Source organism: Lacticaseibacillus baoqingensis, from assembly GCF_003946165.1.
Lineage (GTDB): Bacteria > Bacillota > Bacilli > Lactobacillales > Lactobacillaceae > Lacticaseibacillus > Lacticaseibacillus baoqingensis.
In genome coordinates this window covers 1-57,671 of sequence record NZ_RHOI01000006.1, presented here as the reverse complement: position 1 = coordinate 57,671, position 57,671 = coordinate 1, and the positions used below count along the sequence as shown (strand labels likewise).

General features: G+C 52.3%; 51 protein-coding genes (1 of these 51 running past the window's edge). 16 read left to right on the top strand and 35 right to left on the bottom strand.

Annotated elements, in window-relative coordinates; translation table 11 throughout:
• The 4 genes from EKM91_RS03695 to EKM91_RS03680 all read right to left on the bottom strand — a co-directional run.
• Window positions 1–1,057 carry the 5' portion of a 6-phospho-alpha-glucosidase gene (locus EKM91_RS03695; protein WP_125749922.1) on the bottom strand. The gene continues 323 nt to the left of window position 1, outside the view, so 1,057 of the gene's 1,380 nt are visible here — the first part of the coding sequence; it begins with the start codon at window positions 1,055–1,057; its stop codon lies beyond the left edge, outside the window.
• Window positions 1,058–1,068: 11 nt separating this feature from the next.
• Window positions 1,069–2,673 (bottom strand): PTS transporter subunit EIIC, encoded by a 1,605-nt coding sequence (locus EKM91_RS03690; RefSeq protein ID WP_125749919.1) that lies wholly within the window; start codon window positions 2,671–2,673, stop codon window positions 1,069–1,071.
• 109 nt (window positions 2,674–2,782) lie between these two features.
• Window positions 2,783–3,529 (bottom strand): MurR/RpiR family transcriptional regulator, encoded by a 747-nt coding sequence (locus EKM91_RS03685; protein WP_125749916.1) that lies wholly within the window; start codon window positions 3,527–3,529, stop codon window positions 2,783–2,785.
• Window positions 3,530–3,539: 10 nt separating this feature from the next.
• Window positions 3,540–4,007 carry a hypothetical protein gene (locus EKM91_RS03680; RefSeq protein ID WP_125749912.1) on the bottom strand — a complete coding sequence of 156 codons (468 nt, stop codon included), beginning with the start codon at window positions 4,005–4,007 and terminating at the stop codon, window positions 3,540–3,542.
• Between the two features lie 177 nt (window positions 4,008–4,184).
• On the opposite strand from EKM91_RS03680, the gene EKM91_RS03675 reads away from it, so the two are divergent.
• Entirely contained in the window at window positions 4,185–4,670 is a 486-nt protein-coding gene (locus tag EKM91_RS03675) for a PTS sugar transporter subunit IIA (protein ID WP_125749909.1), read from the top strand.
• A gap of 53 nt (window positions 4,671–4,723) precedes the next feature.
• Here the strand turns inward: EKM91_RS03675 and EKM91_RS03670 are convergent, their stop codons facing one another.
• The 5 genes from EKM91_RS03670 to EKM91_RS03650 form a co-directional block, all read right to left on the bottom strand.
• Window positions 4,724–6,181: a glutamate synthase subunit beta gene (locus tag EKM91_RS03670; protein WP_125749906.1), complete on the bottom strand. Its 1,458-nt coding sequence runs from the start codon at window positions 6,179–6,181 to the stop codon at window positions 4,724–4,726.
• A gap of 25 nt (window positions 6,182–6,206) precedes the next feature.
• Window positions 6,207–10,670 carry a glutamate synthase large subunit gene (gene gltB / locus EKM91_RS03665; protein ID WP_125749903.1) on the bottom strand — a complete coding sequence of 1,488 codons (4,464 nt, stop codon included), beginning with the start codon at window positions 10,668–10,670 and terminating at the stop codon, window positions 6,207–6,209.
• A gap of 347 nt (window positions 10,671–11,017) precedes the next feature.
• On the bottom strand, window positions 11,018–12,994 hold the full coding sequence (gene metG, locus EKM91_RS03660; RefSeq protein WP_125749899.1) for a methionine--tRNA ligase: 1,977 nt from the start codon (window positions 12,992–12,994) through the stop codon (window positions 11,018–11,020).
• A gap of 94 nt (window positions 12,995–13,088) precedes the next feature.
• A complete protein-coding gene (locus EKM91_RS03655) occupies window positions 13,089–13,913 on the bottom strand; it encodes a DUF72 domain-containing protein (protein ID WP_125749896.1) in 825 nt (274 codons plus the stop codon).
• The gene (locus EKM91_RS03650) at window positions 13,906–14,373 is read right to left on the bottom strand and encodes an NUDIX domain-containing protein (RefSeq protein WP_125749892.1); all 468 of its coding nucleotides are present in this window, start codon (window positions 14,371–14,373) and stop codon (window positions 13,906–13,908) included. The genes EKM91_RS03655 and EKM91_RS03650 overlap by 8 nt, the downstream gene beginning before the upstream one ends.
• A 174-nt stretch (window positions 14,374–14,547) precedes the next feature.
• On the opposite strand from EKM91_RS03650, the gene EKM91_RS03645 reads away from it, so the two are divergent.
• Window positions 14,548–15,696, top strand: coding sequence for an ABC transporter ATP-binding protein (locus EKM91_RS03645; RefSeq protein ID WP_125749889.1), 1,149 nt, complete (start codon window positions 14,548–14,550; stop codon window positions 15,694–15,696).
• Window positions 15,697–16,299: 603 nt separating this feature from the next.
• On the opposite strand, the gene EKM91_RS03640 is transcribed toward EKM91_RS03645, so the two are convergent.
• The 8 genes from EKM91_RS03640 to EKM91_RS03605 form a co-directional block, all read right to left on the bottom strand.
• Entirely contained in the window at window positions 16,300–18,468 is a 2,169-nt protein-coding gene (locus EKM91_RS03640; protein WP_125749886.1) for a hypothetical protein, read from the bottom strand.
• A 43-nt stretch (window positions 18,469–18,511) separates the two neighbouring features.
• Window positions 18,512–19,522 (bottom strand): WxLIP family cell surface protein, encoded by a 1,011-nt coding sequence (locus EKM91_RS03635; RefSeq protein WP_125749883.1) that lies wholly within the window; start codon window positions 19,520–19,522, stop codon window positions 18,512–18,514.
• A gap of 74 nt (window positions 19,523–19,596) precedes the next feature.
• The gene (locus EKM91_RS03630; RefSeq protein WP_164508436.1) at window positions 19,597–20,247 is read right to left on the bottom strand and encodes a WxL domain-containing protein; all 651 of its coding nucleotides are present in this window, start codon (window positions 20,245–20,247) and stop codon (window positions 19,597–19,599) included.
• Between the two features lie 127 nt (window positions 20,248–20,374).
• A complete protein-coding gene (locus tag EKM91_RS03625) occupies window positions 20,375–21,292 on the bottom strand; it encodes a lactate/malate family dehydrogenase (RefSeq protein WP_125749878.1) in 918 nt (305 codons plus the stop codon).
• A 10-nt stretch (window positions 21,293–21,302) separates the two neighbouring features.
• Window positions 21,303–21,884 carry a TMEM175 family protein gene (locus tag EKM91_RS03620; protein WP_125749875.1) on the bottom strand — a complete coding sequence of 194 codons (582 nt, stop codon included), beginning with the start codon at window positions 21,882–21,884 and terminating at the stop codon, window positions 21,303–21,305.
• 39 nt (window positions 21,885–21,923) lie between these two features.
• Window positions 21,924–22,613, bottom strand: coding sequence for an NAD-dependent protein deacylase (locus EKM91_RS03615; RefSeq protein ID WP_125749872.1), 690 nt, complete (start codon window positions 22,611–22,613; stop codon window positions 21,924–21,926).
• 12 nt (window positions 22,614–22,625) lie between these two features.
• On the bottom strand, window positions 22,626–23,579 hold the full coding sequence (locus EKM91_RS03610; RefSeq protein ID WP_125749869.1) for a hypothetical protein: 954 nt from the start codon (window positions 23,577–23,579) through the stop codon (window positions 22,626–22,628).
• Between the two features lie 33 nt (window positions 23,580–23,612).
• Window positions 23,613–24,392, bottom strand: coding sequence for a PHP domain-containing protein (locus EKM91_RS03605; RefSeq protein ID WP_125750090.1), 780 nt, complete (start codon window positions 24,390–24,392; stop codon window positions 23,613–23,615).
• A 62-nt stretch (window positions 24,393–24,454) separates the two neighbouring features.
• Here EKM91_RS03605 and EKM91_RS03600 point away from each other — a divergent pair, with 62 nt between their 5' ends.
• Together EKM91_RS03600 and EKM91_RS03595 are read left to right on the top strand one after the other, a co-directional pair.
• Entirely contained in the window at window positions 24,455–24,964 is a 510-nt protein-coding gene (locus EKM91_RS03600; protein ID WP_125749866.1) for a YbhB/YbcL family Raf kinase inhibitor-like protein, read from the top strand.
• A gap of 53 nt (window positions 24,965–25,017) precedes the next feature.
• Window positions 25,018–25,551 (top strand): dihydrofolate reductase family protein, encoded by a 534-nt coding sequence (locus tag EKM91_RS03595; RefSeq protein WP_125749863.1) that lies wholly within the window; start codon window positions 25,018–25,020, stop codon window positions 25,549–25,551.
• Between the two features lie 111 nt (window positions 25,552–25,662).
• On the opposite strand, the gene EKM91_RS03590 is transcribed toward EKM91_RS03595, so the two are convergent.
• Entirely contained in the window at window positions 25,663–26,976 is a 1,314-nt protein-coding gene (locus EKM91_RS03590) for an NCS2 family permease (RefSeq protein ID WP_125749860.1), read from the bottom strand.
• A 528-nt stretch (window positions 26,977–27,504) separates the two neighbouring features.
• Between EKM91_RS03590 and EKM91_RS03585 the strand changes: the two genes are divergently transcribed.
• Window positions 27,505–30,276, top strand: coding sequence for a cation-translocating P-type ATPase (locus EKM91_RS03585; RefSeq protein ID WP_125749857.1), 2,772 nt, complete (start codon window positions 27,505–27,507; stop codon window positions 30,274–30,276).
• A gap of 47 nt (window positions 30,277–30,323) precedes the next feature.
• On the opposite strand, the gene EKM91_RS03580 is transcribed toward EKM91_RS03585, so the two are convergent.
• On the bottom strand, window positions 30,324–30,821 hold the full coding sequence (locus EKM91_RS03580; protein WP_125749854.1) for an NUDIX domain-containing protein: 498 nt from the start codon (window positions 30,819–30,821) through the stop codon (window positions 30,324–30,326).
• Between the two features lie 821 nt (window positions 30,822–31,642).
• On the opposite strand from EKM91_RS03580, the gene EKM91_RS03575 reads away from it, so the two are divergent.
• A complete protein-coding gene (locus EKM91_RS03575) occupies window positions 31,643–32,998 on the top strand; it encodes an MFS transporter (protein ID WP_274379972.1) in 1,356 nt (451 codons plus the stop codon).
• 50 nt (window positions 32,999–33,048) lie between these two features.
• Here the strand turns inward: EKM91_RS03575 and EKM91_RS03570 are convergent, their stop codons facing one another.
• Genes EKM91_RS03570 through EKM91_RS03545 form a run of 6 tightly spaced genes read right to left on the bottom strand, consistent with a single transcriptional unit; the run spans window position 33,049 to window position 38,437 of the window.
• Window positions 33,049–34,119 (bottom strand): iron-containing alcohol dehydrogenase family protein, encoded by a 1,071-nt coding sequence (locus tag EKM91_RS03570; protein ID WP_125749848.1) that lies wholly within the window; start codon window positions 34,117–34,119, stop codon window positions 33,049–33,051.
• A gap of 14 nt (window positions 34,120–34,133) precedes the next feature.
• Window positions 34,134–34,871 (bottom strand): amino acid ABC transporter ATP-binding protein, encoded by a 738-nt coding sequence (locus tag EKM91_RS03565; RefSeq protein WP_125749845.1) that lies wholly within the window; start codon window positions 34,869–34,871, stop codon window positions 34,134–34,136.
• Between the two features lie 11 nt (window positions 34,872–34,882).
• Entirely contained in the window at window positions 34,883–35,602 is a 720-nt protein-coding gene (locus EKM91_RS03560) for an amino acid ABC transporter permease (protein WP_125749843.1), read from the bottom strand.
• A gap of 9 nt (window positions 35,603–35,611) precedes the next feature.
• Window positions 35,612–36,706, bottom strand: a complete 1,095-nt coding sequence (locus EKM91_RS03555; RefSeq protein WP_125749840.1) for an Ldh family oxidoreductase — start codon at window positions 36,704–36,706, stop codon at window positions 35,612–35,614.
• A 2-nt stretch (window positions 36,707–36,708) separates the two neighbouring features.
• Window positions 36,709–37,536: a transporter substrate-binding domain-containing protein gene (locus tag EKM91_RS03550; RefSeq protein WP_125749838.1), complete on the bottom strand. Its 828-nt coding sequence runs from the start codon at window positions 37,534–37,536 to the stop codon at window positions 36,709–36,711.
• Between the two features lie 13 nt (window positions 37,537–37,549).
• Complete coding sequence (locus EKM91_RS03545) at window positions 37,550–38,437, bottom strand: fumarylacetoacetate hydrolase family protein (protein WP_125749835.1); 888 nt, start codon at window positions 38,435–38,437, stop codon at window positions 37,550–37,552.
• 697 nt (window positions 38,438–39,134) lie between these two features.
• On the opposite strand from EKM91_RS03545, the gene EKM91_RS03540 reads away from it, so the two are divergent.
• The 6 genes from EKM91_RS03540 (at window position 39,135) to EKM91_RS03520 (ending at window position 44,024) form a co-directional block, all read left to right on the top strand.
• A complete protein-coding gene (locus EKM91_RS03540) occupies window positions 39,135–39,458 on the top strand; it encodes a hypothetical protein (protein ID WP_125749830.1) in 324 nt (107 codons plus the stop codon).
• A 185-nt stretch (window positions 39,459–39,643) separates the two neighbouring features.
• Complete coding sequence (locus EKM91_RS03535) at window positions 39,644–40,108, top strand: PH domain-containing protein (RefSeq protein ID WP_125749827.1); 465 nt, start codon at window positions 39,644–39,646, stop codon at window positions 40,106–40,108.
• On the top strand, window positions 40,101–41,576 hold the full coding sequence (locus tag EKM91_RS03530) for a PH domain-containing protein (RefSeq protein ID WP_125749824.1): 1,476 nt from the start codon (window positions 40,101–40,103) through the stop codon (window positions 41,574–41,576). The genes EKM91_RS03535 and EKM91_RS03530 overlap by 8 nt, the downstream gene beginning before the upstream one ends.
• A 189-nt stretch (window positions 41,577–41,765) precedes the next feature.
• A complete protein-coding gene (locus EKM91_RS03525; protein ID WP_125749821.1) occupies window positions 41,766–42,254 on the top strand; it encodes a DUF2798 domain-containing protein in 489 nt (162 codons plus the stop codon).
• 9 nt (window positions 42,255–42,263) lie between these two features.
• Window positions 42,264–42,554 carry a hypothetical protein gene (locus tag EKM91_RS13790; RefSeq protein ID WP_164508435.1) on the top strand — a complete coding sequence of 97 codons (291 nt, stop codon included), beginning with the start codon at window positions 42,264–42,266 and terminating at the stop codon, window positions 42,552–42,554.
• Between the two features lie 57 nt (window positions 42,555–42,611).
• On the top strand, window positions 42,612–44,024 hold the full coding sequence (locus EKM91_RS03520) for a DHA2 family efflux MFS transporter permease subunit (RefSeq protein ID WP_125749818.1): 1,413 nt from the start codon (window positions 42,612–42,614) through the stop codon (window positions 44,022–44,024).
• Between the two features lie 28 nt (window positions 44,025–44,052).
• Here the strand turns inward: EKM91_RS03520 and EKM91_RS03515 are convergent, their stop codons facing one another.
• Complete coding sequence (locus EKM91_RS03515) at window positions 44,053–45,243, bottom strand: DUF998 domain-containing protein (RefSeq protein WP_125749815.1); 1,191 nt, start codon at window positions 45,241–45,243, stop codon at window positions 44,053–44,055.
• Between the two features lie 360 nt (window positions 45,244–45,603).
• Between EKM91_RS03515 and EKM91_RS03510 the strand changes: the two genes are divergently transcribed.
• From EKM91_RS03510 to EKM91_RS03500, 3 genes are read left to right on the top strand one after another with little or no spacing between them, the layout of a single operon-like run.
• On the top strand, window positions 45,604–46,515 hold the full coding sequence (locus EKM91_RS03510; RefSeq protein ID WP_125749812.1) for a PLP-dependent cysteine synthase family protein: 912 nt from the start codon (window positions 45,604–45,606) through the stop codon (window positions 46,513–46,515).
• 22 nt (window positions 46,516–46,537) lie between these two features.
• On the top strand, window positions 46,538–47,680 hold the full coding sequence (locus tag EKM91_RS03505; protein ID WP_125749809.1) for a trans-sulfuration enzyme family protein: 1,143 nt from the start codon (window positions 46,538–46,540) through the stop codon (window positions 47,678–47,680).
• On the top strand, window positions 47,677–48,408 hold the full coding sequence (locus tag EKM91_RS03500; RefSeq protein WP_125749806.1) for a homoserine O-acetyltransferase/O-succinyltransferase family protein: 732 nt from the start codon (window positions 47,677–47,679) through the stop codon (window positions 48,406–48,408). Before EKM91_RS03505 ends, EKM91_RS03500 begins: the two co-directional genes overlap by 4 nt.
• A gap of 52 nt (window positions 48,409–48,460) precedes the next feature.
• Here EKM91_RS03500 and EKM91_RS03495 read toward each other — a convergent pair whose 3' ends face one another.
• The 6 genes from EKM91_RS03495 to EKM91_RS03470 all read right to left on the bottom strand — a co-directional run bounded on the left by EKM91_RS03495 (window position 48,461) and on the right by EKM91_RS03470 (window position 54,468).
• Entirely contained in the window at window positions 48,461–49,162 is a 702-nt protein-coding gene (locus EKM91_RS03495) for an ABC transporter ATP-binding protein (RefSeq protein WP_125749803.1), read from the bottom strand.
• Window positions 49,155–49,928 (bottom strand): ABC transporter ATP-binding protein, encoded by a 774-nt coding sequence (locus EKM91_RS03490; RefSeq protein WP_125749800.1) that lies wholly within the window; start codon window positions 49,926–49,928, stop codon window positions 49,155–49,157. Before EKM91_RS03490 ends, EKM91_RS03495 begins: the two co-directional genes overlap by 8 nt.
• On the bottom strand, window positions 49,925–50,881 hold the full coding sequence (locus EKM91_RS03485) for a branched-chain amino acid ABC transporter permease (RefSeq protein ID WP_125749797.1): 957 nt from the start codon (window positions 50,879–50,881) through the stop codon (window positions 49,925–49,927). The genes EKM91_RS03490 and EKM91_RS03485 overlap by 4 nt, the downstream gene beginning before the upstream one ends.
• A 4-nt stretch (window positions 50,882–50,885) precedes the next feature.
• Window positions 50,886–51,764: a branched-chain amino acid ABC transporter permease gene (locus EKM91_RS03480; protein ID WP_125749794.1), complete on the bottom strand. Its 879-nt coding sequence runs from the start codon at window positions 51,762–51,764 to the stop codon at window positions 50,886–50,888.
• A 71-nt stretch (window positions 51,765–51,835) separates the two neighbouring features.
• Window positions 51,836–53,029, bottom strand: coding sequence for an ABC transporter substrate-binding protein (locus tag EKM91_RS03475; protein ID WP_125749791.1), 1,194 nt, complete (start codon window positions 53,027–53,029; stop codon window positions 51,836–51,838).
• A gap of 245 nt (window positions 53,030–53,274) precedes the next feature.
• Window positions 53,275–54,468 (bottom strand): ABC transporter substrate-binding protein, encoded by a 1,194-nt coding sequence (locus tag EKM91_RS03470; protein WP_125749787.1) that lies wholly within the window; start codon window positions 54,466–54,468, stop codon window positions 53,275–53,277.
• A 405-nt stretch (window positions 54,469–54,873) separates the two neighbouring features.
• Here EKM91_RS03470 and EKM91_RS03465 point away from each other — a divergent pair, with 405 nt between their 5' ends.
• Window positions 54,874–55,770 carry a DMT family transporter gene (locus EKM91_RS03465; RefSeq protein ID WP_164508434.1) on the top strand — a complete coding sequence of 299 codons (897 nt, stop codon included), beginning with the start codon at window positions 54,874–54,876 and terminating at the stop codon, window positions 55,768–55,770.
• 236 nt (window positions 55,771–56,006) lie between these two features.
• On the opposite strand, the gene EKM91_RS03460 is transcribed toward EKM91_RS03465, so the two are convergent.
• The 3 genes from EKM91_RS03460 to EKM91_RS03450 are packed head-to-tail and all read right to left on the bottom strand — an operon-like array spanning window position 56,007 to window position 57,513.
• Window positions 56,007–56,450, bottom strand: coding sequence for a threonine/serine exporter family protein (locus EKM91_RS03460; protein ID WP_125749781.1), 444 nt, complete (start codon window positions 56,448–56,450; stop codon window positions 56,007–56,009).
• A 9-nt stretch (window positions 56,451–56,459) separates the two neighbouring features.
• Entirely contained in the window at window positions 56,460–57,206 is a 747-nt protein-coding gene (locus EKM91_RS03455; RefSeq protein WP_125749778.1) for a threonine/serine exporter family protein, read from the bottom strand.
• Window positions 57,196–57,513, bottom strand: a complete 318-nt coding sequence (locus EKM91_RS03450) for a thioredoxin family protein (protein ID WP_164508433.1) — start codon at window positions 57,511–57,513, stop codon at window positions 57,196–57,198. Before EKM91_RS03450 ends, EKM91_RS03455 begins: the two co-directional genes overlap by 11 nt.
• Between the last annotated feature and the right edge of the window lie 158 nt (window positions 57,514–57,671).

Genomic DNA, 57,671 nt, shown 5'->3' with positions numbered 1-57,671 from the left:
TGTTGGCGATCGCACCATTATTTTCAACGATCATCAGCATCCGTTCATGGGTGTTATAAGCGATCGCACAGGCCAGATCAACAATGAAGCTGGCATGACTATCAATGGCAAATTCACCCACCTTGCTCGTCTTGGCATCGATGATCTTGCGTGCCGCAGAGAAGACCCGCTTTTCACGACCGTCTTCGACTTCGTTGGCGCGAGTGTAGTTGGGATCAGAGTGTTCAACAACGTAATCTGGATATAGGTAATACTTCAAATACGTGTTAGGCAGACGGTGCGGGTCGACTGCCAACAGATCCTGGGCTTTTTTGTGAGTCGCTTGCCAACTAGCATCCATGTGCTGAATATCGACTTCGATCTGTGTTAAATAGCCATGTTCAGCCACGTAATCGCGAATCTGCGGCAAGTATTCATGCCCCGCCTTATCTTTAACGCTCGTCCACCAGCCAAAGTGGTTCATCCCAAAATAACGGACTTCGAGATCTTTAGGACTTAACCCAATGATCTGTGACATTCGCCGCTGGGTCCCGACTGGCATATCACAAATATTTAAGATCTTGCTATCAGGCCGCAGTTGGCGGCATGCTTCCGCAACGATTGAAGCCGGGTTGGAGTAATTCAGCATCCAGCATTCTGGCGAATATTGTTCCATGTAATCGATCAACTCGATAATGTCACCAATACTCCGCATGCCATATGCGATCCCACCAGGGCCACAAGTCTCTTGGCCAACCACATGGTGTTTTAAGGGAATTTTTTCATCCAGCTCACGCATCTTGTAACCGCCAGAGCGAATGTGCGCAAAACAGAAATCAACATCGGTGAATGCCACCTGCGGATCGGTGGTGTACTCGAATTCCACTTCTGGCGCTTTTTCTTGCAACTCGATGGCGATCGCCTTGGCAATCACCTCTTGGCGAGCCGCATCATTGTCATACAGCTTCAGCTTGCGTAAAGGCAAACGATCACGATTTTCTAATAACATCATGACGATCCCTGCCGTATAAGTACTACCCCCGCCGGCAATTACGATAGCATGTTGTTTTTCATTCATAACAATCACTCCTATTCCAACTCTGCAGCACTAAGGCCCAGCTCTTCATCAACAGCATTACGCACAGCAGTGACCTTGAGACCATAGACCACATGCACGTTATTGCCCTTGATGATCACGGCATTGGCGCCAGTTTGTTCTTTTAAGGTGCCTTCATCGACTACGCTTGGGTCTTTTAAGACCGTCCGCAAACGGGTATAACAATTGGTCACACTTTGAATGTTTTCTGCCCCGCCTAATGCTTCGACGATCATTGCGGCTGGAATAGCACCATTACCAGCAGGCGCCGGGGCTGATTCCGTACCAGCTTTAGCTTGATAGTCTTTTTTGGAGTACAAGCGCGTCTCTTGATCGGCATCTTCTCGGCCAACCGTCTTCAAGTTGAAACGGGTGATCAAGAAGCGGAAAAGGCCGTAGTAGATGAAGAAAAAGGCGATCCCAACCAAGATATACATTGGCCAATGCGTCTTCGCAACGCCCAGCGGCACGTTGTATAACAAGAAGTCCAAGAAACCGTTGGGACCGATCGCCCGAACGTTCAAGATATTCAAAACGACCATGCTCAAGCCGCTTAAGGCAGCATGTAAAACAAACAAGATCGGTGCTAAAAACATGAAAGAAAATTCAATTGGTTCGGTGACCCCAGCAATGAACGATGTCACCGCCGCAGGGATCAAGATCGCTTTGACCTTTTGCTTATTTTCCGGTTTAGCCGTGTGATACATCGCTAAGCAGGCACCGATCAACCCGAACATCTTGGAGATCCCACGGGCATCCCAGATAACCGATCGCGATAACAGCTTGATGCTTGGGTCTGCCATTTCAGCGTAATAAATGTTGCGGGCCCCTTCATAAACATGCCCACCGATCGTTTCAACGCCACCCAATGACGTGTAAAGAAATGGCGTGTAAACCAAGTGATGCAACCCGGTTGGGATCAGCAAACGTTCCAGTGCCCCATACAAGAAGATCCCGAAGTTGCCACTGTGATTGATGAAGGTTCCCAAGCTAGAGATCCCAGCTTGGATAAACGGCCAGACATAAGTCAAGCCAATCGCCAACAGTACCGTGACAGGAATCATTACGATGAATACGAACCGGCTGCCGCCGTAGATCTGAAAGGCGCTCTTAAATTCAGTATCGATGAAGCGGTTGTGGACCAAACCAACCGTGATCCCTAAAATGATTCCTAAGAACACGCCCATATCCAGTATTTGAATCCCTAAGACACTGGCTTGACCAGTTCCGGAAAGATCCTTAGCAGTCGACAAGATCCCGCGCAGCGTCATGAACTTGTTCATCGCATTGATGAAGACTAAGAAGCTCAATAATGCGGTAAATCCGGCTTCAGCTTTCTTCTTGTCGGCAAGCCCAACTGCTAAGCCCACACAGAAAATCACCCCTAAGTTGGATAGGATTGCCACTAATGACCCGGAAAGAATCGCACCAAATCCGGTCGTGACCGGGTTATTCATGAATGGCGCCACTTCTAATAATTTCTGGTTGGTGAAGATATTCCCAACGGCGATCAAGATACCGGCGATTGGTAAGATCAAGACCGGGACGAACATCGCTTTAGAAAAGCGCTGCAGCGTATCCATCACTTTCTCTTTCATGTTTTCCACCTCTTTTATCTGAATGACCTAACCTTAACAAAGTAAAAGCGCCGTGTGAACGCTTCCAAACAGAAACGAAACACATGACGTCGAGTTGAAACAGGTATTCCTACCGGCCTTGCAAAACCTCATAACGCTGGATCAGATACTCAAATGCCGCTAAAGTCCCTGGAAAAAAGGCATTCGCGTGCTGATTATAGTCATCCAGTTTATTATGATCAACGATTTTTACCGGGTAGTCGACGATCGTACTCAGTCGATTCACGGATTCGTTGGTGAAACTCACCACAGTGATCGGTTGATCTTGGACCACCATGACCTTATCCAAAACACTGCGCGTTTCACCAGAGCGCGACACCGTCAGCATGATCCCGATATCCTCAAGATTATTATCCAAGATCCCCGCGGAATCACTTGGCGTCGCGAGCAAACAACGCTTTCCTAAGTTCAAAAGCTTCTTGTACATGTATTCTGCAATGATCCCGGAAAAACCAGCGGCATAAATGAACACAAATTTTTTTTGACAAGCCGTTAACGCTTGGGCAATGGCATCAAATATTTCCGGCTCATTGTACTGCATCACCATTGGCGTCATCCCCAAAGCCTCCCAATCCGTCGGGGCTTGGCTGGTATGGGCAGCCACTAGCGCAGATAATTTGAACTGCATTTCCACAAAGCCGCGAAAGCCTAACTTGTGCGCCAAACGCATCACCGTTGAAGTGGAGGTGAAATTTTCTTGCGCAACCCCGCGGACACCAACATCCAACACCGTATCGATATGCGCGACGATATACTGCAACACCCCGACTTCCGTTTCAGTTAGCCGTTTACCAGCAATCAATTTATCTAACTGCATAATGCCTCCACTACCATGTCATCAAGCGCACCAACCCGATCAACAGGTAACCACAAAACAAACTCGTGCTCATTGCCCAATACTGCCAACCCAACTTTTGCTTTGACTTAACCACAAGCGTTACGATCACACCTAAAGCACTAAGCATTAAAATTGGATTCAAGCATAAGCCTTGCTGGACGACTTGCATGATCAATACCGCCCGCAGCCGGTACGGTGCTGCAAGCAGCGCTTGCTGATAACGTAATAATACGAGCCCAAGTACCGCATTCAATAAGACCGTCACGACCATCGCCGCAGTCGGCAAACTGCGCGCTAACAAAGTCGCAACAGACATCCCGTTTTGCTGAGCCGTCATCAATGCAAACAGGCTGTAAACAATTGCTGATGCAAGCAATAATCCGGCGTTGAACCAGTATAATCGGCGAGTATCAAGATTTAGGCGTTGTAATAACGTCGTCGTTGCTTGTTTGATCATGGTTATCCCTCCTGTATTGATGACGCTTACACTAGTATAACAAGACTAGCGCCGCAAACAAGCGCCAGACAACTGGTGACTTAAAAACGACACCTGTAACTGGAACAGGTTCAGCGCTTGTTGCGGTCGGTCGGACATGATATGGTGAAAGCGCCATCAAAAACACGGAGGTGCGTTATGTTTAAATTATTTAATAAAGCCAAGACTGAAAACTTTGTTGCCCCGGCGACTGGCACCTTGGTCCCGATCACCGCGGTCGAAGATCCTGTTTTCTCAGAAAAAACCATGGGTGATGGCTATGCCGTCGAGCCTACCGATGACACGATCGTAGCGCCGGTAGCAGGCACCGTCCAAGCAATTTTCCCTACTAAACACGCACTGACGATCCTCACCGCTCAAGGCCTTGAGGTGATCTTGCACATTGGTTTGGATACTGTCGAGCTCGATGGTGCGCCATTCACGGTACAAGCTGTTGAAGGCCAATCAGTGACTGCTGGGACCCCACTGGTCACGATGAATCGTGCAGCCGTGATCGCCGGTGGCAAGCAAACGACCGTGGTCGTCGTGATCACGAATATGGAGAAACTCCAAGCTCTGCCGGCCATCAACGATCAAGCCATCACGGCTGGTGACGCGGTCGCCACTGTCGCCTTGCAAAAATAAGCCATGATCACGCTCCACATAAAAAGCCGTCTCATCGACGGCTTTTTATATGCTTAAGCATGTTTACTTGCGACTGGTGCCAGATCTGCGGCAGAAGCCAGCGATTGGTGGATCGCTTCGGCTGCCATGCGGCCTTCGCGAATCCCCCAGATCACGAGGCTCGGCCCGCGCTTGGCGTCACCGGCAACATAAACTTCCTCAGAATCAGTTTGATAATCATCATAGACCTTGTGGACCCCACAATCAGCGAAGACACTGCTGTCGGCACCGGTAAAGCCCATGGCCAACAAAACCAGATCGGCAGGTTCGTCAAATTCGGTTCCGGCAACCGGCTGGAAGTGATCCGCTTTGGCGATGGTGATCCCGTTAACGCGGCCGTTATCATCGCCATGGAATTCGGTGATGGTTTCGGCAAAATGCGTCAGCGGCTGATCAGACAGCGCGGCGTATTCGCTTTGTCCATAGCCGATTCGCTGTGTCCGCGGCCATTCTGGCCAAGGATTGTCGTCTGGGCGCTGACTTGGTGCCGCTGGGGCAATTTCCAGCTGCAAGATGTCGCGCGCGCCTAAGCGCAATGCTGTGGCGATACAGTCATTCCCCGTATCCCCGCCGCCAACGACGACCACCCGCTTGCCGGCGAGTTTTTGGTTCGCCGCTGGACCATCTGTAGCCACCGCTTTGGTCGCTGCAGTCAAGAAGTCCAGTGCTTGTTGGATCCCTTTGAGCTGCCGGCCTGGGGCATTGAGCTCCCGCGGCATGCGCGCACCGATCGTCAACAACACCCGTGCATATTGCTGCCGCAATTCAGCACCAGAAATATCAACGCCGACACGCGTATTGCAGATGAAGGTGATCCCGACTTTTTCCATGACGGCAACACGCCGCGCCACATCTTCTTTAGGCAATTTCATGTTGGGGATACCGTATTGTACCAAGCCGCCTGGTTTGTCATCGGCTTCGTAGACGGTGACAGAATAGCCGAGCTGGTTCAACCGCCAAGCGGCTGTCAGCCCTGCTGGACCTGAACCGACAATGGCGATCTTGATGCCGTTGCGATGCAGCGGCCGCCCAGATTCTTCGACCCAGCCATACTTGAAGGCTTGGTCGATGATGAAGCGTTCGTTATTGCGGATCGTAATGCCTTTGTTATTCAAAGCTTCGTTACAAGAAACCTCACACGGTGCTGGGCACACGTGCCCGGTAAAATCTGGTAACGGATTGGTCAGCGTCAACCGTTGAAAGGCGCGCTTATCTTCGTTGCGCCCAACAAAATCTTGCCATTCAGGGATCAAGTTGTCGTTGGGACACCCCGAAACCGCCTTGCCGCCAGCATACGCGAACCCCACATGACAATGCGGGACGCCACAATTCATACAGCGTAACGCTTGCTGGCGCCGCTGGGCATCAGTAAGCGGTAATTCCATTTCATTAAAGTCCGCAATGCGAGACTTTGGATCGCGCCAAGGATTGTCCTTGCGCGTATATTTCATGAATCCAAAAGGATCGGACATGGGTTTTCCTCCTTATGCGCATAGACTACTTGACGGTTGGCTGCGGGCCCATCACACTGTCAAACGCCGCTTGTTCCAGCTGCTCTTTGGCCACCCCTTTAGCCGCCAGTGCACTCATCAGATCATTCATCCGATGGAACTCTTTCGGGTAGACCTTGACGAAATCCTTTTGCGCGTCATCCCAGCTGGCCAGCAATTCGATGGCTTTAGCGGAGTTGGTATAGCGTGCATGCCGGACTAACATGTCATGCAACAGTTGATCGTCGCCGGTTTCGCCCAGCTTGAACAACTCGATCATGTCCATATTGCAATGCGCTTTTAATTGATGGTCAGGGTCATACACATATGCGACCCCGCCAGACATCCCGGCACCAAAGTTGCGCCCAGTTGGGCCTAAGATCGCCACGTGGCCGCCGGTCATATATTCACAACCGTGATCCCCAATGCCTTCAACGACGACGTCAGCACCGGAATTACGGACACAAAAGCGCTCACCGGCACGGCCGTTGAAGTAAGCTTCCCCGCTAGTCGCGCCAAAGCACGCCACATTACCGACGATCGGCGCATTACTGTACAGCGTGGCCGCTGTTGGCGGTGCTTGCACGATCAAGCGGCCGCCTGACAAGCCTTTGCCGACATAGTCATTGGCTTCACCAGTCAAACGCAAGGTCAAGCCTTTGGCGGCAAATGCCCCAAAGCTTTGGCCAGCGACACCGGTGTATTCGTAGGTCAAGCGATCATCTGGCAGATCAGCATCGGCAAAACGCTTTGCCAACCATCCGGAAATCCGGGTCCCAGCAGCACGATCGATGTTGTTGATCTGGCCTTTGATGACCGTTTTTTCATCGTTATTCACGGCACTAGCCGCAAATGCGTTCAAAGCAGGGATCTCATCATCTGGCTGGAACGGGTCTTTGATCTTGCGCTGAATGCCATAGGTATGCCCAAGCATCCGGGAAAAATCAAGCGTCTTGGCCTTGCCTTTGGCCGTGAAGCGCGGGACCAGATGTTCCACATGACCGACCATTTCATCCACGGTACGATAGCCCAAACGTGCCATTTCTTCACGCAAGTCTTCGGCAATAAACTGCATGCAGTTGATTACGTTTTCCGGCGTGCCGATGAAGAACTTCCGCAAAGCCGGATTTTGTGTGGCGATCCCAGTCGGGCAAGTGTTCAAGCTGCAGACCCGCATCATGATACACCCGACCGAAACCAACACCAAAGACGCAAAGGAAAACTCTTCGGCACCTAACATGATCGCAATGGCCACATCGCGGCCAGACATCAGCTTGCCATCGGTTTCCAGCGTAGCGCGCTGCCGCAGGTGATTCATGGCCAGGGTTTGATGGGCTTCAGATAAGCCCATTTCCCATGGCAGCCCGGCATCACGCACCGAGTTGCGCGGTGCGGCCCCAGTACCGCCGTCGTATCCAGAGATCACGACTTTATCCGCACCGGCTTTGACGACCCCAGTGGCGATGGTCCCGACGCCAGTGGAAGACACCAGCTTCACGGTGATCGCCGCTTTCGGATTCACTTGCTTAAGGTCAAAGATCAATTGCTTCAAGTCTTCGATCGAATAGATATCATGATGAGGCGGCGGGGAGATCAACCGTACCCCAGGCACAGAACCACGGACTTCAGCGACCCAAGGGAAGTTTTTGGTCCCTGGCAGCTGGCCGCCTTCCCCAGGCTTAGCCCCTTGTGCGACTTTGATCTGGATCTCTTCGGCATACATCAAATACTCGGTGTTGACCCCAAAACGTGCCGAGGCCACTTGCTTGATCTTAGAGTTCAAGTTGCGCCCGTCTGCTTGCGGCTTGAACCGCCAACGCGGTTCGCCGCCTTCACCACAGTTGGACTTGCCGCCAAGGCGGTTCATCGCTTCTGCGATCGTGGTATGCGCTTCTTCTGAAATCGACCCATAAGACATCGCCCCGGACTTGAACCGCTTGACGATTGCCGAAACCGGTTCAACTTCTGCTAATGGGACACTTGGCCGATCAGCATGAATGTGCCATTGCGAACGCAGCGTGGTCGGGTTGGACAGCTCTTCAGCATGCATTTCATGCGCATACTCTTGGTACAGCTTGTAGTCGCCTAGGCGCACTGCCCGTTGGAACTTGTACATGGTCTTGGGGTTGTACAAATGGTGCTCGCCTTCTGCGCGGTATTTGAAGCTCCCGCCGCTTGGCAAGTCATATTTGGCTTTTGCCCCAAATGCCCGTTCATAACGAGCTAAGTATTCATCTTCGATTTGATCAAGATCGATCCCGCCGATCCGGCTTTGGGTACCGGTGAAGTATTCTTCAACAACATGACTCGCCAAGCCCACCGCTTCAAACAACTGTGCGCCTTGATAACCGGTGATCGTGGAGATCCCCATCCGGCTCATGATCTTGATGATGCCTTTTTCACTGGCATGACGATAAGTCTCCAGCGCATCCCCCATATGGTAGGCCTTCAACGTAGCATAAACGCCATACGGATGGATCGCACTGGCCCCATAGCCAAGCAAAGCGGCATAATGATGCACTTCACACGCTTCGCCGGTATCCACCACGATCGATGCTAACCCGCGCTTGCCTTTGCGCACCAAGTAATTATTCAAGCCGGAAACTGCCAAAAGGATCGGCATCACCAACTTGGACTTGCCGGCATCGCGATCCGTTAAGATCAACAGGTTCTTGCCGGCATCAACGGCTGCTTCTGCCGCCCGGAACAAATCGTCAAGCGCTTGTTGCAAGCGGTGTTGGCGATCGGATTTGGCATAGCAAACCGATAGTTCAACGGCCTTGAACCCATTGGTGTCCAAACGCCGCAGCTTCTCAAATTCTGGGGTGGTCAACATCGGACTGGCCAGCTTGACCTTCTTGGCATTGGCTGGGGTATCTGCGGCGACATCCGCATCTGGACCGATAAAGACTTCTGTGCCGATCACTAATTGTTCCCGGATCGCATCGATCGGCGGGTTAGTGACTTGGGCAAATTGTTGTTTGAAATAAGTAAACAATGACTGCGGCTTGTCTGACAACACTGCCAGCGGAGAATCAAACCCCATCGAAATGATCGGTTCTTCGCCTTTTTTCGCCATCGGAATGATCGCATCTTGAATAATGTCTTCGGTATAGCCATGCCGGCGCCACAAAGTTTGCAGGCTGTCATCGGTCAAGGCTTCTTGAACATCGACATCTGGCACTTGGTCTAAGGTCAGCTGATTGTCATCCAGCCATTCTTGATAAGGGTGCGCGGTGGCATATTTTTGCTTGATGTCTTCAGTATGATAAACCTTGCCTTCAGTGGTATCCACTAAGATCATCTGGGCAGGGCCTAAGATCCCTTTATCCACCAGATCTTCAGGCGCGACGTCATAAACACCAGATTCAGACGCCACGACCATGATATTATCTTTGGTCAGCAAATAGCGTGACGGCCGCAAGCCGTTACGATCCAAAGCCGCGCCCACTTGCAAGCCATCGGTGTAACAAATCGCCGCCGGACCATCCCAAGGCGCCATAAAGCTGGCATTGTATTCATCAAAAGCCCGCTGCTTATCGTCGATGCCGGTGCCATCGCCCCAAGCTTCAGGCATCATCATCAACAAAGCTTGCGGAATATCGCGACCATGACGGTAAAGGTATTCCATGCAGTTTTCCAACTTTGCTGAGTCGGAATCATCTTCGTCATACACTGGAATGTTGTGGCTGGCCATCCAGTTTTCCGCACCCTTCAAGGTGTTGATCTCGCCATTATGGGCAAGAAAACGGAAAGGTTGGGCCCGATCCCAGCTTGGGAAGGTATTCGTCGAGAAACGGGAATGGATCAGTGCGATCGCACTTTGCATCGTGTCGTCATGCAAATCGGGGTAAAATTCGCCGACTTGATAAGCGTGAAGCATCCCTTTGTAACATAATGTCCGGCTGGACAAGCTGACGATGGTAAAATCGTTGGCCGCAAAGGTCTTTTCCAAATGGCGGCGCAGCTTGAACAGCGCATCTTCAAATTCACGCCCAGAAGCGACGGCTGCCGGCTTGGCCAAGATCACTTGGACAAAACTTGGCATCACTTGTTGCGCAGTTGGGCCGCAGCTTTCGTAGACATACGGCACTGCCCGCCAAGCGAGCACATCAAATCCGCGCTGCGTGACCTCTTGGGTCAGCGCCTTGGTCATGGCATTTTTGCCTTCTTCGGCTTGTGGCAAGAAGAACATCCCTACCGCGTAATCGCCGGCTTTAGGCAACTCAAAATCCTGTTCCTCCGCATAATTACGGAAGAATGTGTCTGGCATTGCCATCAAGATCCCGGCACCATCACCTGTATCAGGTTCAGAACCGGTCCCGCCGCGATGATTCATCCGCCGCAACATGACCAACGCCCGCTCGATCAACGCGTGTGACGCATGACCATCGATCTGGGTGATGAAGCCCATGCCACAGGCGGCATGTTCGAACTCTGGATCATACATCGTTTTCGTATTGTGCCGCATTCCCGTTCACCTCTAGAAGTTTTAGAAAATTGTGAGTATAACATCGAGTTTACTCATTGAATTCTTATTTTGCAAGACCTATAGGATGAAAAATCGTCGTGTTTAAGTGAAATGCACAATTATTTAGGCAGATGCAGGCTACCAGGTCCTTGCGCCGATATGTTAGACGTCAGCTTTTCTGCCTTATATTTGGTTGTCGTGGCAGCTAAGCTGACCTCATGTCGCGCATTTGGGCTGTTTGGTTTGCGATCAGGCGCTTTTTGGGGAAAATAGCGGCATAAAAGCTGCCATCGAGCCAAGCGCAAAAAAATAGGCGCGTCATTTGCTGACGCACCTACTTTGACCACTTAGCCGATCAAACTGCCGTTTTCCAATTCATTCGGGACGATCACTAATTTGACCGCACCCTTGGCATCTTCGGCACTCAACAACATGCCTTCAGACATTTCTCCCCGCAGCTTGCGCGGCTTGAGGTTGACGACGGCCATCACTTTCTTGCCTTTGAGTTCCTCAAAATGCGGGTAGTACTTGGCGATCCCGCTAAGGATCTGGCGGGTCCCTTCGTCTCCGGCATCCAAGGTAAACTTCAACAGCTTATCAGCGCCTTTGACCTTTTCGACACTCAAGATCTCAGCGACCCGGATCTCAGATTGGTCAAACGCCGCAAAGTCGATTTCAGCTTTGCAGTCTGCTTCTTTGACGACCGCCTGCTTCTTTGGCGGGGTCATTTGCGCCTTGATCCAAGCGACTTCTGCTTCCACATCAAGCCGTGGGAAGATCGGGGTGCCTTTAGCCACCACTTGTGCGCCTGCTGGCAGATGCCCCCATTCAAGCGTCTCTTGACTTTCATCTTGATCATCTAAGCCTAATTGCCCGAAGATCTGCTTTGGCGCATGGGTCATCACCGGTTGGACCAGCAAGGCGATCAAGCGCAGGCTTTCCGCCAAATGCGCCATGACGCTGGCCAATTGCGGCGCTTTAGCCGGCTCTTTGGCCAGGTTCCAAGGTTCAGTTTCATCGATGTACTTGTTGGCGCGGGAGACGAGCTTCCAAGTGGCATCCATGGCATCGGAAAACTGCAAGTTGTCCATCAAGCCGTTGTACTGACTGATGACGTCTTTGGCAGTGGCTTCCAGCTGGGCATCAAAGGGGGTTTGTTCTGCTTTTAGCGCTGGCAAGCGGCCGCCAACATACTTATTGATCATGGCGATCGTGCGGTTCAACAAGTTCCCTAAGTCATTAGCCAAATCGAAGTTGATCCGATCGATAAAGTCTTCTGGAGTGAAGATCCCATCGTTGCCAAACGGGATGGCGCGCATCAAGTAATACCGTAATGCGTCAAGCCCATAGCGTTCCACCAGCATTTCTGGATAGATCGCATTGCCTTTGGACTTGGACATCTTGCCGTCTTTCATGACCAGCCAGCCATGGCCGTAGATCTTCTTAGGGATCGGCAAGCCCAAAGCCATCAACATGATCGGCCAATAAATCGTGTGGAACCGGACGATTTCCTTACCGATCAATTGGATGTCAGCCGGCCAATATTTATCAAACAAGTCATGGTTTTCAGAGCCATAGCCTAATGCGGTGATGTAGTTGAGCAAGGCATCGACCCACACATAAACCACATGCTTAGGATTTTCGGGTACCGGCACGCCCCAGTTGAAGCTGGTGCGGCTCATCGCCAGATCTTCTAGACCCGGCTTGATGAAATTGTTGATCATTTCATTCTTGCGCGACGCCGGCTGAATGAAGTCAGGATGCTCATCATAGTATTGCAACAAGCGATCGGCATACTTGCTCATCCGGAAGAAGTAACTCTCTTCTTTGACCAGCTGCACTTCATGGCCAGATGGGGCCTTGCCGCCGATGACCTTGCCGTCTTTGTCTCGATAGACTTCTGCCAACTGCGGTTCGGTGAAGTATTCTTCATCTTCAACCGAATACCAGCCGGTATATTCGCCTAAGTAGACATCCCCTTGTTTGATCAACCGCTCAACGATTTTTTGGACCGCCTTGACATGCTCTTCATCGGTGGTGCGAATGAACTTGTCATTGGTGATCTCAAGCAATTGCCACAGCGACTTGATCTGCGCGACCATACCGTCAACGTAGGCTTGTGGGGTGATGCCGAGTGCATCAGCCTTTTGTTCGATCTTCAAGCCGTGTTCGTCAGTCCCAGTCAAGAAAAAGACGTCGTAGCCCATCAGGCGCTTGTAGCGGGCGATCACGTCTGCCGCGATCGTCGAATACGCGTTACCGATGTGCAACTTACCACTCGGATAGTAGATCGGTGTCGTCACGTAGAACGTTGGTTTTGCCATTTTGCATGTGCCTCCTGCAGCATTCTCAGTTTTGCACTTTAATAAGTGTCTAGATAGCTTTTAGTATAGCATAGGACGCCACTGGGTTTAATGGCTAAAACAAGTCCAATTGTTCTGGTCCCAGCCCGGTGTAGTGTAATTGTTCTTGGGCGATAAACGCTAACGCATTGGCCGCTGCATCCCCGCCGCCATTATTATTGAAGATCACCGCCACATCCCGGCTGGCCAATTGCCGGGCGACTTGGCCTAATTCATGGAGTGCTTCCGGGGAGTACCGATAATTGGTGCGCTGGCTGCGCCACTGGCGGCTTTTTTCTTGCCAGCCGGCAAAATTACGCCCATGCAGCCGCATGATCGTTAAATCCGGATGCGTCGCTTCAGCCACCATTGGCACACTGCCGGCAGGGGTTTGCGGCTCGTCGACCACGACATGGATCATGCGCAAGCGCCGTAATTGTGCCAGTGTGGCTTGCCGATATGCCGGCAGGTACCAGCCGTTATTGCGCAACTCCACGGCGATCGGCAGCTCCGGAAACAACTCCCGCACGCGGTCTAAATACCGACTGTTCGCTGGCGTGACGCCAAAAAAAGGCGGCAGCTGAAACAAGATAGCCGCCAACTGTTTGCTCGCCACTAACGGCGCCACCGCCCGTTTCAGTGCCGTGAATTGCGCCACGACATCCACATGTGGATCGACTTTGTGCAAGGTCATATACTGGCTGGCTTTGATGATGAAACGACACCGAAGCGGTACCTGCTGCTGCCAGCGCTGGACCACAGCAAGCTTGGGCAAGGCGTAAAAGCTCGTGTCGATTTCGATGATCGGAAAATGTGCCGTCAGATCAGCCAGCGTACTGGTTTTGCCATTAGCGGCCAGTTCGGGATGATCCGCAATGGCCGTGACGCCGACTTCAATCATTGGCCACCTGCTCCAAACCTAAAAAGCGCTCCCCGGCAAAATGCGACAGATATTCCCCTGCTTGCCCCGCCCAAAACAGCGGCAGCATCGCTGCCAGATCCGGCACCAGACCCTGATTTTGCGAAGCGGTCAGCCATTGGCGATCAAACGCGGCCAAGACCCCTTCACGCGTGGCTTGCGGTAATGACGGCATGCTGGTGCTAACACCGCTAAACAAGTACAACTCCCCTTGCAAGCGGTCATCTACCAGCCAATGGACCAAGCCGCAAGCCGTGACAGCTGGCAACACTAGGCCACATTCTTCCGCCACCTCACGGATCGCCCCGGCACTTGGCGTTTCGTTAGGTTCAACTTTCCCGCCCAAGCCATTCCACAATCCTTGATACGGGGGCTTAGCCCGATTGATCAACAAATAACCGACTGGGGTCTGCACCAACACAATGGTATACGCTTTAACCAAGATCACGACCACCTTCCATGAATAATGGGTTCATCACCCGCCTTGATTCTATCACATCACCTTTTTTGTGCATGTTGGCAAAAATCCTGGCGAGATTTTGTGCACATTGACACATGCCTACAAAAGCGCTTTCAATTACAATGAACTTGTTAAATCACGATGGGAGTGGAAAATATGGTACAAATCAACCTGGAACACATTTATAAAAAGTATCCCCATGCCGATCACGACTCTGTGATGGACTTCAATCTGCACGTTCAAGACAAGGAATTCATCGTCTTCGTCGGTCCTTCTGGTTGTGGGAAGTCCACGACTTTGCGGATGATCGCCGGGCTGGAAGATATCACGAAAGGTGAATTAAAGATCGGCGACAAGGTCATGAACGACGTGGCGCCAAAGGATCGTGATATCGCGATGGTGTTCCAAAACTATGCGCTGTATCCACATATGACCGTGTTCGATAACATGGCCTTTGGGTTGAAGCTGCGCAAATATGAAAAGTCCGACATCAAAAAGCGGGTCGATGAAGCCGCTGAGATCTTGGGCTTGACAGAATTTTTGAGCCGCAAGCCCGCTGACTTGTCTGGTGGTCAACGCCAGCGTGTTGCCTTAGGCCGGGCGATCGTGCGGGATGCACCGATCTTCTTGATGGACGAACCGCTGTCTAACTTGGATGCCAAATTGCGGGTTTCCATGCGTGCCGAAATCGCCAAGCTCCACCGGCGTTTGAACACCACGACCATCTACGTGACCCATGACCAGACTGAAGCGATGACCATGGCTGATCGGGTGGTCGTCATGTCTGTTGGTAAAGTCCAACAAATTGGTACCCCAGCTGAAGTTTATGACAACCCTCGCAACCAGTTCGTGGCCGGGTTCATGGGTTCGCCAGCCATGAACTTCATGGAAGTCCACTACAAAGACAGCCGTATTTCTGATGGTAAAGGTTTGAACATCGCGATCCCTGAAGGCCGCGCCAAGATCTTGAACGACCGCGGTTACAACGACAAAGACATCACCTTGGGGATCCGTCCTGAAGACATCCACACCGAACAAGCCTTCTTGGAAACCTGGCCAGAACAAACCATCGACTCCGTGGTGACGGTTTCCGAATTGATGGGTGCCACCTCACAGCTTTATGCCACAGTCGACGGCACCGACTTTGTCGCTACTGTTGACGCTCGTGACTTCCACAACCCTGGTGAAAAGGTCAAGATGGGCTTTGACGTCAACAAAGCGCACTTCTTCGACAAAGAAACCACCAATGCGATCGTGACTAAAGAAGCCGAAGAAGCCATGATCGCAGAACAAGCCAAAGCCTAACCAAAACCCAGAGCGGAGCAAGCCGCTCTTAGCGATGTGGGTAAGGCAGCTTGGGTGCGTCGCGGCACGCGGCGTGACCGGGATGACTTACCCGCAATCGCGTTGGCTTGCGCAGCTCGACGAAAACCCAGAGCGGAGTGGCGCGCTTTTAGGCATGTGCATAAGACGGCTTGGGTGCGTGGTGGCAACGCCATCGCGTGCCCGAGACGACTTATGCGCAATGCCGTTGCGCCACGCAGCTCGACGAAAACCCAAAGCGGAGCAAGCCGCTCTTAGGGGTGAGTATAAAACAGCGTGACGCGTTATGGCGCCAGCCATGGCGTGGCGCGATGCTTTATACACCACCCCGTTGGCTTGCGCAGCTCACCGATACCAAAGCGAAGCAAGCCCACCTTAGGGGTATTGCACTGGCTGCACCGCTTCCTGCTCAAACACTTACACTTACCAGCCCCTTGCCGAATGATGCCGCATTCGGCGAGGTTATACCCCTTAATGTTGCTCCCTCTAAGTTAGAGGGGGCACTTTTTTTCACTAAAAAGGACCGCCAAGGATGATCTAAAACTTAGATCATCCTTGGCGGTCCTTTGAATTTGCACATGCGGTTTAATCGCCGCTAGGGCCGGCTGTGACCGTCCAAGTGACGGCTGAATGGTATTGGCCCGCCTTTGCCTGCGGCGCCTTACCAGTAGCCAATAATGGCTCAAGCGGCAAGCTCATCCGGCCAGTCGTGGGGTTCACGCTGACTTGGTCAAGGGCAGTGACTGGCACGTTGTCGTCTTTGATCTGTGCTTCTTGCATTTGTCCTTGGGCATTCGCCCAATTCAAAGACAACGTTGCACTGCCGCCGGCTGCGCCATTCAAATAACTACTGCCGTTTTTGAATGGCGCTAAGGCCACCGCCAGCGAAAACGTCGCATTAGGCCCGCGGGAATCGCTGACCATCACTGTGGCAGGAGCAGTCGCTAACAGCCACTTATTGAATACCGCCGGATCGGTGATACTAGCTGTACCGGAATATTTCCCGGTGATCAGATCTGCCACTGTGGGATCGCTCATTTGCGCCGCGGTTTGGCCTGGCTGTGCGACTTTGAACGTAAAATCAGGCACTTGCAACAAGTTCAATCCCGCCGCATTCACAGTCAAAGTCGTCGGGTTGCTTTTGACAACATTGCCAGCCGCCGTCGTCACCGCGACTCGATACTGTGTTTGGTCATCTGCTGCTTGGGCAGTGGCGGTATAAGCCGCTCCTGTCCCATTAGCGAGGTTTTGCCAAGCATTGCCGCTGGTGGTCGACTGTTGCCATTGATACGTCCAATTGCTCCCTGCTGGCGCTGGCGGCGCCGTCAAGGTGAAGGAATCGCCGGCTGCCAATGGTTGTAAGTCAGGCAAGTGCCCGATGGTGACTGGTACTGACTGGCTGACAGCCGTCCCATCAGTGGTCTTTTTCCCAGTGACCATCACGGTGCCGGTTTTCCCATTAGGATTAGCCGTCAAAACACCGGTCGTCGCATTCACCGTCGCTAAAGACGGATCATCCACAGACCAAGTGACCCCAGTCGCAGGTGCGCCTTGATAAGTAGCACTGGCGGTAGTGACTTGTGAGTCGCTATCTACCTTGTCGCCGCTAAAGAGCAGCGGCGAAGCGACCTTGACCGCCAGCGGCGGTTGTTTGATATACAAATGTGCCGTCCCGACAACATTTTGTTGGATCACGGTACCGCCTTTGGCCACATCCATCGTCGCCGTTACCAAGGCCTTATCTTGACTGGCTTTGACCTTGGGCACGGTCATTGTGGTGCTGTTGCCGGTGACACTAGCCCCAGCCAGGGTCCAACGAATGTTTTGTGCGGTCAACCCGCTGGGCAAGACGATCTTGAAGGCGGCATCGCTGCCTGCTTCGACCGTTTGATCATCGATTTGGCCGATATAAGCGGTACCACTTTGTAAATACGTTGTTGGCGACGCGCCATTGACTGGTATCGGCACCGGTAAAGAGAATGCGTACATCGCTTGGACCACACCGGCGCCAGTGGCAGTAAACGTATTTTGCGACCAACTGCCAGCTCCATTAGTCGCAGTTGTGCTCAAGCTGGGCACGACGTTGGCTGGCAAGTTGCCATTATTGAGTTGTGCCGTGATCGTACTGCCGGGGAAAACCACTCGCGGTGAAAGCGTCACACCCAATTGAAAGTTCGTCGGCAACACCAGCATCGGGAAAATCGTCGATGGCGTATACGCTTGAGGATTCCCTGCACCGTCATGGATCCTGACTTGGAAATAGACCCAAGTCGGCTTCGTAACGTCAGGAGCGGTCAGCTTATATTGGATATTTTTGTAGTCGGTACTGCCAAAATCAAGCGGCATCGCATTACTCAAAACGGCTGAGCCTTGCACAGGCCCGGTACCAGACATTTGCAAAGGCGCGCCTGGTTGATACCAAACTGTCTGATAATAAGGATCCCCGGTCCCTTGATAATTAAATGCCGCCTTCACGGTGACACTTTGCCCAGAGACTTTGACCGCATATTGCCCGTCTGGCAAGGTACTGGTGGTCGCCATCCAGTTAAGCGGTGACGTGAATTGATTCGCCCCGCCAGTGGCTGCCGGCTTCAAGAAATTTTCCTCACTGCCAGCAGGCACCGTTTGAATACTAGGCGGCGTGATGCTGCCGGCGATATCGGCATGGACCGGCAATACCGGCGCAATGATCCCCGCCAGGCCTAAGACCAGTAGCAGCCAGATGCCAAGCGTCTTAATATGCAACTGTTTCATTGGCTTCTGCCTCCTTTTGGCAAGTGTCGCTGCGCGCTCGCGCTTAGTCTTGAGGACTGCGGCGGCGCTTCAACAAAAGCACCAACAAGACCAAGATCACCACCACTAAAGCCCCAATAATGATCAGCGTCCATGGTATGTGGCGTTCAACTTTCAGATGGGCTTTACGGTTGGTCGTGGCAGCTTGTTGCGCGGTGATCGTGAAGTGGCGCTTGAATTGCCAGTGCCATTGATGGGCCGTTGCCTTCAGTATCAAGGTGTACTTGCCTGCCGTCAAGGCCTGATCACTGTAGATCCCATAAGTAAAATGCGAGTTCGGGGCCATGGATAAGTTGTTGCTGGTGCGCTTTACCACGGGATCAGCTTGACCGCGCGGCGTCACTTTGGCCACGATTTTGAGGTGGTTGAACAACCGCGGCTGCGGGTTTTGCAGCTTGGCTAAAATCGCCGCGCGATTGCTTTGGACCCCCGGTTTGACCGTCAAAAGCTTCAAATCAGGGGCGACCATGGTCGCAGTCGACTGCAGCTGCACCGCTACCACCATCGCAAAGCGATTGACGATCGCTACGCCGGTGCCTGGCTGGGCATAGTCGGCAGTGTCTTGCACATGCAAGCCCCCGAGGATCTGCCCGGTGACCGGTTTAGCCGGCATTTTCACCGTGTATGTGACTTGCTTGGCTGCATTCGGGGCTAACTTGACGGTTTGCGCCTGGCGGTTGACCAACAACGCCGTGAAGCGATACGCCGCAGAATCATCACGCGGCATGCCTGGATCGTAACTCAGCTGGCCGCCAGCAGAAGTCCCGGCATTGGTTGGTACCACACGTACTGTCTTCGGCTTGGCCGTCAGATTCGTGATCGTCACTTTGAGTGTGTTTTGCTGGTTTGGCGCCAGCTTCATATTGAAATACCCGGTATTGCCGCCGACTTGCTGCGCCGTCAGCGTCGGTTCAACGGTAAAACTCGCCCCGTTAGCCGCCTGCACGGTATTCGGCACCATCAATACTGTTAACGCGACGAAGGCGCCTAACAGCCACCAATAAACTCTTCGCATGCTTCCCCCATCATCTCATTCAGCCACAAACGGCCAGTGACGAACGTCGCTGGCCGTTTGGTCATTCCTCATTACTAGTTACCAGCGCCATCTGCGGTGCCATCAGGGCCGGTCGTCAGCGTCCAAGTGATCGGTGCCCGATAGGTCCCAGCCTTTGCTCTTGGCGACTTAGCCAAAGATAAGGTCGCAGCAGAAACTTCAGCGGTGTTGACCCCAGACCCAACGTTAGTCGCATCTGCAGCCCACACTGTGGCGCCTGTCGTGATCGAATCAGCGGTGTCAAAGGCATTGGCCGCCGAACCCGTCGACGTATTGGAGACTGTGTCAAACTTCAAGCCGGAAACATTCAAGTCGCTGGCCGTAGAGGTGGTGTCGGTGCCAAACACAAACTGACCCGCTTGCGCGCTCAAGGTCCAACCGGCATTGGTCCCACGGTTATCGGTCACTTGCACCGTCAGATCCGCATCCCCATCCGCTGCGTTGGGCAAGTCCGAAACCGCCCCGCCTTGCAGCGAAAGATCATTAGCTTTGGCGATCAAGTCTCCAACAGCCACGTCATCAAAATGCAGATCTGGGACCTTATCGAGTGTCAAGGTCCCAGCCGAAGCCCCGAATTGCGCCGTTGAGGTCTTTGTTGCGGTATCATCGGCCGCATGGGTCAAGGTTGCTGGTACGGTCAACAAACCCACCGCAGCGGCAAGTAAAAGCCAAGTTGTTTTTTTCATTAATTGTTCCCCCAATATTCGCAGACGTAAATTACATCCACATATTAGCATATTGGGTATCAAATGGTTAGTAAAATGTCAAATAATATGATAATATTTTACGTTTGGCTCTAATAATTCGTTAATATTAAGGCAAGGCTTGCATCGTCGCGAGGTTGGCCTTGATCGTCGCCGCTGAGTGCTGGTACTGCGTCTTTTCAGCGGCTGTCAACGCCAACTCAGGATTGCTCAAGACCCCGGCTCGGCCCAGCATTGCCGGGTGGCCGATGCTGATGCCTGCCGTTTCATCCCAGCATGCGCAAGGAAAAACGCGCCGCGCATCACTGATCACCGCCGCAGCCATTTCACAGGCGATGGTGGCGATTCCGTAATTGGTATAATGCTTGGTCTTGAAGATCTGCCAGCCGCCTTGCCGCGATGCTTCGGCCAAGGCCGCATAATCCAGCGCGCCATATGCTGTGATCGCGGTGCTGTTGATATAAACGGTCGACCACGCGGTAAATTGTGAGGCACCGTGTTCGCCTAGATTATACCCGCGCACGTCGGCAAGGTTGACCCCAAGTTTTTCCGCCACCGCTCGGCGCATGCGGTAAGTATCTAAACCGGTCCCGGTCCCCAAGATCCGCTGGCGCTTCCAGCCTAACAGCTGCTGCCAATAGTTGACCGCCACGTCGCAAGGGTTGGAGATGTCGATCAATACCCCGGCAAAACCGCTTTGGGCTAATTGCGGCGCGACCTCATCAATGGCCAGCTTAGTGCTGGCGATTTCACCATTGCGATCACCGCCGGCAGCCACTTGACTGATATCCCCAGCGGCAAAAATCACGACTTCAGCGTCTGCTAAAGCCGCATAGTCATTGACGATCAGCTGGGTAAATGTCGGTAATCCCGCTTGCGCATCGGCAAGGTCCAAAGCCTCTGCGGCAGCGCGGTCAGCTTGTTTGTCGATCAAGATCAAGCGATCAGCTAAACCTTTGGTGACCATGGTGTACGCGGTTGTGACCCCGACGTGCCCGATCCCGATGATGCCTACTGTACGAGTCATAATTGCCTCCTTAATGTGATAAGTGTTGTTCAATGCGGCGTTCCGGCACCACCCATACCAATAACAACAAGGTATCGACGATGATCGTCAACGGTGCCCACCACCAGCCTAAGCCTAACGCCAAAACGTTGCCGGCGATGGTGATCAAAGGCTTGCGATAACCGCGGCCTAAGACATGGCTGATGGCATCTGATTTCGTATTCACCCGCAACAAGCATTGCACCAGCAGATAATAGGTGATGTCCGCTAATAACACGACTCCACCATAAAACAGTTCCGGGGCGATACTTTTCAAGTGGCGCTCGCCGACCCATGCCGTGGCAAAAGGGAACAGCGACACCGCAAACAAAAACGCCACATTCGCCCATAACACTGCGCCATCAACATGCTTGACGACTTGAAACAGGTGATGATGATTATTCCAATAAACGGCCAAGGTAATAAAGCTGACCAAATAGATCAAAAACTGAAACCTGAGATCCCATAAGGCCTGAAAGCTCCCGCCAGCTGGCGGGCGCAATTCCAACACCATGATCGTGATGATGATCGCGATCACCCCATCAGTGAACGCTTCGACGCGATTTTTTGACATCGTATCCTCCGTTCTCCTTAAAAGCGCCCCCCAATAAGTTCAAGCCAGATCCGCAAACACCTGAGTCGCATCGCCTAACACCATATGCGCCCCCAGCGGCAGCTCTAATGGCTCCTTATTCACCGCTGCCAGCGTGGCTTTAGGATCAGCATATTGGATCAACCCGGCAAAGGGATAAACGACAAAGCTGGTGCCGACGACGATCAACAAGTCCGCTTGCTGGATCGCCTTCACCGCCGCTTGCAGCACCTCACTGGCGATCGGCTCACCATATAAGACGATATCTGGGCGGATCACCCCGCCATCTGCTGAATGAATGTCTGATTTGAGATAATCATGATAGTCGATCGCTTGATGACATGTTTGGCAATACAGCCGATACAAGTTGCCATGAAACTCCACCACATGCTCAGCGCCGGCTTGACGGTCAAGACCGTCGACATTTTGGGTGACGATCGTCCCTTTTTCATTGGTGATCGCCGCCATGACGCGATGGATCACATTCGGCTTGGCGGCTGGATGGTACATGTTCTTGACCACCCACTCGTGAAAAGCGTCATGATGCGCCGCCAGATTATCCGCAGATAAGGCATATTCCGGGCGTTGGGAATCGGCGTACAAGCCGCCTTTGCTGCGGTAATCCGGGATCCCAGAAGCCGTTGAAACGCCAGCGCCGGTCATGAAGGTCACATGTTGGGCGCAAGCGAGTGCTTTTTTCAGATCAAACATATTACCCTCCTGTTATGCCCGCACCGTATAATCGATATGATATTGATCCAATACCGCTCCTAGCGGCTCTTGGTACAATTGCTGGAAAGCTTCAGGCGTTGTTTCTTTCAAAGGCAGCACAAAGGCGTTTTGCCCATCGCCTTTGCCTAATGCGACATAAGCTAATTGCTTGGTGGCTTGATCTCGATAGGCGCTGTGCTTGAGTTCAAAGACTTGATTCAACGCTAAGCGCAGCTGGCGCTTGGACAAAACTGGCGGTACCGTAGCAAATTCGGCATTATTCAACGGCGCATACCCCACCGCCGCGATCAACGCGTTAAAGCGGCCAAACAAGTTGACCACTGCGCGCCGATATGCAAACGGCGAGTCGTTCGGCTTGGTCGTCAAAGTTGCATATAACGCCGCTGCCAGCGGATACGCTCGCGGGAAGCGCTGCTGCCATTGCGCACGCTGGGTCGCATCCCCGCCGGCAGCAAACAAGGTCATATGATCAAACAACGATAAGCTGCGGTAGATCAACAGCTGATCGCCGGCTTGGGGTTCTGGCGTTAAGACGGCAGCAAAGCCTGCTTGCAACTGCGCGCTTTGATCAGCGCCTAAGAAGCCGTTTTCGCGTTGCCATTGCGCCACCAGCAGGTGCAGGGCTGCACTGGATAAGGCCGTGGCGGTGGCATAATGCTGCCGGTCTAACTCTGGCGTCCCAGTCAGCAAATGATATTGCAGCTGCGGATAGCCGCTCGCAGCATAAAGCATATGCAATAATTCATGGCTCAAGGTATACGCCACATCGGTCGTATCGGTGATCTCGATGACTAAGGTGCCATCTGGTTGCAGTACTTCGCGCGATTGGCTGTGCAAGAGCTGACCGCTGGCTTCACCGCTGACTTGGATCGTGATGGGCATCGTGTACCCTGATTGCACTTGATCAAAAAGCGCCTTCAATTGTGGATCTGTGATTGTATACATATCGATTCCTTCAATTCTTGTGAATGCTTCCGGTTAAAATTCGACCATGGTCGGCTGATGGTCTTGGTAAGTGGCCAATTGCGTGATGTGATGCGCGTGTAAGAATGCTTTCGCCTGGGCAAATTCCATTTGGAACGCTTCTGGCACATGCGCGTCACTGCCTAAGGTAAACAACCGCCCGCCAAGCGCTTGATACCATGGGATCACCAAGTCATACAACGCTGCATCATGCCACAGATACATCGATTTCGTGTTCAATTCCAAAGCCATATGCTTGGCGATCACTTCCCGAAAGATCGCTTGGATCGTCGGCCGCGCCCAAGCAGCAAGTTCAGTCGGGGTCACGGAAACCACGCGCAACCCGTATTCAAAATGGGCTAACACATCGGCCCCATCAAAGCGGCGCACGCCTGCCAGCATGGTTTGATAATAATTTTGCACGAGGGTCTTTTTGTCGACGGTCTTGAAGTGGTCATCTTGGAAATCATATTCGCCATTATGGTGGAAGCTCAACAAGATCAAGTCATAGCGGTTGTGATCCAAATAAGCATAGATATCATCGAGTTTCGGCGCATAATAACCCACTTCGATCCCGCGCAGCAGCTGGTTGGGGTACTTGGCGTGCAATGCCTCCAGCTTCGCAACATAATCGTGATAGTCGGGCTTATTGTCATGCCCATGTTCATCTGGATTGGCCATTTCCAAGTGCTCAGTCGTGACAAATGGGTGCTGGGTCTGGGCCAGGTAATCTTCAAATTGGGCATCAGAATCAAACGAGAAATACGTGTGGACGTGCTGGTCATAATACAAGATGATCTTCCTCCTAAGCAAAGCTGTGCTATCCTTAGAATAAGGTTATAAGGAGGCGTTATCAAATGCAAATTTCCGTTCCTGTCACGCAAGGTTTCTTAGCCGATAAATTCGGCAAATACGCGCCTGAAGCAGATCGCTATCAAGGCTATCCCAAGCGCAGTTTTCCGATCACGCTCACAGATGCGCCAGCAGGTACCCAGAGTTTTGCGCTGTGGCTGATCGACTTTGACGCCGTACCGGTTTCTGGGTTTCCTTGGATCCACTGGAATGCCGCCAACATCCCTGGCGATACGACCCTGGTACCAGAAGATGCCAGCCGCAGCGGCTTTTTGACCATGGTCCAAGGTCACAATGCCAATGCCGGCAAGCTCGCCCACAATCCTGATTCGTTGATCAACACCGGCTACGTCGGCCCGCAGCCGCCTAATGCCGATCATGCCTACACCTTGACCGTTTTTGCGCTGGACACCTTGCTCGACTTAAAGGCCGGCTTTTGGCTGAATGAAGCCCGTCATGCCATGGCCGGGCACATCTTAGCGCAAGCGAGTCAAGATCTCTGGTCACGGGTATGATACCGTTTTCATTATTGTGATATACTGAACTCATACGAAAGTGAGGGGTTCATATGGCACGAAAAGTGATCTTGTATCTCGCAGAAAGTCTTGATGGCTTCATCGCCGAACCAGATGGCAGTACCGCATGGTTGAGCCAACTCGCCGCCACGGAAGCCGATGACGCCTACCAGCGTTTTTATGCAGGCATCGACACGGTCTTGATGGGCCGCAAAACATATCAGCGCGCGCTGCGCTTAGCCGGCAGCTACCCATACAGTGACAAAGAAAGTTACGTCTTTTCCACGACCCTGCACGACACCGATGACCCCACGACCGTGGTCGCAGGCAACGTGCCCGAATTCGTCCGCCAGCTCAAAGCCAAAAAAGGCAAAGACATCTGGCTGGTAGGCGGCGCCGACATCTTCACCGACTTATTGAAAGCGGGCTTAGTTGACCAGTTGATCATCACCATTGCCCCGGTATTACTAGGTGATGGGATCTCGCTGGTGGCCAGCGGTATTAGCGATGTCGACTTGCACTTGACCCAAGTAGAACCGCTTGGCCAACTGACTGCCTTACACTATGACGTCCACCAACCCGCCTAAAGCGGCCATGGGAAATACTCATATGCTTAGGTGCAAGCACTAAACGCCAATCAGGGCGTGCGACTAAAAGTCGCACGCCCTGATTTTGTTGCCGATTCCAGTATTGTGTGGTCAGCCGGCGTTTAAGATCCACATAAAGCCGATAAAGACAAAGAACAAGCCATACATGATCGGCGAAACTTCCTTGCCGCGCTTGGCTGCTAACATGGTCAATGGATACATGATAAAGCCCAAGGCGATCCCATCAGAAATGCTATAGGTCAATGGCATCCCTAACAAGATCAAGAAACTTGGGATCGCGATGGCCATATCGTCCCACTTGATCTCGCGCAGCGACTGCGCCATCAAAACACCGACAATGATCAATGCCGGCGCCGTCACTTGCGTCGTCACCACCGCCAACAGCGGTGAAAACAGCATGCCTAACAAGAACAAGATGCCGGTGGTGACAGCGGTCAACCCGCTGCGGCCCCCCACGGCGATGCCGGCGCTGGATTCGACATACGCGCCAACGGGACTGGTCCCTAAGACAGAACCCACCAGCATCGCGGTGGAATCAGAAGCCAAAGCCTTGCCGACACGCGGCATCTTGTTATCCTTCATAAAGCCGGCTTGATTGGCCAATCCGACTAAAGTACCTGCGGTATCAAAAAAAGTGACCAATAAGAAGGTCAAGACGACCACGATCAATTGGATCGAGTTGATGTCACCAACATGTTGGATCGCCACGCCAAACGTCGGTTTCAACGATGGTGCCGCCGAAATGATCGCGCTGGGTGCTTTGATCAATCCGGTGACCAACCCTAAGATCGTAGTCAAAACCATCCCGATGAAGATCCCGCCTGGGACTTTTTTGACCATCAAGATCGCCGTTACGATCAAGCCAAAGATCGTCAACCAAGTCGTGCCGACGCTCAACGACCCCAAGCCCACTAAAGTCGACTTGTTGGCCACGATCAAGCCGCCATCAGATAAGCCCAAAAAGGCGATGAACAACCCGATACCGCCAGAGATGGCGTACTTCAAATCGGCTGGGATCGCATCGATGATCATCTCGCGCAGCTTGAAGATGGTGATCAAAATGAAGATCAAGCTGGCAACAAACACGCCTGCCAATGCGGTTTCCCATGGGATCTTCATGCCGATACAAACGGAATAAGCAAAAAACGCATTGATCCCTAAAGCCGGTGCCGTGGCGATCGGGTACTTTGCCAAGATCCCCATCAATAGGCATCCTAGCGCCGAAGCCAACGCCGTCGCGGTGAACACCGCGCCTTTATCCATCCCCGAAGCCCCCAGTACGGACGGATTCACAAATAAAATATAGGCCATCGAGATGAACGTCGTGAACCCCGCAAGCACTTCGCGGCGGATCGTCGTGTTCAACTGTTCGATCTCAAAATAAGCCAGTAACTTCTCTTTCAAACCATTAGCCTCCAAAAAGCGAACTTTGTTTCTGGAACAACGGGTATTATCATATAATAATCTGGAAAAATGGTAAAGGTTTATTTAATTATTACGTTAAACACGAACATTAATCGTACCACCTGACGAACGAAAGACCACGCAGTTTCCGCTTGTCCGCTTGCTAAGCGCTTTCATTTTCGGCAAATCTCGGTATACTAAGGGTGTGACCACCGGCTGTGATCCCGAAGTCGGTGGGTCATGCTCCGACGTTGCGTTTTGGTCAAACGCATTCTCGACGTCGGAGGGTGGACGTGAACCCACCTTCTTTCAATGAGAGGCTGCGAATAGCTCGCAGCCTCTTTGGTTTCGGCCTGCCTTGAGCCTTGACACAACGATTCGCGATTCGTTATGCTTATGATAATCAAAGACATTCGGTTGGGCGCAAGCTTCAAGATCGGCTTCCTGGGGAGGAAGCCATCCTAAGCTTGCGCCTTTTGCGTCTTTGACTCAGCATACGCGCTTTGCGTCATCATAAGGAGGACTTATATGCCATCCCCCCACTTACAACATAAACAAGCCGTTTTAACTGAATTAGAGACTTCGCGGCGCCACGGCTTAACGGCTGCAGCCGCGCAAGCACGGTTGACTCAAATGGGCCAAAACGCCTTAGCTCAACCGCCAAAGATCCCGGCGTGGCGACAATTTGCCCATACGTTCAAAGAGCCGCTGGTGATCATCTTATTGATCGCTGTGGGCTTAGCTTGGGTCAGCGCCGCTTATGACTTTTTCGGCGGCGGCGACCCTGCCCATGGTATGGCGGCGATCTACGAAAGCATTGCGATCTTACTGTTGATCGCGATCAATGCCGGGTTGTCGTTTTGGCAAGCGCAAGCGGCGCAAAAATCACTCGACGCCTTAAAAAACATGGCCGACCACCATGCGTTGGTCTTGCGTGACGGGCAATGGGAGCAGATCCCAGCGAAAGCGCTGGTGGCTGGTGACATCCTCAAGGTCAAAACCGGCGACTTCATCGAAGCGGATGTACGCTGGCTTCAAGTTGCCGAACTCATGACCAATGAAGCGCACCTCACCGGTGAAGCGGATCCAGTCAGCAAACAGACGCATGCCATTGCCGATGCCCAAATCGGTGATCGCACCAACATGGGCTACTCTGGGTCCATGGTCACTCATGGCAACGGCATTGGCGTGGTCGTCGCTACCGGGATGCATACCGAACTTGGCAAGATCGCCGACCTTTTGGCCAGCGTGCCGACTAAAAAGACCCCGATCGAACGTACCATTGCCAAGTTGACGACGCGCTTGATGGCGGTGGCCATCGCCATTGTCTTTTTGACCCTAGGCTTAGAGTTATTCAAAGCCTATCAAACCACTGGCAGCTTATCTTTGACTGCGGTGGCAGAATCGCTTTCCACTGCGATCGCCTTGGCGGTGGCGGCGATCCCTGACGCTTTGCCGGCGGTTTTGTCCATCGTGTTGACGATCGGCGCCACCATGCTGGCACACAACAATGGCTTGATCAAATCGCTAAACGCGGTGGAAACTCTCGGTGCCACCAGTTTCATCGCTTCAGATAAAACCGGCACCTTGACGCAAAACCAAATGACTGTGACGCGTTTTTGGGCCAATGGCGCCGCCTTCGCCGTAGAAGGCAGCGGCTTTGACCCGGTAGGTGAGATCACGCCGGAATCTGCCGCCGATGATTACCAGCGCTTCATGGCTGCCAGCGTTTTAAATAATGAAGCGACGATTCAAGAAGACGCCGACGGGATCTTTCAACCTTATGGCAATCCCACTGACGTCGCTTTGGTGGTCATGGGGCACAAAGCCGGCATCACCCGCGATCACTTACTGGACAAAAACGGCACCCACGACATCGACATCGTCCGCGTCATACCGTTTGACTCCACCCGCAAAATGATGAGCGTGGTGATCAAAGATGGGGCCCAATACCAGGTGCTGACTAAAGGGGCCCCAGATGTGATCCTAGCGCACACTGCGCAAGTAGCCGACGCAGGGGGTCTCAAGCCGCTGGAGACAATGAAGCAAACGGTCGAAAATGTGGTTTTAGGGTTTGCCAATGATGCCTTGCGGACCATCGCCGTGGCGGTGCGCGACATCGATGAAAACCTGGCCTTACACGGCGAACAAGCAGCACTTGAACACTCACTGACCTTATTGGGGATCGCCGGGATCATCGACCCGCCGCGGCCAGAAGTCCGCGCATCCGTCGCCACCTTGCATCAAGCTGGCGTTGCTGTGGTCATGATCACCGGCGATCATGCCGCCACTGCCCGGGCGATCGCGTTAAAACTGGGGATCGTGGATTCTCCCGAGGCAACGGTGATTCAAGGCGCGGCATTAGAAGAAATGAGCGATGAAACCTTATTCAAACTTGTCCCTACTATTCGCGTTTATGCACGTGTGAGTCCTGAGCACAAACAGCGGATCGTCAAAGCCTTACAACGCCATAATGAAGTCGTGGCCATGACTGGCGATGGCATCAACGACGCCCCGGCCTTGCGTGCGGCAGATATCGGCATCGCCATGGGGATCAACGGCACTGAAGTCACTAAAGATGCCGCCGACTTGATCTTATTAGATGATCAGTTCACCACAATCACCCGCTCAGTTGAAGCCGGCCGCACGATTTTTGGCAACATCAAAAATTTCATGCGCCACGAGTTGACCACCAATGTCGCCGAAGTCTTGGCCCTGTTGCTTGGGGTGGTGCTGATGACGCGGCCAGTCGGTCAAGTCAGTGCCACTACCCCGGTGCTGACGGCATTGATGGTTTTGTGGGTGAACATGATCTCAGATGCCTTACCAAGTTTTGCACTTGGCTATGACGTGCCTGAAGCTGACTTGATGCAGCGCCCACCGCGCAATGTGGATCAGTCAGTCTTACATGGTATGCTGGGGCGGATCTTCGGGCGCGGGATCGTCATGGGGGCATTGGTTTATCTGGCCTTCTTATGGGCGGCTCATGCCGGATACCCCGCTGCCACTGCGCAAACGATCGCCTTTTTGACCCTGGTTTTCGGCCAGCTCTGGCATGTCTTTGACGCCCGCAGCAATCGCACCTTATTCCACCGCAATCCCTTTGCCAATGGGAAGTTATTGATCGCCGTAGCGTTTGCCGCCAGTGCGTCTTTGCTGGTAACGTTAATGCCTTTTTTCAATACGGTGATGGGCACCACACCGTTAAGCGGCACCCTTTATCTAGCGGTGATCTGCTTGCCGGCACTGCCAACGTTGATCCTTTCTGGGATCAAAGCGCTATGGCTGCGCCGCCGCTGACCGCATTAAAAAAGCCGAGTCTGACGACTCGGCTTTTTTGGTGGCGCTCAATAGTTGGCTTGGTATAACTGGATGATATCCAGTGCCGAGTTTTCTGGACTAGGCGGCCACATGCGGGCGGGAGCTGCGGCAACTGGCACCCAACTGGCAGTCCCTAATTCATCAGACAAATGCAGTTTTTGGTCGGTGGTCAGCGCGATATAGCCGTGCATCATCATCTGATGCTGCGGGAGCCAATAAGTACCCGCATAATCCAACTGATCGACACTCACACCTAATTCTTCATGGACCTCGCGAGTGGCCGCTTGCTCCACGTTTTCTCCAGGCTTGATATACCCAGAGATCAGCGACTCATAACGCTCAGACAGATAAGGCATCTTGGCCAACACGATCTCATGCTTGGCGTTGGCGACTAAAATGATCACGCAATCCGCAAAGTTAGGAAACCAAAAGCGTTCGCATTGGTTGCAATACGGGATCTCGCCATCATCGCCAGCGGCTTTAGGCACCAGTTTCGTGCCACAAGTGGGACAATATGTGAACATCCATTTCGCCTCCTTCTATATTTTCCGATTGTTGACCAATATACCCCTTAAAGGCCAAACTGCCAACTGCTGCGACTGGTTGGCAAGCGCTCATGGCAAAAAGATTGGCCAAAAATAAATTTTGCCCAAAACAGTTGACAGCGTTTTCAACCCGTGGTATCTTATCGTCACGGTATCGTGTAAGTAGTAGGATCCCATGCGGCCGCATGGGATGTGACCCTCACTGCTCCCTGGGGAAATCTGGTCGCTTCGGCGTCACCCCAGCAATCAAAAGCGGCGCACAGCCCTAACATGGCCCCACCGTGTTAGGTGGCTTTAGCGATGAAGCATCTGCGTACTACGGGCGTGGATGCAACAAAATGATTGGCGGACGCTCCAATGTACAGGCAACTGTACAGCACCACCCGCTTTTGGGGGGCCAAAAACGGGATGCACCAAAGCATGACGCACCACTAAAAACCGCGAACTGGCGGTCTTGTACGGCAGGCAACTGCCAAACAGCCACCAGCAAGCCACCAGGGACACGAGCAGGCAACCGCTCGTGTCTTTGGCGTGTCAAAAAATAAACAGAGCGGAGTGGCGCGGTTTTAGCGCGTAGGCTTGGGTGTACTGGCGGCGATCTGGCAAAGCCAGATAGACGGCAGTGCCCCAAGCCCTAGCGCGTTGCGCCACGCAGCTCGCCTAAAAAATCAGCGGATCTCCACTATTTTCCCGCTGATTTTTTTGCGTCCGGCGTTATTTGCGATCGAACCAAGTGACCCCAAATTTTGGCTATTGTCGCTAAAAAGCGTATTCTAGAGGCGTACTTTGGAGGCGATATTATCTTAGCATCGAATCAACGGCGAGCATTCATCGCCACTTTATTGACGGGCACTTTTTCCATGTCGATTTCCCAATCTGCCTTAAGCACCGCTTATCCCGCGTTCATGCGGGCGTTTGGGCTTGGGGCAGGCACGGTTGCTTGGCTGACGACCGGCTTTATGCTGGTCATGAGCCTCATGATCCCGGTTTCGCCATGGCTATTGACCAATGTCGGCTTCCAAAAATTATTCCAAGGCGTCGTCGGCTTGTTTGCTTTAGGCACTGCCTTATGTGTCTGGGCCCCAAACTTCCCGCTATTATTGATCGGCCGGCTTTGTGAAGCCTTAGCCGTCGGGATCATTTTTCCCAGCTTCCAAACTGTCTTACTGACGATCACGCCGCAAGCCCAACGCGGTGCGGTCATGGGCACTGCTGGGTTAGTCATGGGCTCGGCTTTAGCAGTTGGACCGATCATTTCTGGCATCTTATTGACTTGGTTTTCCTGGCGGGCATTGTTCATCTTATTTTTGATCGTTGCCTTGTTGGTTTTGGTCGTTTCAACACGCACGATCAAAGACGTGATGCCGTTGACCCCGACTAGGCTGGATTGGTGGTCAGTGATTTTAGCTGCCAGTTTTCCGGCGCTGCTTTACGTTTTATCCAGTGCAACGGCTCACGGGCTGAGTTGGTGGCTGATCGGCTTGGCCATTATCGCCTTGCTTGCGGCATGGGGCTTTGTCGCGCGGCAGCTGCATCAAAAGCGCCCATTATTGCAGCTGCGCGTTTTTGCGACGCCGCAATTTCATCTGGCAGTTTGGCTGACGGGGATCTCTTACATCGGCTTGATCGTCACGACGATCATGATGCCGCTGTACTTTCAAACCATCTTACACGTCACCCCGCTGGTTTCAGGGCTGTCATTGGTGCCTGCTGCCGCCTTGTTGGCGATTTTGAACCCGCGGGCCGGCCAGTGGCTGGACACTTATGGGCCACGCCGCGTCGTCTTGTTAGGCATGGGCTTGATCACTGGCGGCTTCTTATTATTAGCCGTCACTGCCGGGCACTTGCCTTTGATCGGCGCGATCGCCTTGTCGATGCTGACTGAAGCCGGCAACGCGTTTGTGATGATGCCGGCGGTCACCACTGGTGCCAATGCCTTACCGCAAAAATGGCTGTCTGACGGCACGGCTGTGACCACCACTGCGCGGCAGCTGTTAGGCTCTTTAGGCGTTGCTGTGGCGACAGTCTTATTGCAACAAGTGCAAGCCTTCAGCGGCCAAGCCCCGGTTGGTTTTGCCGTGACTTTTGCCTTTTTTGCCGTGATCGGCGCTTGCGGTTGGGGCTTAGGCCTGCGCCTGCCAAAACAAGCGGCCTAAAAAAGCATTGCCCATTGGCCAGCACCTGGCGTCATGGGCAATGCTTTTTTCTAATTAGTCAGCGCTTCGACTTGTAATATCGCCTGTTGCACCGCTTTGGCATCGATCTTGATCGGGATCGTAAAAGTGGCCGCCGCTTGCGCAGCGATCTGCTCAACCACGGCGTGATCAACCGTCGCAAACCCCAGCTCATGAAAATTCGTCGGGATGCCTAAGGTTTTAAAAATCGGCAACAAGCGCTTGACCTCAAAAAGTTGGTGCTCTAAGACCAGCTGTACCAAGATTCCATAGCCGACTTTATCGCCATGCAGCAAATGGACGGTTTCTGGAAAATAGGTCAGCGCATCATGGATCTTATGCGCGCCTAATGGCCGGGCACAAGCTTCGCCCCAGCCGCCCACTAAGCCAGCAGTGACGATCACCGATTCCGCCGCGATTCGCCAAGTATGGGTCAAATGCCCTGCTTGCATGTCGGCCACTGCCTGTTGAGCGGTCGCAAAAAAGACTGCTTGACACGATTGGGTCATTTGCTTAGCGATGGTCAACCCCACCGTATAGTCTTGCGGTGCCAATGCGGCAAAACTCAGCTCTGCTTCATAATATTTGACTAAAGTATCCGCCAACCCTGCCACGAAATAAGCGACCGGGGAATTAAAGATCACTGCGGGATTAAACAAGAGCAAATTAGCCGTTTCATTATAAAAGACGTGATCTAAATGCGTGCCGTCTTGATGATAATGCACACTTAATGCTGACCAAGGGGCACAATTACTGGCTAAAGTCGGGATCGTCACTAAATATAAAGCTGTCCCGGCAGTCACACTTTTGGCAGTGTCGATCACCTTCCCGCCGCCTAACCCGATCACTAATTCACAGCGGTTGGCCTGCACGAGCTGCTTGACGCGCGCAATTTCTTCATAAGAGCATTCCCCGCCAAAAGACACATCCACCACTGCCACGTCAGCACCAAAATCCGGCAGGTACGGCAACGCCGCGGCTAATGACTTTTGCCCGTGCAGCAACAAGACGCGATGCACATTTTCGCTGGCAATGAAGATGGGTAATTGATCATAAGCATCCACCCCGGCAATATAGCGTTGCGGTCCACTTTGTACAACCATTGCTTCGCCTTCCTTTAATCCCTTAATATCCGCGCCAAAAATTGCTTGGTACGCGCTTCTTGCGGATGTTCAAAGATCTGCGCCGGGGTACCTTTTTCAACCACATTACCCTCTGCCATGAAGACCACTTGACTGGCCACATCGCGCGCAAATGACATTTCATGCGTGACGACGACCATCGTCATTTCATCATCGACGAGATCCCGCATCACGTCCAATACATCATCGATCAACTCTGGATCTAATGCTGACGTCGGCTCATCAAACAAGATCACATCTGGTTTGATCACAATGGCACGGGCAATGCCGACCCGCTGTTGTTGACCCCCAGACAATTGGCTGGGATAAAAATCGACCCGGTCTGCCAATCCCACTTTGGCCAAGGCGGCCTTGCCGCGGGTGATCGCCTCTACTTTAGGCACTTTACGCGCAGTGACGAGCCCTTCGATCACATTTTCAAGCGCTGTTTTATTTTGAAATAAGTTATACCGCTGAAAGACGAACGCGGTCCGTTTGCGAATCGCTAACACATCCCGTTTGGCAATGCGGGTGACGTCATAATGATCTTGATCTAAAACGATCTCACCGCTGTCAGCGCCATCCAAAAAATTGATCGTCCGCAATAACGTGGTTTTCCCCGAGCCGCTAGGGCCTAAAATGACGACCACCTGGCCTTTTTTAACCGTCAGGGACACATCTTTTAGGACATGCTTATCGCCAAAAGCTTTTTGAATATGCTTAAGTTCTAACAAATTGCCCTCCTTTAGCGCGCTATGCGTTTACCGGCCACATTGACGCGCAATTCGATCACATCGACGACTTTAGAGATGACAAAGCAAGACACCCAATAAATGACCGCCAAGGCAATATAGACCTCGAAGTAGCGGTACCCTTCAGAACCGATCAGCTTGCCTTCCGCCATAATATCGACCACGGAAACCGTAAAAGCCAATGAGGTGTTTTTAAATAACTTCAACAAATTATTCCCTAAATTAGGGATCGCAATTTTGACGGCTTCTGGGATGATGATCCGCCGCAAGGTTTGCGCGCCGGTGAGGCCGATCGAATATGCCGCTTCCACTTCCCCTTGATCGACAGATTCGATCGCCCCACGGATCGTTTCGGTTTGATACGCGCCTTCATTGAGACTATACGAGATCAACACACACCACAGCGGCGAGACCCCATCGATATTGAAGTTCGTCTGAAATTTGGCATTCAAGAGCCGCAAGCTGATCGGAATGCCATAATAAAATAGATATAACTGGATCAAAAGCGGCGTCCCGCGCACGATCGAAATGTAAATATTCACGATCGTCGTCAAAATACGGACATGATAGATCCGGATCAATGCGCAAAAAAATCCGATCAGCAAGCCAAATACTAACGCAACCCCCACGATGGCCATGGTGATCGGATAGTATGGCATGATTTTGGGAAATGTCTCAAGCAGAAAATGCACATCAAATATCTGTTCAGTCACATCATCACCTCAATTGAATGCGTCTAAATATGGCTGATAATCAACGCCCAGCCGTTTTGAAATCGCTACTAATTCTGAATAGGTCTGAGCGTCGATTTTTAAGCCGTGCCGGATCCGATCCGTATAAGCCGCGGCTTCCTTGTCACCGTGCACATACACGCGCTTGCCTGGAACTGCCGGCAATGCCCGCAGCGCTTCTAAGTAGGCAGAAAAGCGCTGGTAGATCGCCGCTTTATCGCCAAACAAGCTGGGATCCAAGGCAATATAGCTTTGACAGATGCCAGCAGTCGGATCTTGATCTGAGATCTCATGCGATACATTGCCTTGCGCCAAGATGCCGGTAAAGATCTCCACGATCATCGCCAAGCCATACCCTTTATGACTCCCAGTGAATTCGGAGATCCCGCCTAATGGCACCAGTCCTACCGTCGATTGCGCATCACGCAAGCCGGCTAACACCGTGGCATCATGCGAATAAACAGGCGTTTGGCCATCTTTGGCCACCCACAATGCTGGCAAGTCTTTGCCTTCTTTTAAATACAGCTCAACTTTGCCTTGAGGCACTGTGGTCGTGGCCACATCAAAAATAAAATGATGCGGGGTGGCCGGCATGGCAAAGCCAATTGGGTCAGTGCCTAAAAAGCCCTTAAGCGCATTGGTCGGGATCATCCCCGGCCCTGTATTCGTCGATGAAAATCCGATCAGCCCCGCATCAGCAGCCAGGTTCGCATAGTAGCCTGCCACGCCATAATGATTAGAGTTGCGCGTTGCCACGATCCCAAAGCCGTGTTGTTTAGCCTTTTGGATCGCCAGGTTCATGCTGTAGATCCCCACAAGCTGGCCCATGGCAAAGTGGCCATCGACGACTGCGGAAATATCGGTTTCATGCACCACTGCAGGCGCTGCGGTTTGCTTGATGCGCCCCCAGCGCAAGAACCGGTCATACATCTGCACCCGCTGGACCCCATGCGACGCGATCCCATGCAGATCGGTGTCAATGATCGTTTGCGCGATCGTTTGGCTGTCTGCGGCATTAAAGCCCCAAGCGGCAAAAATTGCTTGGACCCAAGCGGTAACGACTTGACTGTCATAACGTTTTTCCACGATCATTGCCCCGTATAATCTTTACCAAAATGCTGCTTGGAAATCTTGGCCAAGGTGCCGTTTTTGATGATCTTATCCAGCCCTTGATCAAAGTATTGCTTAGCGAACTTGCCGTCAGCATCATTGCCAAACAAGAAATAAGCGAGGCTGTCTTGGCCGCCTTGTTCTTTTTCTGGCAGATCGGTGGTCGTTAACTTGGACCCATGTTCTTTGATGTACGCTTGCCCGGTGACGTTCACCACCACTGTCGCATCTGCTTGACCGTTTTCGACTGACGTCAGCAAATCACTGGCATCTGAATCAAGATGGGAGAGCTTGATCTTTTTGTCTGGATGCTTCTTGTTATAAGCTTCCAGCAATAATTGCACCGCAGACCCATTGGAAAACGTCGTGACTTTCTTACCGGCGAGATCTGCCAGCGTATCGATCTTGCCGCCTTGTTTCGACTTGTTATACACGATCGAATACTTAGTCGTCAGATAACTCTTATCTGAGAACAAGTACTTTTTCTCGCGGGCCGGATTTTTCACGATGTCATTGGCAACGACACTATAGCGCCCCGCATCCACGCCAGAAAACATCGACTGAAATTCAGTGGAATTCCAGTGCAGCTTGATCGCCGGCTCCGCTTTATCGATCGCCTTGGCAACGTCGATGTCATACCCCACCAATTTGCCTTTCGAATTCGTATAGGCATAGGGTTTAGACGCCGGCGAAGAGACGATTTGGACCGTTTTGGCTTTGGCTGCGGCCACCGCGTGTCCTTGGGTCAAGGTGCCTACAAATACTGCACTGGCCAGCAATGCCAGCGATAAAATTGTTTTCTTCATAGCCTTTCCCTCACTAATCCTTGACGTTGATGTTCAATTGCCCGATACCGTCGATCTCGCTTTTGATGTGATCGCCAGCTTTCAGGTAATTTTCCGGCACCATCCCAGCGCCTACCCCATTTGGCGTCCCGGTAGCTAATATCTCTCCAGCACGCAAGGTCATGCCTTTCGACAAGGTGCTCAAACATTCTGCAATACTAAAGACCAAGTTGCCGGTATTGCTTTCTTGCCGCAATTCATCGTTGACCCATAAGCGGATCCGTTTTGCCGGCGGAAACGGCAATTCGTCTGCGGTCACGATCCATGGCCCCATCGTCGTCGACCCATCCAACGATTTTTGGAAGAATGACTCCACGTGTTTGCGCAGTTCACGCGCCGTCATATCGTTGACGATCGTATACCCTAAAATGTAATCTTCGACTGCTTCCGGCTTAACAAAATGATTGATCTCTTTTTTCAAAACGACCGTCAATTCCACTTCGTAATCCCAACTGGAAATAAAATCAGCATGCGCTGGTGTGGCTTCACCTTCGCCAACGGCACGATCGACGTGTTTGGCAAAAAAGATCGGTTCTGCCCGCTTGGCCGGATCTTCGTCCATGTATTTTGCCACTTCGTTAACATGATCGATATAGTTGAGTCCTAGCGCCAACACGTCCCGTTTTGGATGCGGGATCGGCGCGGTCAGCTTGACTTGATCAAACGCAATGGCCCCGGTTTGTTGCGGGTCGTTCACTAGGCGTTTCAGCTTTGCCCAAGTCGCGTCATCTGCGCCATCGATCAGCGCGTTGACCGACTCAAAGGCGTAGCCTAAGGTCTTGATCGGAAATACCCGTTGACCATCGTTTGAAACCAAGCCAACTTTTTCTGTGTCATTGTCAATATAAGTGATGATCTTCATTCTTGGTGCTCCTATTCTCTGTGGGTTGTGGTAAGCTCATGCCGTCATAATAACCACTGCACCACATTCGGGTGCTCACCAAGGCACATCCGCGCCATAACTGTAACCAAATATTGATCCGATGTTTTCTCAATCGACTCATGATCAGCACCCCCTCCTATTTTTGTCACCAATCAAAAAACGCCTCGCAGCTAATCAGCTACGAGGCGTCTACACGCGGTACCACTCGTCTTCAACGGTCACCAAATGACCGTCCTTGAGGATCCGACCCATGCGGGTTAATCCCTGACGCGTTATCGGGCGTACCCGGATGCCGCTTAGTTGCCCTCGCGTCATCTGGCATTGATTCGGACCATATTCGTTTGTCCTTGACTAGCTGGTTTCACCGACCCCAGCCTCTCTTAAAGTTTCGTAACAAACTACTCATCCAAGTGCCATTAATTATTAATGTGATCATAGCCACTAACTACGGTACTGTCAACTATTTTTTTCAAAACCGCGAACTGTCAGGCTTGTTAATCGGTGTCGCGACACGGTTTTCCGGATGCTCAACAAATTTCTCGGCTGGCTTTACTCATTGTATTTTAATCAATTCTGTCCTGCCTCGGTCGCCGGCTCGGGGTTTCCCTGCTGAAACGCTGCCGTTGTGGTAGAATCAAGCTATATATCCGGTAGCGTTTGTGATGAGGTGAATGAGATGAATGTTTTTACGGCTTTGAAAATGATCCAGTTTGACCACCAACCTTTGAACCACCAGCAGGTCGTCATCACTGATCCTAGCGGTAAACCTGATGCCCAGTTGACGGACTTATTAGCCGATTGTCTGAGCAAGATCGATATTTTCATCAACTTCGATACCACCCAAAGTGTCGCGGATGTGATCGATGATCTGCACCTCTTAACGCCGCTGCCTTATGACGTGCTCGAAGAATACCAAAAGATCTTGGAGCAGCACATCACCGGCGTCAACTTTGCCAGCCACAAGCAGCTGGTCGAATTGGTCTACACGCCCTTAGTCTAAAATGCCCCTAAAAAAACACCTTGGTACCGCGATTCTAACCCGAATCGTGGGTCCAAGGTGTTTTTGTCATGGGCTAAAACCGCTGCCTCAGGCTGATTTTTGCACTGCCGTCTTGTTAGCGCCTTCATCACTTGATACACTGACAATGACCCTTGGCATTAATGGCAAAATTATGGAGGCATCAGATGCAAGCACAACTACCGCACCAGATCAAAACTGTGTGGCGGGCCCGCGCCGCGATCGACGGCATCATTTGGCTGGCGATCACCGCCGCGCTGCTGATTTGCCACCACCTGTGGCAATGGCCTTGGTGGCTAGCCATGATCCCACTAGTAGCCGGTATTTTGCACGTCGGCAGCCACCTGCTGTTGATCCCTTATCGCTACCGTTTCTGGCGTTATGCCATCACCGCCGACGCCGTTTATTTGCGCAGCGGCTATTTATTTCGCACCGAAGAAGCGATCCCCATCGCCCGGATCCAAAACGTCACCCTAGCTGCCGGACCGCTTTTGCAGTGGCAAAGCTTGCAAGCCGTCCAAGTACACACCGCCTCAACGACGCACAGCATTGCTGGCGTCACCGGTGCAGTCGCCGACCAACTGCGCGAACAGATCATGCAGCTGGCAAAGGAGGCGCGTGCTGATGCCTAAGCGCTTACCGTTGTTGGCGTTGCCGTTGATGCTCATCCAGGAATTGCGCACTTGGCTGTTTTTGCTGGGGTTGATCATCATCAACACTTGGCAGTCGCATTTTGCTTGGTATAACCTATTAGCGCTGGCGGCCGTTTTAGCAGGCAGCCTCTTGTTGGTGGGGATCCGCTACTGGCGCTTCACTTATCTGCTGGCGCCGCAACAATTGACGATCACCTCCGGATTGTTCATCCGCAAGGTGCGGCATATCCCTTACGCCAATATTCAGACCTTGCATCGCCAACAATGGTTTTACCTGCGCCCGTTTGGCCTTGAAACGCTCAACGTCGAAACTTCCAGCCAAGATGGGAAAAATGGGGCCGCCACTTTATTTGCGGTGCCGCTAAGCGTCGCTGCAGACATCGAAGCCCATCGCCAGCACCAGCCAAAATCCGCCCCTGCGGCCCAGCAGCCAACTGCGGCTGTGCCGGCTCAAGCGGACTTGACCTACCAAATCGCCCCTAAGGATCTGAATCTTTATGCGCTTACCAGCTTAGGCTTTTTGCCGCTATTGGCGGTGATCTTCGGCGCTTATGGCAAACTCGATGACCTCATTCCCGATGCTTGGCAGGCGCGCGTTTTTTCTAGTTTGGCGCATCTGGCGCTGCTGGTCATTGTTGGTTTAGGCCTGTTTTTCCTACTCGTCGCCATTTTTGCCTCGTATTTGAATCTGATGCAAAAATATTACCACTTCACCTTGACCCAAACCGGTGACACGTTAGTCACGACGCGGGGCTTTTTCAAGCGAACCACTGTCAGCGTCCAACGCGATCGCATCCAAGCCGCTCGTATTCGCCAAAGTCTCTTGCGCCAAGGCCTGCACCTGGCCACCGTGCAAGCGTTAGTCGCCAGTAATGCCGCAGACGATGAAAGCGACCACGATCTGGTGTTGATGCCGGTGGTGCCATTTGCCCAAACTTGGCCGACGATGCATCCATTCATTCCTTGGCTGCCAGCTGCAGCGCCGGCGTTAAACGCGATCCCGGCCAACAGCCGCTGGTATTACATCCGCAACCTCCTGATCGGCAATGGCATCGTATTAGCCGCGTTACTGGTCCCATTGGCCTATTTTTGGTCCCAGTGGCTTTGGCTAGGGGGCTTCATTGCCGGGATCTGGCTGGTATTGGCCGCTTTGCAAGGCCGTTATGCCGCTAACAACGCCGGCGTGGCGATCATCGATGAGCACCGCTTGGCCGTGCAAACTGGCAGCTGGTGGACGCGGACGCAATATGTCGTGCGCCGTGAAAACATCCAGTCTTTGGCGTTGTCCAATAGCATCTGGTTGGCTCCTAAGCACCGCTGCCACTTGAGTTTGAACATTCGCAGCGGCGACAACAATCAACAGGTGGTCGTGCGCTATCTGGATCGCGCGATGGGGCAAGCAGTGCGCGACTGGTATCAGCCGGCTGATACCAGTCAACATTTTTAGGGTTTATATCCAGCGCTGTCCAGCCGATTTGCCATTATTTTTATTTTTCTGAAAATAATCCTTACGCCAACACAATTTTTCTGGTATGTTAGAAATTGCTGTGGGTGACACATCGTCGATTGGGTCCGTATAGGCTGTTAGCTGACACTACCGCTCAAAATTTCAAACCCACGAGCCCAAGGAGAAAACGTGCCTAAAAATTTTAAAGAAGAACTCTTTTTCAGTCTGATCATGGCTGGCCTCATGGTATTTGTCATGGCCGGCTACAACGTGGCGTTAAGCGATGGCTTTAGTGCCGGTTACCTATTAGAAGTCTTGAAAGGCTACCCGGTAGCCTTAGTGATCGCCTTGATCCTCGATCTTGGCGTCGTCGGCCCATTAGCCAAAAAGCTGTTTTTCACCCGCATCTTCAAACCTGAAATGGAACAAAAGTCGCTGATCATCGGGATCTGGATCTCTATCTTAATGGTCGCCGGAATGGTTAGCTTGATGTCTGCATTTGGCATCATCGTTACCGCCAACTTTGGCGGCAATCTGGTCCTCACTTATTTACACACTTGGATCTTTAACCTCTTCATGGCTTTGCCGCTGCAGCTTTTGATCGTTGGCCCGATCGCTCGCAAGGCGTTAGCCGCCTTCCAAAACCGCGGCAGCGAAACTGCGACTGATCTTGACTAAGCCCCAATAGTGACTAAGACAGCTCGTTTAGACGCGTTTGACGCAACCGCGTCCATGACACAAGCGCCTTGGGACCGCGATTCTAACCATGAATCGTGGTCCCAGGCGCTTTTTTCATGGGCTAAAATTGCTTTGGATCGCAGCGGTTTTTTTGCCGTTTTCGCCACGGTTGACCCGCAAATCCTGAGAAAATTAAGTTTTCCCTTACGCGTCAGCAGATTTTCTGGTAGTATAACCACTCGTGAAGTTTGTTTAATGATCGCCATCCCCGGCGGCAACTGGGGATGGTTCCACCTTTAGCCGCGATTACGGCTATTTTTTTTGCCATTATCTAGAGAAAAGGAGTTTGTTGTTACCATGGAAATGTCACAATCACTGCCAAAAGCCCGCGTTGAGATCGCCCATCCCGCACTGGCCATGGTCGGGCTGATGATCGGCTCGTTCGTTGGTATGTTTTCTGAAACTGCATTAAATATCGCGCTGCCGTCATTAATGGCCGCTTTAAACGTCACCCAAGGCACCATTCAGTGGCTGGTCACCGGTTATATGCTGGTGATCGGGATCTGCATGCCGCTTTCAAGCCTGCTGACCCGTTGGTTTACCACAAAAAAGATCGTCCTTTTCGCCTTAGGGGCCTTTATTGTTGGGGCTTGTATCTCGGCGATCGCCAGCGTCTTTACGCTCGTGTTACTCGGCCGGATGATCCAAGGCATTGGCACCGGGTTGGTCTTACCCTTGATGTTTTCGGTTGCCTTGCAGATCTTTCCGCCGCATAAATTGGGCACGGTCATGGGTATGGCCGCATTAGTGATCATGTTTGCGCCTGCGATCGGCCCGACCATCACCGGCTTGCTTTTGGCCAAACTTTCTTGGCATTATATTTTCTGGCTGTTTGTCCCCTTCTTGGCCATTGCCTTTGTCTTTGCCGCCACTTCCTTAGACAACGTGTATCCTCAAACCAAGACCCCGGTGGATTGGTTATCGATCATAGAATCGACAGTCGGTTTTGCCGGGATCGTGATCGGGGCCTCGCTTGCTTCTGATGCCGGCTGGTTATCGGCTAAGGTCTTGCTCGCGTTGATCGTGGGGCTGTTGGCCTTAGTCTTATACGCACGCCGCCAATTGCGCTTGAGCAAGCCAATGTTGAATCTGACGGTTTTCAAAACGCGCCGGTTCACCGTCGGCACTTTGTTGGTGATGCTCGATTTTGGGGTGATCTTAGCGTCGATGTATTTGCTGCCGATGTTCTTGCAGCGGGTCATGGCCTTGCCAGTCGCGTTGACTGGGATCGTGATGCTGCCAGGCGGGATCGTTAATGCTTTGACTTCTGCAGTCGCCGGGCGGCTTTATGACAGTCACGGGGCCAAAGGGCTCACTCGGATCGGCTTTTTCATCGCCATCATCGGGGTGTTGATCTTGTTATCCGCCAACGCTCACAGTCCTTTAGCCTGGGTCATTTTTGGCCATGTCGTGTTGATGATCGGTGCGCCGCTGGCGATGTCGCCGGCGCAAACTTACGGGCTCAACAGCTTGTCTGGAGCCTTGAATGCCGATGGCAGTGCGATCTTGAATACCTTACAACAGATCGTCGGCGCCATTTGTACGGCGGTCGCCACGTCGATGATCGCCTTTGGCAGCAGCCAACAAGCTGGGATCGCCGGCTTGACCGTTGGGTCGCATGCCGGCTTTGCCTTTGTGTTGATCTTAGCAGTCGTCGCGTTCATCGCGTCATTTGCCGTAAAAACCCCTGCCAAAAGCACCGAAAACTAAGCGGCAAACATCAAAAACGGACGTGTCTTCAAGACACGTCCGTTTTTTTGTCGTCACTGGCTTGGATCACCACGGTCCATGCTTGCTTGCCTTGATCGACTAGTGCTTGCAAGCGGCTGAATAGCAACAACAACCAGCCAAATGCTAAGGCAAATGCTTGGATCTCAAACGACGTCAGCGACGGATACCCAAACCAGCGAAAGCCGAAATTCAACAGCAGCAGCAACACGGCGACACCGTAAGACAAGGTCAAAAAGGCTTTTGAAACGCCGGGTAATAACCAGCGGCACCCAATGATCAACGCCGCGACCAAAAACACCAGCATCCCGGCGGCTTGATCATGCAACAGGTGTGATGCCGCATTGTTAGGAAACAAGCCCACGCCGGCCAGGTCGACCGCCACTAAAGTCAACATCCCGCGCATGAGCCATAAGCGCCGGTCGCGTGGAAAAACTGGCGCTAATGCCACAAACAGTGTGTCGATCAACGCGATCATCAATAGTGCCGACATGATCAAAGTGAGGTTGAATTGCCAGGCATTACTGGCCATATCGGTACCTAAAAAGCTGAGGTTATGCTGCCACCAACGCCGATGGTTATTCGCGGCCATGGCGATCACCACCCCAGTCACGATCACCACCGTCAACAAATTGCTCAGCGTGGCGGCCGTGATCGTCAACGCCGCTTCCACCATGAATGCCGTGGCGATCATGGTAAATACCCAAAAAATCAACGCCGCCGTGAAGCGATCAAAAGCCGCGCCAGGAAACAGCTGGCCCAAGACCCAAAAGCCGCCGATCAACGCCAGCCCCAATATCACCGCAAACGCGATCAAGATCACCGGAAAATTCCGCCAGTAGATCAGCGGGTGACTTTCAGCACGGCGCATATAGACAAAAAAGCCGGCAAACATGCACCAGCCTGCCAAAGACCCGATGCCGATCACAAAACTGGCCACCGACGTGCCGCCAGATAATGGGACCGTTGCCAAGCCTTGCCACCACCAATAGCCATACACCCCGATCGCCAACAGCGCAGAGAGGATCACCGGCCATAATAAAAACCAGCGCCGCCCGGCCACCCGCTCTTTGAACCGCGGTTGGATCACCAATTGATTATTTTTGACCCGCAGTTGCATGGGTGTGTGCGCATCGACGCCTAATTCCGCACACACCGCTTTTGGCAGCTTTAAGTGCAGCGGCGTTTGCTCTTCAGCCATGAACACCCCTCCAATCTTCTCTATCATAACAAAGATCCGGGTCTGCAACTGGTTTTGCAGCGGTTTTCACCGCCAATGTCACCAGAGACGGTCAGTATTAACAAAATTATTATCGCTTGACAGACTGCCACCAAGAGGTTACAGTTACGGTAATTCATATCGGGAGGATTCAGCCATGTTAGTCATGCCAACTTTCAACGCTAATTGTTGCTGTCGGATAGCGCGCCTTAAGCGATGTCCGACTTGTTTGCATTGACTCAATGACGGTATGAGTCCATGTTCAGGTATCGGACTGGACTAAGGCGCGCTCACCAATTTTTGGTGGCGCGCCTTTTTTTGCCTTTTGAAAGGAGACCCGCTATGTTGATCCATCACATCCAAGAAGCTATCGGCAACACACCACTATTCGAATTGCCGCTGGCGACCCCTAATCACGTGCACATCTATGCCAAACTCGAAATGTTCAACCCTGGCGGCAGCATCAAAGACCGCCTCGGCGAATACTTGCTCGCCGATGGGATCCGGCGCGGTGAGATCACCAAACACACCACGATCATCGAACCCACTGCCGGCAACACCGGCATCGGCGTCGCCTTAGCCGCCCAAGCACGCCAGCTGCCGGTGATCTTGGTGGTCCCAGAGCGATTCAGTGCCGAAAAGCAAACCTTGATGCAAGCACTAGGGGCCAAGCTGATCAATACCCCTGCTGCCGATGGGATCAAAGGCGCCATCAAAAAAGCGCAAGCCTTAGCCGCCCAGACCCCTGACAGCTACTTGCCGATGCAATTCACCAATCCGGCTAATCCCGCGACCTATTATGACACCTTAGGCCCTGAGATCACCCAAGACTTGCATGAACCGATCGCAGCGTTTGTCGCTGGTGCCGGCAGCGGCGGCACTTTTGCCGGGGTCGCCGCTTACCTCAAAAGCAAAGACCCGCGCACCCAAGCGATCGTCGTCGAACCAGCCGGGTCGATCCTCAATGGCGGCCAACCGCATCCGCATCGCACAGAAGGCATTGGCGTCGAATTCATCCCGCCGTTTTTTGACCATTTAACAATCGATGCCACCTTGACCATCCCCGATGCCGATGCCTTTTTGCAAGTCCGCACATTAGCCAAGCAAGCCGGGTTGTTCATCGGCAGCTCAAGCGGCGCGGCGGTCGCGGCTAGTTTGCAAGTCGCTGAAACACTGCCGGCTGGCAGCAATATCGTGACGATTTTCCCAGACAGCAGCGAACGGTACTTGAGCGAATCAATTTATGACGTCTAAACACACCCAAAGGAGCAAATCAATGAAATTAGCAACGCAATTATTACACGGCGGTATCTCTGAAGACCCCACGACCGGCGCGACCTCCATGCCGATCTATATGGCCTCGACATTTCACCAGCACAAGATCGGCCAAGCCCCTTGGGAATACTCGCGCACCGGCAATCCCACGCGCCAAGCGGTTGAAGCTTTAGTCGCAGATATCGAACAAGGCACGGCTGGGTTTGCATTTGCCTCCGGGTCAGCCGCGATCATGACCGTGTTTTCCTTATTCAGTGCCGGCGATCATATCATCGTCGGCGATGATGTCTACGGCGGGACGTTTCGCTTGCTCAATCAAGTGCTCAGCCGTTTAGGCATCACGTTCACGGTGGTGGATACGCGCGACTTAAATGCGGTCACTGCCGCACTGACACCGGCAACTAAGGCGATTTACCTGGAAACGCCGACTAACCCTTTGCTGCGGGTGACTGACATTCAAGCCATTGCCGCGATCGCCCGCGAGCACGGTTTGTTGAGCATCATTGACAACACCTTCGCCAGCCCGATTGTCCAACAGCCCTTGACGCTAGGCGTCGACATCGTGCTGCATTCGGCATCGAAGTACCTCGGCGGCCATTCCGACGTGATCGCCGGCGTCGTGGCGGTCAAAGACGCACAGTTAGCCGAACGCCTGGGCTTTTTACAAAATGCGATCGGCGCGATCTTGGCCCCGCAAGAAAGCTGGCTCTTACAACGCGGCATCAAGACCTTACAATTGCGCATGCAAGCACATTTGGCCAACACCGAAAAGCTCTTCTCCTTTTTAAAGGCCCAACCAGCCGTCGCCAAGCTCTATTATCCAGGCGATCCTGACAATCCAGATTATGCCATCGCCAAAAAACAAATGCATGGCTTTGGTGCAATGCTGTCGTTTGAACTGCAGCCAGGATTAGACCCGCAAGTCTTCGTTGAACATCTTCAGTTGATCACCCTCGCCGAAAGCCTAGGCGCCTTGGAATCGCTGATCGAGATCCCAGCGTTAATGACTCACGGGGCCATCCCCCGGGAGATCCGTTTACAAAATGGCATTCAAGACGAGCTGATCCGCTTATCCGTCGGGGTCGAAGATATCACCGACTTAAAAGCGGACCTCAAAGCCGGCTTTGACGCCGTAATGCAATGAACATCGGGATCTTGCATTTGATGCATGACAAGTCGGCGACGATCACCGACTTCACCCAAGCGTTAGGCCCCCATGTGCACCTGCACTGGTTCACCCCTAAAAGCCACCCGCTGAAACACCCTGACGCCCGCATCCGCCCGTTGTCGTTGACGCAAGCGCTGACGATGGACGCCTTTATCATCACCGGGGCGCCGATCGACCGCTTGGATTTTGCTGCGGTGCATTATTACGCCGAAGTGGCCCAGCTGATCGACGCTTTGGCAGCGGCAAAGCTCCCGCAACTCAACTTGTGCTGGGGTGCTATGGCGGCCTTGCATCACCGCTATGGGATCGCTAAAAACCCGCTGCCGCAAAAACTCTTTGGCGCCTATGCCCATCGGCTTGATACCCCAACGCCATTGCTTGAAGGCTTGCCGAATGGCTTTTTAGCGCCGCATGCGCGCTATGTCGATATCCCTTTGGCGGCCTTGCAGTCAGTTGCTGATTTGACCTTGCATGCGGCAACCACCGACGGGCATCCGCTTTTGGTGACTGTCGATCACGGTCGGGAAGTCTACTTGTTTGGCCATCTTGAATACCGCCGCAACGGGCTGTGGCAAGAGCATTTACGCGAAGTTGGCGGACCGCTGCCAGAACATGACACTTGGTCTTGGCAAACCACCCAAGACACCTTTTTCCAGCAATGGCTCAAAAGCCTTGCGGCACAGCCAACCGCAGTCGCCAGCTAAACCAAAAACGGACCAGTCGCTAAGTGACTGGTCCGTTTTTGATGGGCGGCTCTTACCCGCCAAGATAAGCCTTTTGCACCGCTGGATCAGCCAGCAAGTCTTGCCCAGTCCCACTGAGTTTGACGTTGCCGCTGGCGATCACATAACCGCGGTTGGCGATTTGTAAAGCTTGCAGCGCGTTTTGTTCGATCAATAGTACCGTGGTCCCTTGGCTGTTGATTGTCTTGATCATATCGAAGATCTTTTGAATATAAATCGGCGCCAGCCCCATTGAAGGCTCATCCAGCAACAACAGCTTAGGCCGGGCCATTAATGCGCGGCCCATCGCCAACATTTGCTGCTCACCACCAGATAAGGTCGCAGCATCTTGATTGCGCCGTTCCTTCAAGACTGGAAACTGATCAAAGACGTTGTCCAGCACATCTTGCTGCTCATTGCGCGGGACCAGATAAGCCCCCATCTTGAGGTTTTCCATGGTCGATAGCCCTGCAAACACATGCCGGCCTTCTGGGACCTGCGCGATCCCAGCGCCGACGATCCGAGACGCCGACAGATGCGTCAAGCCGCGGTTGTCATACACGATATTACCAGCACTAGGCCGCAAAAGGCCGGAAATGGTTTTGACGATCGTCGACTTGCCAGCACCGTTGGAGCCGATCAAGGTCACGATCTCGCCATCTTGCACATTGAAATCGACGCCGCGGACGGCTTGGATCGCACCATAATTGACTTTTAATCCTGTCACCTCAAACATGGATGCCACCTCCTAAGTACGCCGTAATGACCGCTTGATTGTTTTGGATCTCAGCCGGCGTGCCTTCAGCAATCAGCTTCCCATGCTCCAACACATAGATCCGCTCTGCGATATTCATCACCAATGACATATCATGTTCGATCAAGACCACGGTCAATCCGAATTCGCTTTGCAGCCGCCGGATCAAGTCCGTCAGATCAGCCGTTTCTTCTGGATTCATCCCGGCTGCGGGTTCATCCAAAAAGATCAGCTTCGGATCACTCGCCACAGCACGGGCGATTTCCACGCGCCGTTGAGTCCCATAAGGCAAGTTGGCGGTGATCATCTCACCAACATCGCTGAGATCAAGTTTGGCTAAGATTTCATCAGTCCAACCATTCACTAAGGCTTCTTTTTTGGTGAACGTCGGCAAGCGCAAAATGCTCGAAACAAAATCTTCTTTATAACGATGCGTCATGGCTGCTTGCAGGTTTTCGCGCACAGATAGTTGATGGAATAAGCGAATGTTTTGAAACGTCCGCGCGATCCCCATTTTAGCGACTTGATAAGGTTTCTTCTTATCCAAAGACACCCCGTTGAAAGTGACGCTGCCTTCAGTCGCCGGGCTGACCCCGGTCAAGGCATTGAACAGCGTGGTTTTACCGGCCCCGTTAGGGCCGATCAATGCCACCAGCTCACCTTCTTCAACATGCATACTGACATCTTCGACCGCCTTTAAACCCCCGAAGATCTTGGAGACATGCTCCACTTGTAACAAACGACTCATGCGGCATCCTCCTTCTTATGACGGTTCAAGACATGCGCAAATGAGAATTCATAACGGCCTAACAGCCCGCTTGGCTTAAAGACCATGATCACGATCAGCGCCACAGCATAGATCACCATCCGCAAAGTCCCGAAACTTTGTAAGACGGTATCCAATACCCCTAACACGATCGCAGCTAAGAAGGTGCCGGTCATCGAACCGACCCCGCCCAGCACCACAATGATCAATAAGGCAATGGAATTCATGATCCCAAAATCGCTTGGCGCGATCGTTTGAATATAACTGGCGTGCAGCGAACCGCCGATTGCAGCTGTGGCTGCCCCAAGCACAAACGCCGCCAGCTTCCATTTGGTCGGGTTGACCCCCACCGCTTCTGCCGCGATTTCATCATCACGGATCGCTTGGATCGCCCGCCCTGCCCGCGAATGGGCGAAGTTGACGATCACGATCGTCGTGACACATACCAGTACATACACCACTGGCCAAGTGGCAAATTGCGGAATGTTGAATAATCCAGCAGCCCCGTTGGTGATCTTCATGTTGTTGATCACCACGCGGATGATCTCAGCCGCCCCCATGGTCGCAATCGCCAGATAATCCCCGGAAAGCCGCAGTGTTGGCACCCCCACGATGATCGCGGCGATGATCGCAATGATGATCCCGACGACGATCGAGCCGACAAAGCCGCCGACAGTCGGGACAGTTTGTAAAATGATCCCGGTCGCATACGCACCGATGGCCATGAACCCGGCATGTCCAAGCGAAAACTGCCCAGAAAAGCCGATGATCAAATTCAATCCAGTGGCCAAGATAATGTTGATCCCGATCGTCACTAACATGTTTTCAATAAAACTATCGACAACACCGGTATACACGAGGAGGTTGATGGCCAAATAGCCAACGATCATGACCAGCAACCATAAGCCGTTTGCTTGGAGTTTCTTTTTGGTCATATGCTCACACCTTCTCCTTCACGTTTTTGCCTAATAACCCTGACGGTAAGACGATCAAGATCAAGATCAACACGACATACACGGCGGCGTCTTTATAAGCAGACAAACCGATCGCTTGCACGCCGGTTTCCAATAGCCCGATCAAAAAGCCCCCGATCGCCGCCCCAGGCACCGAGCCGATCCCGCCGACAACTGCGGCGACAAAGGCCTTGATCCCAGGCGTCATCCCCATCAAAGGATCGATCGAGTTGTAATACAACCCGATCAATACCCCAGCAGCGCCGGCTAAAGCTGACCCTAAGCCGAAGGTAAAGGAAATGACATGGTCAGGATTGATCCCGACTAACGCAGCGGCTTCTTGATCCACCGCAACGGCACGCATCGCCGTACCCATCTTGGTTTTTTGAATGATCAATTGTAACAGCACCATCAAGATGATCGCCGTCACTAAGATCAAGAGTTGGATGTTAGAAATATTGATCCCAAAAGCCGTGTAGTTATGTTGTTTCACGACTTGCGGGAAGTTGCGGGTATTGGCTCCAAACAGGTATGACATCCCATTTTCCAGGAAATAGGAGACCCCGATCGCCGTGATCAACGCGGTGATCCGCGGTGAGTTGCGCAGCGGGCGATAGGCCAGATATTCGATCAGCATCCCGGCAAACGCCGTAACGATCATTGCCGATAATAAGGCGACAATGAAGTCAACGTGATATTTGTTAATGATGAAGTAACCCCAAAACGCCCCAAGCATGTAAACATCACCGTGAGCGAAGTTGATCAGCTTGATAATGCCATAGACCATGGTGTATCCCAATGCCAACAGCGCGTAGATGCTGCCAAGTGAAAGGCCATTGATGATTTGTTGCATAGCTGTGTGCAAGAGATCGCCTCCTTTTATTATGAATAAGCGCAATAGCAGGCGCCAAATTCACGCCTGCTATCGTCAAATGTTTATTTAACGGTCGTGGCAGATACAGCTTTACCATTGACCAGTTTTTCAACAGAAATCGTCTTTTCTGGATTGTGCTTTGAATCGATCGTCATCGTGCCAGTGACCCCTTTGAGATCCTTGACCTTAGCTAAAGCCTTGGCGATATCTACGGAGTTGGTCGACTTTGCATCCACGATGGCTTGCTTGATCAGGTAAACTGAATCAAACCCAAGGGCGTTAAAGGCCGATGCCGTATCGCCATACTTGGCTTTGTAGGCGTCAAGGAAGTTGGCGACGGTTTTATCGGACTTCGCCGATAAGGTGGAAAATGGCGTGGTGTAGTAAACATTCGTGACGTTCTTGGCCCCAGCGATCTTAGTCAAGCTAGGATCCATCATCCCATCACCACCGACGATCGGGGTGTTGATCCCCATTTGCCGCGCTTGCTTGATGATCAAGCCAATTTCGGTGTAGTAACCAGGAATGTATAACGCATCAAAGCCTTTGTTCTTTAATGACGTCAACACGGCATTGAAGTCTTTATCGCCAGATTGGAAGTATTGCGTGGCAACCACGGTGCCTTTGTATTCTTTCTTAAACGCCGCTGCTAAGCCTTTGCCGTAGTCGTTAGAGTTATCAGCCAACACGGCGACTTTCTTGGCTTTCAAGGTATCATCCACGAAGTTGGCTGCCTTGGTGCCTTGGAAATCATCCGTGAAAGCCGTCCGGAACGCATAAGGTTGCACTTTGCCGCTCTTTTGGAGGGTGTAGTCAGCTGCCGTAGCAGAAGGCGAAACTTGCGCGACGCTGGCTTTAGTGGCGTTAGACAATGCCGCGGTAGCCGCGTTGGTCGTGGCTGGCCCGATCAATGCGGAAACTTTCTCCTTGCTGGTCAATTGCGCCGCGATGGAAGCCGCGGTAGAAGTCGCGGTCTTGTTATCTTGCGTGACCGTCTTGAACTTATAAGTCTTCTTGCCGACTTTGACGCCGCCATCTTTATTGATCTGGGAAACCGCTAAGTTGATCCCGTTGTTGACTTGTTCGCCATAGCCGCCGCCAACACCAGACAATTCAATGTTGACCCCTAACTTAATGGTGCTGCCACTGGCAGTGTTCCCTTTGCTAGCGGCACTTTGCGCACACCCTGCCAACACCGTAAAGGCGGCAGCGACTGCCCCTAAGGCAGCGATTCGTTTCATGATTGACTTTTTCATTGATATCCCTCTTCCTTCATATCGCAAGATTTAACCGTTTTTGCTAATGGTGTCTTAAACTGGTCCCACTGCAGAACCCCGTAGTTTACGCCACTAGAATTAAGTTTCGGCTGAATGTTTTAATAATAATGGGGATATTATTAAAAGTCAATAAGTTTCTCACATAAGAATCAAATTCTGATACAATCAGATGCCGCTGTTATGGGCATCGACTGCCTGATATTGGTTCTCATCGTTTTAACAGATTACTTGACGGCAGTGGCGCTGGTCACCTTACCATTGGTGAGCTGTTCAACTACGATCGGCTTTTCTGGATCGTGGTTCTTATCCACGGAAGTTTTCCCGGTGACCGCTGGCATATCCTTGATCTTAGCTAAGGCCTTCGCCACTTTGACGGAGTTCGTGGACTTGCTGTCTTCAATGGCTTGTTTGATCATTAAAACAGAATCATACGCCAGTGCTGAGAAGGTCGGGGCGTCTTCTTTGTATTCTTGCTTGAAGTCCGTCATGAATTGCTTAGCCACTGCGTTGGTATCACCTGCTTTAGTCGAAAACGGCGTGGTGTAGTAAACGTTGGTCGCATTGCTGTTGCTGGCGATTTGGGCCAGTTTTGGATCCGCCATCCCGTCAGAACCAATGATCGGGACATTAACACCAGATTGCCGCGCTTGCTTGATGATCAGGCCTAATTCGGAATAATACCCTGGCGCATAGATTGCATCGACTTTTTTGTTCTTAATGCTGGTGATCAACGCATTGAAGTCTTTGTCGCCTTCAGAGAAGTACTGCGTCGACTTGATGGTGCCGGTATAAGCTTTCTTGAACGCCTTGGCTAAGCCGGTGCCATAATCACTGGAGTTATCCGCTAAGATCGCAACGTTCTTGGCTTTCAAGGTCTTGTTGGCAAAATGCGCCGCGGTTTCGCCTTGTAAGTCGTTATTGAAGCATGCCCGGAAAACATAGGTCTGGACCTTGCCGTTTTTTTGCAAGGTGTAATCTGGATCAGTCGCCGACGGGCTGACCGATGGGACAGCGGCCTTGGTGATGTTCGGGATCGCGGCGGTCCCATCATTGGTCGTCGCTGGGCCAACGATCGCCGTCACTTTATCTTTAGTCGCCAACTGGGCGGCGACTGAAGCAGAGCCGGAAGTGGTGGACTTATTGTCTTGCACCACCGTCTTGATCTTCATCTTCTTGTCGCCGACCTTGATCCCGCCGTCTGCATTGATTTGCTTAACGGCCAGATCGAAGCCTTGCTTCATTTGGTTCCCATACCCGGCAGCAGCGCCTGACAGCTCCATATTCATGCCGATCTTGATGGTGTTGCCAGAAGCCGTATTGCCTTTACCCGCTGCGCTTTTGGCACTGCAGCCTGCCATTGCCATAATGGCAGCTGCCGTCGCTGCCGTTGCGATGATCTTTACCAGTGTGTTTTTCATAAGTATTCTTCCCCTTTTTTCATCTTATGGCTCCCCAGGCGCGCTTCCGGGTCCCCAGACATTAAAAATGGCCTCATCCCTTATCGGATGAGGCCAATCATCTAGTAGTGCGATGAGCCCCATCGTCAAAGCAAAATCAGGGCTCAACTTTTCAACCAGCAATGCTAGTCGATCGTCGGGTCCTTATACTTCAACAACAAGGCCAAGTCTTGACGGGCAGATACACCCAGTACAAATTGATTATTCATGATGTATCCCCCTTTCAAGATTAATGATTAATTAGAATTTACTTCTTATCCTCTTAATTGTCAACCACAAATTGCAAAATAATTCCCTAGAGGTTCACGCGCCAACTCGCTATACTAGAAACCAATGCGGCATTACGCCGTTATTGGAGGAATAGCAATGGCCAAAACAACTCGTCAAGCCGCGATCCAAGCCGCCTGTGGCACCACCATGTGGGGGATCGGCGGTGTTTTAAGCAATGTGATCTTCAACACCAGTACCGCTTCGCCGGCGTGGCTAGTCAGCATGCGCCTGACTTGGGCAGGCATCGCCATGATCATTTATAGTCTTATCATGCACCGCCCATTATTACGCGTTTGGCATCAGCGTAAAGGGGCCATTCGCTTGCTGCTTTTTGGCATCGTCGGCGTGGCGTTAGCGCAATTTACCTATTTGCTGGCGATTTTTTACGGCAATGCGGCCATCGCTACGATCATGTTATCACTGGTCCCGGCAATGATCACGATCGTCACTTGCTTGCGCACGCGCACTGCCCCGCGTTTGATCGATGCCTTGGCGATCATTTTGGCTTTATTCGGCGTTTTCTTATTGGTGACCAATGGCCACTTGACACAGCTGCATGTGGCGCCGATCGCGATTTTTTGGGGCCTGCTAGCCGCGGTCACCGGTGCGGCTTATACCTTACTGCCGCGCCCGCTATTAGCCCAAGAGCCGCCTTTGGTGATCGTCGGCTGGGGGTTAGTCATTGGGGCACTGCTCATGAATGCGATCACCCCAGTATGGCACATTCCGACTGGCCTCACCCCATGGACTTGGGTCGCCGTCGCCTTCATCGTTTTTGGGGCCACTTTTTTAGCCTACATCCTTTATATCTCCAGCCTCAAGATCTTGCGCCCGGCGATCGCCAGCATGATCGGCAATCTAGAACCGCTAACTGCCACGGTTTTATCGATCATGTTCTTGTCATTAGGCTTTCATCCGCTGCAACTGATCGGCATCGTCTTAGTGCTTGGCGGCGTCTTTATGATGAGCTGGACGCCGAAGAAAAAGCGCTGAGTCACAACGGCAATATTCGGCCACAAAAAAGGCGTACTTCCGCAGAAGTACGCCTTTTATTTGCAGTATCCGCAAAACGGATAAGGCCATCTCGGCTCCACAACCTGTGACCACTGGCCCCGAAATCCGTCGGGTGGTAATTCATGCCTGCCAGCTGCGCTTTCACCCAAAAAGTGGGTTACTCGACTCATCGCATGGCTTCATCATAACACGTTTAGGTGCCGGCGCCAACAGTTTCAAGTCCGCCGGTAAGTTTGCTCGGCCAACAATTGCGCCAGCATGAACCCGACGGCGATCGCCCCTGCGACCATGGCCACACGCACGGTGAGCTTCGAAGCGGTCATCACCTGGCCCAAGACTAAGGCCCGCACCGCTTGATAAGCCGTTGCCCCTGGCACCAGCGGCACCAGGCCGGGAATATTAAAAATGATCACTGGCATTTTTTTGATCCGAGAAAAGATCATCCCGCACAACCCGATCGCAAATGCCCCTAGTAAATTCGCCAGCATGCGGCCAACTTGCAGATCGTACAATAAGACCCAATACACTAACCAGCCGATCGCCCCGGCCCAGCCAGCCAAATTCAAGGCCTTGCGCGGTACGTTGATGATGATCGCAAACGCGACCGTCGAAAGATAACTAAAGCTGATCTGGACCACTAACTGCAACCAATACGGCATAATGTCCCCCTAGAAAAAGCGAAAGATGACTGCGATCCCCACACCGATCGCCGCGGCGCTCAAGAGTGCTTCCATACCGCGCGCAATGCCAGACAATAAGTGCCCTGCCAGCATATCGCGGATCGAATTTGTGATCGCCACTCCGGGTACCAACGGCATCACCGCCCCGATGATGACATTATCAAGGTTGTGGCCGAGCCCTAAGCGCACCCCGACCCAAGCGGTGACCCCCACGACAAAAGCCCCTAAGAGTTCACTAATAAAACGCACTTGCGTTAGCGAGCTGATCTTACCATAAACTGCGTACCCCAAGGCGCCGACCAAAGCCGCCAGCGGCATATCGATCCAATCGTAAGCTTGCGCAAAGATCACCATCAACGTCGTGCTGCACACGGCTGCGGCTAACACTTGCAGCCAAAATGGGAAAAATGGCGTGTGCTGATCCAGCCGTCGCAATGCGTGATGCAGCGTTGGCAAGTCGATGGCTTGCGCGGCAAATTCGCGTGACAGCTGATTGACTTGAGCCACTTTTTCCATATCGATCGACCGCCGATCCACTGGACTCAATTTGACCATCGGCTTATCTTCTAAGCCGATGAATAGCCCCGTTGGCGTCGTAAATACCAACGCTTGCGCCACACCGCCATTTTTGGCGATCCGGCGCATCGTATCATCAACGCGGTACATCTCTGAACCGCCTTCGATCATGATGCGTCCTGCTAACAAGCAAGTCGTCAACAACTCATCATTTTGCATAGTCGCTCCCAAGCGTTTGTGCCAGATGTGCCTTCAACTTCGCCTTAGAATAGGCGCCAACGATTTTTTCATATGGTTTGCCATCTCGATAAACGATCATGGCAGGAATGCTTTGGATCCCAAATTCTTCCGCAACGCTTTTATCATCATCGATATTCATCGTGAGGACCCGCAATGGTAATTCTGTTTCCAACGCCGCCATGATCGGACTCATGATCTTACAAGGGCCACACCAAGGCGCCCATAACTCCAATATGACCACGCCTGATTGGACCTGCTGTGGTAAGTTTGCCGTTGTGACTGCCATTGTCATCTTATTCACCTCGCAACGATTGTACCATCTTTAATAGCCAACAAAAAAGGCCAGTCAACTGACTGGTCTTATCTTAGCGTGGCGACTTCCTACCCTCGCAGGCAGTTGCCCACCAACTACTCTCGGCGTAGAGAAGCTTAACTTCTGTGTTC

Bases quoted from the DNA above. Each gene is read 5' to 3' on its own strand.
- EKM91_RS03455 (WP_125749778.1), bottom strand. From the start codon at position 57,206: ATGCAAAATGATGAGTTGTTGACGACTTGCTTGTTAGCAGGACGCATC.
- EKM91_RS03475 (WP_125749791.1), bottom strand. From the start codon at position 53,029: ATGAAAAAGTCAATCATGAAACGAATCGCTGCCTTAGGGGCAGTCGCT.
- EKM91_RS03530 (WP_125749824.1), top strand. From the start codon at position 40,101: ATGCCTAAGCGCTTACCGTTGTTGGCGTTGCCGTTGATGCTCATCCAG.
- metG (WP_125749899.1), bottom strand. From the start codon at position 12,994: ATGGCAAAACCAACGTTCTACGTGACGACACCGATCTACTATCCGAGT.
- EKM91_RS03465 (WP_164508434.1), top strand. From the start codon at position 54,874: ATGGCCAAAACAACTCGTCAAGCCGCGATCCAAGCCGCCTGTGGCACC.
- EKM91_RS03485 (WP_125749797.1), bottom strand. From the start codon at position 50,881: ATGACCAAAAAGAAACTCCAAGCAAACGGCTTATGGTTGCTGGTCATG.
- EKM91_RS03580 (WP_125749854.1), bottom strand. From the start codon at position 30,821: ATGTTCACATATTGTCCCACTTGTGGCACGAAACTGGTGCCTAAAGCC.
- EKM91_RS03500 (WP_125749806.1), top strand. From the start codon at position 47,677: ATGAACATCGGGATCTTGCATTTGATGCATGACAAGTCGGCGACGATC.
- EKM91_RS03645 (WP_125749889.1), top strand. From the start codon at position 14,548: ATGGTACAAATCAACCTGGAACACATTTATAAAAAGTATCCCCATGCC.
- EKM91_RS03505 (WP_125749809.1), top strand. From the start codon at position 46,538: ATGAAATTAGCAACGCAATTATTACACGGCGGTATCTCTGAAGACCCC.
- EKM91_RS03495 (WP_125749803.1), bottom strand. From the start codon at position 49,162: ATGTTTGAGGTGACAGGATTAAAAGTCAATTATGGTGCGATCCAAGCC.
- EKM91_RS03640 (WP_125749886.1), bottom strand. From the start codon at position 18,468: ATGAAACAGTTGCATATTAAGACGCTTGGCATCTGGCTGCTACTGGTC.
- EKM91_RS03620 (WP_125749875.1), bottom strand. From the start codon at position 21,884: ATGTCAAAAAATCGCGTCGAAGCGTTCACTGATGGGGTGATCGCGATC.
- EKM91_RS03470 (WP_125749787.1), bottom strand. From the start codon at position 54,468: ATGAAAAACACACTGGTAAAGATCATCGCAACGGCAGCGACGGCAGCT.
- EKM91_RS03535 (WP_125749827.1), top strand. From the start codon at position 39,644: ATGCAAGCACAACTACCGCACCAGATCAAAACTGTGTGGCGGGCCCGC.
- EKM91_RS03675 (WP_125749909.1), top strand. From the start codon at position 4,185: ATGTTTAAATTATTTAATAAAGCCAAGACTGAAAACTTTGTTGCCCCG.
- gltB (WP_125749903.1), bottom strand. From the start codon at position 10,670: ATGCGGCACAATACGAAAACGATGTATGATCCAGAGTTCGAACATGCC.
- EKM91_RS03690 (WP_125749919.1), bottom strand. From the start codon at position 2,673: ATGAAAGAGAAAGTGATGGATACGCTGCAGCGCTTTTCTAAAGCGATG.
- EKM91_RS03490 (WP_125749800.1), bottom strand. From the start codon at position 49,928: ATGAGTCGTTTGTTACAAGTGGAGCATGTCTCCAAGATCTTCGGGGGT.
- EKM91_RS03600 (WP_125749866.1), top strand. From the start codon at position 24,455: ATGCAAATTTCCGTTCCTGTCACGCAAGGTTTCTTAGCCGATAAATTC.
- EKM91_RS03550 (WP_125749838.1), bottom strand. From the start codon at position 37,536: ATGAAGAAAACAATTTTATCGCTGGCATTGCTGGCCAGTGCAGTATTT.
- EKM91_RS03635 (WP_125749883.1), bottom strand. From the start codon at position 19,522: ATGCGAAGAGTTTATTGGTGGCTGTTAGGCGCCTTCGTCGCGTTAACA.
- EKM91_RS03450 (WP_164508433.1), bottom strand. From the start codon at position 57,513: ATGGCAGTCACAACGGCAAACTTACCACAGCAGGTCCAATCAGGCGTG.
- EKM91_RS03595 (WP_125749863.1), top strand. From the start codon at position 25,018: ATGGCACGAAAAGTGATCTTGTATCTCGCAGAAAGTCTTGATGGCTTC.
- EKM91_RS03510 (WP_125749812.1), top strand. From the start codon at position 45,604: ATGTTGATCCATCACATCCAAGAAGCTATCGGCAACACACCACTATTC.
- EKM91_RS03630 (WP_164508436.1), bottom strand. From the start codon at position 20,247: ATGAAAAAAACAACTTGGCTTTTACTTGCCGCTGCGGTGGGTTTGTTG.
- EKM91_RS03680 (WP_125749912.1), bottom strand. From the start codon at position 4,007: ATGATCAAACAAGCAACGACGACGTTATTACAACGCCTAAATCTTGAT.
- EKM91_RS03670 (WP_125749906.1), bottom strand. From the start codon at position 6,181: ATGTCCGATCCTTTTGGATTCATGAAATATACGCGCAAGGACAATCCT.
- EKM91_RS03545 (WP_125749835.1), bottom strand. From the start codon at position 38,437: ATGAAGATCATCACTTATATTGACAATGACACAGAAAAAGTTGGCTTG.
- EKM91_RS03625 (WP_125749878.1), bottom strand. From the start codon at position 21,292: ATGACTCGTACAGTAGGCATCATCGGGATCGGGCACGTCGGGGTCACA.
- EKM91_RS03685 (WP_125749916.1), bottom strand. From the start codon at position 3,529: ATGCAGTTAGATAAATTGATTGCTGGTAAACGGCTAACTGAAACGGAA.
- EKM91_RS03570 (WP_125749848.1), bottom strand. From the start codon at position 34,119: ATGGTTGTACAAAGTGGACCGCAACGCTATATTGCCGGGGTGGATGCT.
- EKM91_RS03615 (WP_125749872.1), bottom strand. From the start codon at position 22,613: ATGTTTGATCTGAAAAAAGCACTCGCTTGCGCCCAACATGTGACCTTC.
- EKM91_RS03515 (WP_125749815.1), bottom strand. From the start codon at position 45,243: ATGGCTGAAGAGCAAACGCCGCTGCACTTAAAGCTGCCAAAAGCGGTG.
- EKM91_RS03610 (WP_125749869.1), bottom strand. From the start codon at position 23,579: ATGTATACAATCACAGATCCACAATTGAAGGCGCTTTTTGATCAAGTG.
- EKM91_RS03460 (WP_125749781.1), bottom strand. From the start codon at position 56,450: ATGCCGTATTGGTTGCAGTTAGTGGTCCAGATCAGCTTTAGTTATCTT.
- EKM91_RS03520 (WP_125749818.1), top strand. From the start codon at position 42,612: ATGGAAATGTCACAATCACTGCCAAAAGCCCGCGTTGAGATCGCCCAT.
- EKM91_RS03540 (WP_125749830.1), top strand. From the start codon at position 39,135: ATGAATGTTTTTACGGCTTTGAAAATGATCCAGTTTGACCACCAACCT.
- EKM91_RS03585 (WP_125749857.1), top strand. From the start codon at position 27,505: ATGCCATCCCCCCACTTACAACATAAACAAGCCGTTTTAACTGAATTA.
- EKM91_RS03655 (WP_125749896.1), bottom strand. From the start codon at position 13,913: ATGATTGAAGTCGGCGTCACGGCCATTGCGGATCATCCCGAACTGGCC.